This is a genomic window from Rhodopseudomonas palustris, from assembly GCF_003591005.1.
GTDB lineage: Bacteria > Pseudomonadota > Alphaproteobacteria > Rhizobiales > Xanthobacteraceae > Rhodopseudomonas > Rhodopseudomonas palustris_K.
Genome location: NZ_QYYD01000004.1, coordinates 1 through 56,006 on the forward strand (window position 1 = coordinate 1; position 56,006 = coordinate 56,006).

The window sequence follows — 56,006 nt, forward strand, 5'->3', positions numbered from 1 at the left end:
GCTCCCTCGTCTGAAGTTACGACAACCTCAGTCTGGCACATCGATGCCGTTCGGGGGCCGTCCACCCCATCATTCCGGGGCGCGCGCAGCGCGAACCCGGAATCTCGATGCGTTTTGCGACTCCGGCGTTTCCACAATTTCGGGATTCCGGGTTCGCTCGCAAGGGCGAGCGCCCCGGAATGACGGGGGGTGGGGCGGGACCTCAGCTCACCTTCCGACCCAGGGCAGCCACCAGCGCTCAAGCAGGACGAACAGCCGGTTGAGCAGATAGCCGGCGGCCGAGATGCTGATGACGGCGGCGTACATCGGCTCCGGTTTCAGCGCGTATTGCATCTGCACGATGTAATAGCCGAGGCCGGCGGAGCCGGCGATCATTTCCGAGATCACGGTGACGACCAGCGCGATGCCGATGGCGATGCGCATGCCGGCGGCGATCATCGGCGTCGCGGCGGGCAGGATCACCTGCAGCAGCGTGCGCAGGCGGCCGATGCGGAAGGTCCGCGCGGTTTCGATCAGTACCGAATCGACGCCGGCGATGCCGGCCAGCGTATTGAGGAACACCGGAAAGAAACAGGCGAGCGCGATCACCACGATCTTCAAGAGATCGTCGACGCCGAGAAACAGGATCAGGATCGGCACGATCGCCGGCGCCGGGATCGGCCGGATCACTTCGATCAGCGGCTTCAGCGTGTAGCGGGCCCAGCGGCTGATGCCGAGCAGCGCGCCGAGCGTGACGCCCGCGGCGCAGCCGAACGCGAAGCCGGTCAGCATCCGCTTCAGCGTCGACGCCACCAGCGCCGCCAATTCGCCGGACGACCAGCCTTGCACCAAGGCGACGACGACGCCGCTGACCGGCGGCCAGTTCGAACTGTTGGCCCAGCCGAACCGCGCCGACGCTTCCCACAGCGCCAGCAGCGCCGCGATCAGCAGCACGCCGCGCAGCCGCCGCACCACGCGCAGCGTGGCGCCCGGTGCGGCCGCCGGCGCCGCCGACGTTCCGTTGTCCAGCGGCGTCGTCTCCACAGCGGTCATAGCGCCTGCGGGAACAGCAGCGGTTTGACGTCGATCGGCGCGCGCAGCAGTTTGTTGTCGATCATCAGCTTCATCGTCTTCTCGATCTGATCCGGATCGACCTTGAGCGGCGAGGGCGACATCTTCACCTTCTTCAAGAGCTCGACGTCGATCTTGGTGAAGCCGGACACGATCTCCAACAGCTCGGGCTTGCCGCGATTAGCGTTGTACCATTCGACGCCGCGGCGCAGCGCGCGCAAGAATTTTGCAGCCGTCTCCGGCTTGTCGGCGAGAAATTTCGACGTGGTCAGATATTGGCCGACGTCGACGCCGAGCTGCACCGCGCTGTAGGGATGACCAACCGACTTGAACTCGGGCTTCGCCGTGGCAAGCGCCACGTAGGGGATCACCATATAGCCGGCGTCGACCTGCTTCTGACGCAGCGCGTCTTCCATCTGCGGATGCGGCACCTCGCGATAGGTGACCTTGTCGGGGTCGCCGCCGGTCTGCTTGATCCAGGCCCGGGCGTACAGCCAGATGACGTTGTTGCGGGTGTTGACGCCGACGCTCTTGCCTTCGAGATCCTTGCCCGAGGTGATGCCGCTGTCGGCGCGGACCACCATCGCCGAGGTGTCGTTCTCGGCGGTTTCGATCTTGGTCCCCGGCGCGACGACGCGGATGTCGATGCCCTGCTGGGTGGCGAGCAGCATCGACACGACGTTGCCATAGACGATGTCGTAGGAGCCGGCGACCAGACCCGGGATGCCGGCGGCGCCGCCGGACGACGGCGCGGTGTCGACCTCGAGGCCTTCTTCGGCGAAGTAACCGTTCTTGATTGCTGCGAATAGCGGCGTCACGTCGTTGATCGGGATGATGCTGACGCGCAGCTTCTCGGCCGCATGCGCCGGCAGCATCGCGGCCGAGACGATCAGACTGCTCGCGGCGAGGCCGAGCACCAGCGACTTCAGGGTTCGAAACTTCATCCGCTTCTCCTTTGCTGATCGATGCGGCCTAGCGGCCGTGCCAGGGAATTGCCACGCGCTCGATGCGGTCGAATGCCAGGCTGCAGGCGGCGCCGAACGCCGCCAGCACCATCACCCAGGCGTACATCTGTGCGGTCTGGAACGAGCGCTGCGTGTCGAGAATGACGAAGCCGAGGCCGCTCTGGCCGGCGAGCATTTCGGCCAGCACAGTGAGCACGATGCCGAGGCTGAGCGACACCTTCATCCCGGTGAAGATCGCCGGCAGCGTGGCCGGCAGCACCACCGAGCGGATAGTGCGCCAGCGCGAACAGCCAAACGTGCGCGCGGTGTCCTGCAGCACCGGATCGAGCCCGCGTACGCCCTGATAGACGTTGATCAGCACCGGAAACACTGCGGCGAACACGACGACCGTCACCATGGTCAGCGGGCCGATGCCGAGGAACAAGAACAGCGCCGGCACCAGCGCCGATTTCGGGATCGGCCGCAGCAGCTCGACCAGCGGCTCGAGCAGGCCGTCGGCGAATTCGCTGCAGCCCATCCAGATGCCAACTGTGATCCCGAGCGCGCAGGCGATTGCGTACGCACCGACGAACAGCCCGGCGGTGCGGAGCAATTGCCGCCATACTTCACCGTCCTGCACAAGTTCGACGAACGCGCGCGCAACTGAGGAGGGCGGTGGCAGGAAGGCCGGGCTCGCCAGCCGAAACAGCGACGCTGCTTCCCACAAAGCGATGGCGGCAGCCAGCGATAACAATCCGACCAGCAGCGGGACGGCGCGGGCTTTCATAGCGCGCTAGCCGCATCGCCGAGCAGCGAACTCATCAGATGATGGCGCAGGCGGAGAAACTCGACGGTTTCCCGCGTCGAGATCTGATGCCGAGGTCGGGGTAAGTCGACCGGCACGATCTCGGCGACGCGGGTCGGGCGCTGCGTCAGCACCGCGACGCGGTCCGCCATGAACACCGCCTCTTCGACATCGTGCGTCACCAGAATGGCGGTGAAGCCGTTCTGTCGGCACAGGTCGAGCACCAGCGTCTGCAATTCCATCCGCGTCAGCGCGTCGACGGCGCTGAACGGCTCGTCGAGCAACAATACGTCGGGCTCCGCCGCCAGCGCGCGGGCGATCGCGACGCGCTGCTGCATGCCGCCGGACAATTGCCACGGATACTTGTCTTCGAAGCCGGCGAGGCCGACCTGCGTGAGATAACGGCGGCACAGCTCGCGCGTGGTGGCGCGGTCGGTGCCCTTGCGCTGCTCCAGCGGAAACATGACGTTGGCCAGCACGGTGCGCCAGGCGAACAGCGAGCGCGAGTATTGCTGGAACAGATAGACGAAGCCGGCCGGCGGCGCGGTGACCTTGCGGCCGCTTTCCTCGACGGCACCGGCGCTCGCCGGCATCAGCCCGGCGATGATCTTGAGCAAGGTCGACTTGCCGCAACCGGACGGGCCGACGATGGCGAGGAATTCGCCGCGCTCGACGTCGAGCGTGACGCCCTCGATGGCGACGAGTTCGTGTCCGGCGTCGCCGAAGATCTTCCGAACGCTGCGCAGCCCGACGCGGGCGGCCATCAGGCGCTCCGCTCGTACACGATGCGGCCGTCCACCATGGTCTTCAGCGCGACGATCGACTTGATCTCGTCCTCGGCGACGGTGAGCGGGTCGGCGGACAGGAAGGCGAGGTCGGCGAGCTTGCCGACTTCGATCGAGCCGGTGAGGTGCTCGGCGAAGGCGTAGCGCGACGCGGCGCTGGTGTAGAGCCGCAGCGCTTCCTCGCGGCTGACTGCCTGCTCGGCGCCGTAGACGTCGCCGTTTTTGTCCTTGCGGGTGATCGCCACCGACATGTTGACGAACGGGCTCAGCAGATTGATCGGGTAGTCGGTGCCCTGCGCCACCATGTCGAGGCCCATGTGGTCGATCATCGAGCGCAGCGGGATGGCGCGGTCGGCGGTGGCCTTGCCGAGATGCCGGGCGATAGTCGCGGCCTTGTCCCACAGGAACGCACTCTGCGTATCGACGCGCACGCCCATCGCCTTCGCGCGGTCCATCTGATCGGGCTGCATCAGGCTGCCGTGGATGACGATGAAGCGGCGGTCCTTGATCGACTCCTCGCGATCCGCATAGGCGTAGGCGTCCAGCACCTTGTCGACGGCGCCGTCGCCGACCGCGTGAGTGCCGACGCGCCAGCCGTAGCGATTGGCGATCGCCACCATGCGGTTGAGCTTGTCCTGCGTCACCACGACCGTGCCGTGATAGCCGGGCTGGCCCGGATAGGCCTCGCGCATGTCGGCGGTGCGCAGCGTCATGCCGCCGTCGACCTGCATCTTCAGCCCGGAGAACGACAGCCATTCGTCGCCGAAGTCGGAGTATACCCCCATCTTCGATAGTAGCTCTTCCCATCGCTGTTCGGTCATCGTCGGGTTGAGGCCGCCGGTCGGCGCATACATCGCGCTGATACGCAGCGTCGCCTCGCCGGACTTGGCGATCATCTGGTGGATGCGCATGTCCGGCGGATCGACCCGCGCGCTGATCGCGCTGGTGATGCCGAAGCTGTTGAAATACGCCATCGCCTGCTTGATCTGGCTGGTGCGCACCTCGCGTGACCAGCCCGGCAGCAGGTCCTGCACCAGGTCCTCGGCGTTTTCTTCGAGTACGCCGGTCGGCTCGCCGGCTTCGTCGTGATGGATTTCGCCGCCATCCGGGTTCGGCGTATTGCGGTCGATGCCGGCGAGCTGCAGCGCCAGGCTGTTGCACAGCGTGAAGTGCCCGACCGGCAGGCACACCGGATGCTCGGAGGCGACGCTGTCGATCTCCTGCCGCGTCAGGAAGCGCTTCTCTTTGAGCTGCGCCATCGGGTGCCACATCCGGCCGCGGATCCATTCGCCGGCCGGGGTGCGCCCCGCCATTTCGGCGATACGCGCCAGCGCCTCATCGACGCTGCCGACGCCGTCGAACGACACCGTATAGTTCAACAGGCCGGCCGCTTCGACATGGGCGTGGGTATCGATTAGACCGGGCACGACGATGCCGCCGCCGGCATCGAGCACCTGCGTCGACGAATTCGCAAATTTCCGAACGTCCTTCTCTGTGCCTACGGCAATGAAGCGGCCGTTGCGGATGGCGACGGCGTCAGCAGTCGAGGACGCGGCATCCATCGTCAGGAAGCGGCCGTTGATGACGATCGTATCTGCCGAACTCGGCGTGAACTTCGCGTTCGATGATGATGGCTTTTCAGACCCTTGGCCCGCTTTGGAAGTCGTCGACGTGCTCGCAACAGGCATAGGGTCTGATGGCATCGGGTTCCCAAAATAAAATACTATTTAGTTTATGATGGAAATGGCAATGTATAATGTGCCTTGGGTATGTCAACGTGGTTGTTCGCGGCGATTGTCGACGCCCGAGTTCGAACTTTGCTTTGCGCTGCATGGCGGTCGGCGCCGAAGGCGAGAAAGCCGTCGGGGCATCGACGAGCCCGCCTGCTTTGAACTCAGCGGGCTGCGATCTCGCCAAGTTAGCGGGCCGGAATGACTGGTTTTTCTTGCGTACCGCATCGGCCTGGCGAGCCGCACACGACGCGCCAGCCTGCCTCAACGCCCGATCGGAAGCGGGCGGCCGTCGATGATGGCTTCCATCGAGAAATACGACGTGACGGTTTCCAGCTCGGTCTTGTTGATGATGGTCTGATAAACCTTGTCGTAGTTGCTCATGTCACGGGCGGCGATCTTCAGCATGTAGTCGAAATCACCGCTGATCCGATAGAAGGCCACGATTTCCGAAATCGATTCGATCTGCGCTCGAAAGCGTTTGAGCCATTCGGCGGAATGCCGCCTTGTCCGCACCATCACGAACACCGTCATCGGCACGCCGACGGCCTCCGCTGACACGCGCGCGCCGTAGCCGGTGATCGCGCCGCTTGCTTCGAGCGCCTTCAGTCGCCGCCAAAATGCATTTTGCGATAGCCCGACTTCGTCCGCGAGTTCGCGTTGCGAGCGCGAGGAGTCGGCTTGCATGGCGGCCAGAATGCGAAGGTCAATTTGATCGATTTTATGGGGCATGATTGGGTCAAATTCCTCAAAACACACTAAGACCGGGGTGAAATATGTGAATTTTTTTGCTGTTTCAACTAATAATCTCACTCCTAGACGTCCGCCGCGACATCCAAGGCGCGCACGTCGGGCGGTGATCAGGCGTGCCGGGTCGTCGCTGGTGCAGGAGGCGGACACAGACGTCGCGTCTGTCCGGCTGTTTCCACGGCGCGCGGGGTACGTGAATTGATGACGACTATTCAGGTTGCGACGGCGCGGAATCTTCCGGCGGAGCCGAAGCCGGTCTTGAGTCTGTTCGGCGGAGAAATGGCCGAGCAGGAATGGGTACGAAACGCGATCGATATCCTCGAAGCGGAGGCACGGCGCTCGGCCGACACGCATCTGTTCAAGCTTCGCTTTCCCGGACTCGACGGCATCGACGTGTATTTCAAGGACGAAAGCACGCACCCGACCGGCAGCCTCAAGCATCGCATGGCGCGGTCGCTGATCCTGTTCGGGCTGTGCAACGGTCTGATCGGACCGGGCACCGCGTTGGTTGAAGCGTCGTCGGGGTCGACGGCCGTTTCCGAAGCATATTTCGCCGAGCTGCTCGGCCTGCCTTTCATTGCGGTGGTGCCGCGTTCGACTTCGCGGCAGAAGGTAACGGCGATCGAGCGGTTTGGCGGCCGATGTCACTTCGTCGACCGGTCGTCGGAAGTCTATGGCGCTGCGCAGACGATCGCCGCCGAGTTGGGCGGTTTGTATCTCGACCAGTTCACCTACGCCGAGCGCGCCATTGACTGGCGCACCGGCAATATTGCCGAGAGCATCTTCAAGCAGATGGCCGGAGAGCCTCATCCCGTGCCCGAATGGATCGTGATGAGCACCGGCACGGGCGGGACCTCTGCGACGATCGGCCGCTACATCCGCTTTAGCCGGCAGAAGACGCGGCTGTGCGGCGTGGATGTGGAGAATTCGTGCTTCTTCGAAGCCTATAAGTCGCGCAGCCGCACGGCGAATTGCGTCCGCGGCTCACGCATCGAAGGCGTCGGGCGCCCGCGCGTCGAGCCGTCCTTCGTGCCGAGCGTGATCGATCAGATGATGCAGGTCCCCGATGCCGCGTCGATCGCTGCGGCGCGGGTGCTGACCTCAAGGCTGTCGCATCGCGTCGGCGGCTCGACCGGTGCCAACTTCATAGGACTGTGCTGGTGTGCGGCCGCAATGCTGCGCGAGAAACGATCGGGATCACTCGTCACTGTGCTGTGCGACGATGGCGAGCGCTATTCGGACACGTACTACAACGACGCGTGGTTGCAGGAGCAAGATATCGACATCGCGCCTTATGTCGCGGCGATCGAGCGCTTTCTCGACTCCGGCATCTTCGAGATGCCATACGATGGCGCAGGATTTGAATGTGCGAGCGGGCCGACAGAGCGCGTGCGCCCTGCCAGCGAAGCCCGCGCATGACCACGACCCCGCTATGATTGGCAAATCTTAGGAACCGCCCGATGCCGATTGAGAACTGGACCTCGCGCTATCTGGACGAACTCAAGGAGTTTCGTCACGACCTGCATCGCAACCCCGAGCTGCTCTACGACGTTCATCGCACCGCGCAGCGGGTCGCCGCGCGATTGCGCGAAGCCGGCGTCGACGAAGTGCACGAAGGCATCGGCGGCACCGGCGTTGTCGGAATCATCTACGGACAGTCGCGTAGTTCCGGCCGGATGATTGGGCTGCGCGCCGATATGGACGCATTGCCCATTCTCGAGGCAACTGGCGCAGAATGGGCCTCGCAAGTCCCCGGCAAGATGCACGCCTGCGGCCATGACGGTCACACCACCATGCTGCTGGGGGCGGCGTTGGGTCTGGTCGAGAGCCGCGCTTTCGATGGCGGCGTTGCGCTGATCTTCCAGCCCGCCGAAGAAGGCGGCGCCGGCGCCAAGGCGATGCTCGATGACGGCCTGCTGCAGCGCTTTCCGATCCAGGAATTCTACGGCATGCACAATCGTCCGGGCCTCGCCCTGGGCACGTTTGCAACCGGCCCCGGCGCGCAGATGGGCTCGGTCGACGAAATCATCATCACCATCGAGGGCCGCGGCGGCCACGCCGCCCAGCCGCATGCCACGATCGATCCGGTGGTGATTGCCGCATCGCTGATCCAGGCCACGCAGGCCATCGTCGCGCGCAATCTCGATCCGCTGCAGTCCGCGGTCATCTCGATCACCCAGATGGCCGCCGGCGATGCGTTCAACGTCATTCCGCAGACCGTGACGCTGCGCGGCACGGTTCGCACGCTAAACGAGCCGACCCGCGACATGGTCGAGCAGCGGCTGCGCGATCTCACCGAAAGCATCGCGGCCGGGTTTGGCGCCATCGGTACGTTGTCGTACCTGCGGCACTATCCGGTAATGACCAACTCAGAGGTCGGCGTCGACCGCGCGGTGGCGGCGGCCGGCGAGGTGGCCGGCGCCGCTCAGGTCGACGCGGCCATGGTGCCGACGCTTGGCGGCGAAGACTTTGCCTTCATGCTGAATGAACGGCCTGGCGCGATGATCATGATCGGCAACGGCGACAGCGCGCCGCTCCATCATCCGAAGTTCGATTTCAACGACGAGGTGATCCCGTGGGGCTGCTCGTATTGGACGACGCTGGTCCGCCAGCGTCTGCCACTGTCCTGAACGCCGTGAGCCGAAGAAGGACATTCTGAAAAATGCAGCGCCCAGAGACCGTCCGCCCAGGAACGCGGGCAAATTTAGTGAGCCGCTTCGCTCGTTTTTTTGCGATACCTCGGCGACCTTCGGTCCGGGGCATCCAAGTTTGCCAGCGGCATGCAAGTCAAGACGTCTCCCTGGGCATCCAGGCAACAAGAACAAGGAAGTCGAATGATTGACGCAGAGCAGGGTCATCAGCGCGGACTGCCCGCCGAGCTCGACCACGTCATTGTGCTCGTCCACGGTGAGCTTGATGAAGCTGCGGCGGCCTATCAGGCCCTCGGATTCCATCTGACGCCGCGCGGCCACCATTCGCTGGGGTCATCCAACAATCTGGCAATCTTCAAGAACAACTATCTCGAGCTGCTGGGCTACGAACCCGGCAAGAAGCAGCAGCGTCCCGAGCAGTGGCACGATCCCAAAGGTCTGTCCGGCATCGTCTGGCGCTGCCCGGATCCGGCGCGCGCGCAGCTCAACGCCGAGCACGCGGGCGTGACGCCAGAGACGCCGCTCGACTTCGTGCGGCCGGTAGAGACCGATGCGGGAACGTTCGATGCCGCCTTCACGGTGCTACATCTGCCGAAGCTCGGCTTCGACTATGGCCGGACGTTCTTCTGTCATCACAAGACGCCCGAACTGGTGTGGCGTCCGGAATGGCAAAGCCATCCCAACGGCGTGCAGAACATCTCCGAATTCGTATTCTGCGGCGACGATCCGCAGGCGGCGCTCGGCCTGTTCGAGGGCATGTTCGGCCCCGGGCTGCTGCAAGAAATCTCCGGCAGCTATGGCTTCGACGCCGCGGAAGCGCGCGTCATTGCGCTGACGCGTGAGGCGGCACAGCAGCGCTACGGTGCCGACGCGCCGCTGCCGGAAGCCGGCAAGACGCAGATGATCGGGCTCGGCTTCAAGACCGCATCGCTCGCGCAAACCGACCAAGCGCTGCAGGCCGGCGGCGTGCCGTTCACCGCAAGCGATGGCCGGCTGCGGGTCGGGCCGGCCCACAGCTTCGGCGTCGTCATCGAGTTTTCCGAATAATCGAAACTAACGCCCCCGGCGCCGAGCGCCGCAACACACAAAAACGAAAAAGGAGAGATGAATGCGTGCAGTGCTGCTTCGTGACCACGGCGGTCTCGACCAAATGGAGTATGTCGAGGATTTCGCCAATCCGGAGCCCGGCGAAGGCGACGTGCTGATCAAGGTCAAGGCGACGTCGTACAACTATCACGACATCTTCACCCGCCGCGGCATGCCCGGCATCCGCATTCCGATGCCGATCATCATGGGCATCGACATCGCCGGTGAGATCGTCGCGCTCGGCGCCGGCGTCGAAGGCTGGAAGGTCGGCGATCGCGTGCTGATCGATCCGATCAACCGCGTCGAAGGCGGCCTGATGGGCGAAACCCGCAACGGTGGCCTCGCCGAACTTTGCGTCACGCGCGCGCATCAGCTGATCGCGCTGCCCGACGACATCACGTTCGAACAGGCGGCGAGCCTGCCGGTGGCCTACGGCACCGCGCTGCGCATGATGACCACCATCGGCAATGTTTCGGCCGGCGAAAAGGTGCTGATCCTCGGCGCGTCCGGTGGCGTCGGCATCTGCTGCGTGCAGCTGGCCAAAGCGGCCGGCGCCTATGTGATCGCCTGCGCCGGCTCGGCCGAGAAGGGCAAGCGCCTCACCGAGATCGGCGCCGACGAGATCATTCTCTACAACGAAGTCGACTTCATGCAGGAATGCCGCACGCGCCACGGCAAGGCGCGCTCCGGCAAGGCCGCGAAGGGGGCCGGCGTCGACATGGTGGTCAACTTCACCGGCGGCGACACCTGGGTGCCCTCGCTGAAGTGCCTGCGCAAAGGCGGGCGGCTGGTGACCTGCGGCGCCACCGCGGGGTACGATCCGAAGGAGGACATCCGTTTCATCTGGACCTTCGAACTGCAAATCCTCGGATCGAACGGCTGGGAGCGCGAGGATATTCTCAAGCTGTTTGAACTGATCCGCGCCGGCAAGATGAAGGCCGTGATCGACCGCACCTTCCCGCTCAAGGACGCGATCGAGGCTATGGGCGTGCTCGAGGATCGCAAGGTGCTCGGCAAGCTCGTGGTGACTCCATGAGCGCTGCGGCCAAGACGCTCGGCGTCGCCGAACTGCAGGCGATGGTCGAGAATTCGCCGTTCATCGCGTTCTGCCAGCTCAAGGTAACGGAGCTCGACCTCGAGCAGCAGGTGCTGACGATGTATGCGCCGTTTCGCGCGGAGTTCGAGCGCGGGCCGGGCACCAAGCAATGGCACGGCGGCCCGCTCGCCTCGATCATCGACACCGTCGGTGATTTCGCGATCGCCATGATGGTCGGCGGCGGCATCCCGACGATCAACTTCCGGGTCGACTATCTGCGCCCTGCCGTCGACACGGGACTGGTCGCCAAGGCCACCGTTCGCCGGATCGGCCGCACCGTGGGCGTCGCCGACGTCGATCTGCTCAACGACAAGGGCGCCCTGGTCGCGATCGGGCGCGGGACCTACGCGATTCCCGCGTCGGGTAACTGATCTTCACAGCATCTCCGCCGAGCCAAGCTCGGCGGACCAACTGACAATTTTCACCAGTTCGGGATCGAGGTTCGAGATGACCAGCACCATCAACAGACGCGTATTTCTTGGTACGTCCGCCCTTGCGGCGATTGCAGCCGGCACCTCACTTGGATTTCCATCCGCTGCGTCCGCGCAGGGAACGCCGAAGAAGGGCGGCGTGCTGGTCGCGACCTGGGGCGGATTCGAGCCGCAGGCGGTGTTCGTTCCCGGCGGCGGCGGCTCCAGCCCGCTGATCAGCTCCACCAAGATCCTCGAGCCGCTCCTGCGCCAGGATAGCAAGGCGGGCTTTCTCCCGGTACTCGCCACCGACGTCAAACCGTCGGCAGACTTCAAGTCCTACGACATTGTTCTGCGCAAAGGCGTGACGTGGCACGACGGCAAGCCGTTCACCGCTGACGACGTCGTGTTCAGCATCAACAAATACTGGCTTCCGACCATCGCCAAGGCGGCGCTGAAGAATGTCTCCGGAGCCGAGGCGACCGAGGACGGGGTTCGGGTCACCTTCAGCGAGCCGACGCCGGAGTTCTTCTTCAAGTCGGTGCTGGCGACCTCACTGGTCATTCCCAAGCACGTCTATGACGGCTCGGAGATCTCGACCAACCCTGCCAACAACGCACCGATCGGCACCGGTCCGTTCAAGTTCAAGCAGTGGGTGCGCGGCAGCCACATCGAATACGCCGCCAACGACAAATATTGGGACGCCGGAAAGCCCTATCTCAACGGTTTGGTGATGCGCTACTGGCGCGACGCGGCGTCGCGCACCGCAGCGCTCGAAGCCGACGAACTGCAACTCGGTATCTTCAATCCGATCCCGACGCCGGACATCGACCGGCTGTCGAAGTCCGGCAAGTTCGTCGCCTCGACCGACGGCTATCTCGGCGCCGCCTGGGCGTCGACGATCGAGTTCAACAGCCGCCGCGACATCGTCAAGGATCCGGCGGTGCGCCGTGCGCTGCTCACCGCCATCGACCGCGCGACCATCGCGGACGTGGTGTATTTCGGTCGCGCCAAGCCCGGCACCTCCTTCGTCAGCTCGACCAACACGAAATTCTACAATCCGAAGCTGCCGCATTACGAGTTCGACGCCAAGAAGGCCGGCAAGATGCTCGACGACGCCGGCTACCCGAAGAAGGGCAAGACGCGCTTCAAGGTGCACCTGCTCGCCGCCGGCTGGTTCGAGGAGAACGGCAAGGTCGGCCAGTTCGTGAAGCAGAACCTCGAGGACATCGGCGTCGAGGTGACGCTGACGGTGCCGGATCGCGCGACCTCGCTGAAGCAGATCTACGGCGATTACGACTACGACATCGCGCTGTCGAACTACGCGGCGCGGGTCGAGCTGGTTCCGCAGCAGACCGACTATCTCACCACCAGCGGCATCGTGAAGGGCGCCGCCTTCCGCAACGCCACCGGCTATTCCAATCCCGAGGTCGACGACCTCGTTGCCAAGATGTCGGTCGAGACCGACGAGGCCAAGCGCAAGGACTTGGCCTTCAAATTGCAGGAGATCGCGGCGCGCGACCTGCCGATCACCGTCCTGGTCGAGCTGATCCCGACCACGATGATGGCCAAGAAGGTCAAGGGTGTCGGCAACCGCGCCGATATTTCGGCGGACAGCCTGTCGGACGCCTGGCTCGACGTCTGAACCCCAGAGGAGATGAAGTGATGAAACGCTCGATCGTACGACGACTGTTTCAGATCATCTCGCTCATCCTCGGCGTCATCGTGATGAACTTCACGCTCATCCAGATGGCGCCGGGATCGCTGCTCGACATCATGACCTCCGAGCAGCAGGTCACCGACCCGGCGACGCTGGAGCATCTCAAGCACCTCTACGGCCTCGATCAGCCGGCGATCGTGCAGCTGCTGCGCTACACCTGGTCGGTGTTCAGCTTCGATCTCGGCTATTCGTATCGGCAGAACGCGCCGGTGTTCGACATCATCATGGCGCAGCTGCCCTCGACGCTGCTGCTGATGTTGACGTCGCTCGGCGTGGCGGTGACGCTCGGCATGATCGCCGGCGTGATCGCCTCCGTGAAAGTCAATACCGCCTGGGACGTGGTGATTTCGCTCGCCGCAGTGTTCTTCTTCGCCGCGCCGACGTTCTGGCTCGGCATCATGCTGATCATCTTCTTCGCCGTGCATCTCGATTGGCTGCCGGTCGGCGGCATGACCACAATCGGCGAGCAGTTCGGGCCGGTCGGGCAGGTGGTCGACGTGATCCGCCACCTCATCCTGCCGGCGCTGTCGCTCGGCCTGTTCTACGCCGCGATCTACACGCGAGTGATGCGGGCTTCGATGCTCGAAGTGTTCTCGCTCGACTTCGTCCGCACCGCGCGCGCCAAGGGCCTCAGCAAGACCCGCGTGATCCTGGCCCACGTGTTCCGCAACGCGCTGCTGCCGGTGGTGACGCTGCTCGGCCTGCAACTCGGCACCGTGCTCGGCGGTTCGGTGGTGATCGAGGCGGTGTTCTCCTGGCCGGGCATCGGCAGCCTGATGCTCGACAGCGTGATGAGCCGCAACTACCCGGTTGTGCTGGGCGTGTTCGTTCTGTCGGCGGTGGTCGTCGCCGTCGCCAATCTGCTGGTCGATCTTGCCTACTACCGGCTCGATCCGCGCATCCGGAGCCGATGATCATGAAAGATCGATCCGCGTTTGCCGAGTTTGCCGTGCGCTTCGCCCGTAACCGCGGCGCGCTGCTCGGCATGATCATCCTCGTCGTGGTGCTCGGGCTGGCGCTCGCCGCGCCCTGGCTGATCGATGCCAATCCGCTGCGCATCGTGTCGCGCCCGGAAGTGTGGCCGTTCACCAATCCGCGCTTCCCGCTCGGCACCGACTCGATTGGTCGCAACATCTTCGCCATGGTGGCCTATGGCGCCCGCACTACGCTGATGATCGGCATCGTGGCGGCCTTGACCGCCACCGTGATCGGCGTCGTCATCGGCGCGGCGGCGGCGTGGTTCGGCGGCTGGATCGACGAGATCCTGACCCGGATCACCGAGCTGTTCCAGACCGTGCCGAACATCCTCTTGATCATGACGGTGGTGGCGATCCTCGGCCAGACCATCGACAACATCACCATGGCGATCGGCGTGACGATGTGGCCCGGCATCGCCCGGATGACGCGCGCCGAATTCCTCACTTTAAAGAACCGCGAGTTCGTGCTGGCGTGCCGGTCGATGGGCATGAGCAATCTCCGGATCATGGCGGCCGAGATCCTGCCCAACGCCATTCCGCCGGTGATCGTGCTGGCCTCGGTGATTATCGGCAGCTCGATCCTGTTCGAGAGCGCGATTTCGTTTCTGGGGCTCGGGGATCCGAACGTGGCGAGCTGGGGCGCGCTGATTGGCGACGGTCGCACGTTGATCCGCCGCTCCTGGTACATCTGCGCGATCCCCGGCGTTGCGATCATGCTCACCGTGCTGGCGATGAACCTGATCGGCGACGGGCTCAACGATGCGCTCAATCCCAAGCTGAGGGACCGCTGAGATGGCGGCACTGCTCGAAATCCGCGATCTCGAAGTCGACCTGTTCACCCGGCGCGGCGTGCTGCGCGCGATCGACCGCTTCTCGCTCACCGTCGGGCACGGCGAGACGCTCGGGCTGGTCGGCGAATCCGGCTGCGGCAAGTCGATGACGTCACTGGCGATCATGGGCCTCTTGCCGATGCCGCCGGCCAAGATCACCGGCGGCGCCATCCTGCTCGAAGGCCGCGATCTGACCAAGCTGAGCGACACAAAGATGCAGGCGGTGCGCGGCCGCGAGATCGGGATCATCTTCCAGGACCCGATGAGCTCGCTCAATCCGGTGTACACGGTGGGCTATCAGCTCGCCGAAGTGCTGCGCCGCCACTTCAGGCTCGATCGCCGCGCCGCCGAGGCGCGGGCGCTGCAACTGCTGGACCGTGTGCACATTCCGGACGCGCGGCGCCGGCTCGATGCCTATCCGCACGAACTATCCGGCGGCATGAACCAGCGCGTCGTAATTGCCATGGCGATCGCCTGCGAGCCGAAGCTGCTGATTGCCGACGAGCCGACGACGGCGCTCGACGTCACCATCCAGGCGCAGATCATCGAGCTCTTGAAGGAGATCCAGCGCGAATCCCGAATGGGGATGATCTTCATCACCCACGATCTCGGCGTGATCGCCGACGTCGCCGACCGCGTCACCGTGATGTACGCCGGCAAGACCGCCGAGGAAGCGCCGGTCGACGTGTTGTTCGACGATCCGCGCCATCCCTACACCCGCGGTCTAATCGGCGCGACGCCGAAGCCGGGCGACGAACGGCGCCATCGTCTGGTGGAAATTCCTGGCACCGTGCCGGGCCTGTCGGATCGTCCGAAAGGCTGCGCCTTCGCCAATCGCTGTCCGCTGGTGTTCGATCGCTGCCGCGTCGAACAGCCGGCGCTGATCTCACAGGGCGCCGGACACGCGGCCGCCTGTTTCCTGGCTGACGAAATGGAGGACCGCCATGTCGCTTCTGTCGGTGCGTAGCCTCGTCGTCGACTACAAGACGTCGTCCGGCGTCGTCCACGCGGTGAACGATGTCAGCCTGGACATCGCTCCAGGCGAGACCGTCGGTCTCGTCGGCGAATCGGGTTGCGGCAAGTCCACGCTGGGTAAAGCCATCATGCATCTGATCCCGGCGACGGACGGGCAGATCGTGCTGGATGGTCAGAACATCACCAGCCTGTCGCCGTCGGCGATGCGGCCGATCCGATCCAAGATGCAGATGATCTTCCAGGACCCGCACAATTCACTCAACCCGCGGCGCACCGTCGGCAATCTGATCGCGCAGCCGCTGCAGGTCGCCGGCTACGACAAGGCGGCGATCAAAGCGCGGGTGTCCGAGCTGATGGGGCAGGTCGGCTTATCGCCCGACGCCGCATCGCGCTATCCGCATGAGTTCTCCGGCGGCCAGCGGCAGCGCATCGGCATCGCCCGGGCGCTCGCGCTGAAGCCCAAGCTGGTGATCTGCGACGAGCCGGTGTCGGCGCTCGACGTCTCGATCCGGGCTCAGGTGATCAACCTGCTGCAGGACCTGTCGGACAAGCTCGGCGTGTCCTATCTGTTCATCTCGCACGATCTGACGATGGTTCAGCACATCGCCAACAAGTTGATCGTGATGTATCTCGGCCGGATCGTCGAGACCGGCTCGGCCGAGACGATCTGGAAGCACCCCGCGCATCCGTACACGCAGGCGTTGCTCGCCGCCGCGCCGGTGGCCGATCCGCACGTCATGCGCAGCCGGAATCGCTTTGTGCTACAGGGCGACCTGCCGAGCCCAGCCAATCTGCCGCAAGGTTGTGCATTCTCGACCCGCTGCCCGTTCGTCACCGACCGCTGCCGGCAAGAACGGCCTATTCTCCGGCCATTCGGCGACAACCGGAATGCGGCCTGTCACTACGATCTCGTCGATCAGCTCGCCAGCACGGCAAGCGCATCGGTTTCATCCCTCGGCCGCAAGGCTGAAGGAAAATATAAGGTAGGAGCACGTGCATGAGCTTCCGATGGAAGAACCTCGGCGATCTGGTGGATCGCTCCCGCGATCTCGATCGCCCTGCGATCATCGATCTGCGGACAGCTGAGCCAAGGGTGTGGAGCCATGTCGAAATCGACCGGCTCGCCAACGGCGTGGCGTCCTACCTGACGAAGCTCGGCCTTGCGCGGGGAACGACGGTCGCGATTCTGTCACTAAACCGTGCCGAGTACATCGCGGCGTATTTCGGCATCATGCGCGCTGGCTTCGTGGCGCTGCCGGTCAACACCAAGCAGCCGGCGGAGACCATCGACTTCGTGCTGCGCGACTCCGATACCAAGTTTGCCTTCGTCGATGCGGCGTCGCGTCCCTCGCTGCCCGAAGGCTTGGCGTTTCTTGATTTCGACGATGTGGGACCCGACGGCTTTGCCACGCGCATCGTGCCGGGCGACTTCGAAACCGTCGAGGCGCAGCCGGGCGAGCTCGGCCAAATCCTGTACACCTCTGGCTCCACCGGGCGGCCGAAGGGTGTCGAGCTCAGCCACGACAGCCAGCTGTGGGCGCTCGCCGCCAAAGGCGTCAGCGCCGACGCCTGCGACGAGGTCTACATCATCGCCCAGCCGCTGTTCCACATGAACGGGCTGTTCGGCGCCAAGAGCGTCTTCGCAAGCAACGCCAGCATGGTGCTGATGCCCGGCTTCGACGGCCGGCGCTATCTGCAGGCGTTGGCGGATCATGGCGTCACCGCGGTGACTGCCGTGCCGACGATGTTCGCGCGGCTCTTGCGCGAGCCCGATCTTCTCGCCGTCAACGACTACAGCAAGCTCAAGCGGCTGGCATTGGCTTCGGCGCCGATCACCCGCGCCATGGCCGACAAGATCCAGGCGGCGTTTCCGCACGCGCAGCTGACCCACGGCTACGGCACCACGGAAGCCGGGCCCTCGGTGTTCGGGCCGCATCCGGGCGGCAAGGCACCGCCGCCGCTGACGATCGGCTATCCGATCGATCCGTCGATGGTGAAGCTGGTCGATGGCCCCAGCGATGACGAGGGCGTGCTGCTGATGCGCAATCCGGCGCTGATGGCGCGCTATCGCGGCATGCCGGAGAAGACCGCTTCGGTGTTCCGCGACGGCTGGTACTACAGCGGCGACGTGATGCGCCGCGATGCCGACGGCTTCTATTACTTTATCGGCCGCGCCGACGACATGTTCGTATGCGGCGGCGAAAACATCTATCCGGGCGACGTCGAGAAGATGCTGGAGACGCATCCGGCGGTGCGCCAGGCCGCGGTCGTGCCGCTCGCCGACGAAGAACGCGGCCAGATGCCGGTGGCCTTCCTGGTGCTCGCCGACGGCAAGAGCGCCACCACCGAGGACATCAAGGCCTACGCGCTGCGCAACGGCCCGACCTATCAGCATCCGCGCCGCGTCAGCTTCGTCGCCGATCTGCCGTGGGCCGGCACCAACAAGATCGACCGCGCGGCGCTGATCCGCGAAGCCAAGGAGCTCGAAGCCTCAGGCGGCTGGTCGGTGGCCTCCACCGCGGATGCCGCCGCATGAGCGGCTCGCTGGCAGGCAAGACCGCGCTGGTCACCGGCTCGAGCCGCGGCATCGGCCGCGCCATCGCAGTCGCCGCGGCGCGCGAAGGCGCGCTGGTCGGCGTGCACTACGCCGGCGGCGCCGATGCGGCACAGGAGACGCTCGAGGCGATCAAGGCCGGCGGCGGCGACGGCTTTCTGCTGCAGGCCGATCTGTCCGAGCGCGGCGGCCCCGCCGCGCTGGCGACGGCCTTTCTCGACCAAGTCGAGCAGCGCACCGGCGCACGCCAATTCGATCTTCTAGTCAACAATGCCGGCTATGGCGGGCGCTACCGCATCGACGAGGTCGACGACGCCATCTTCGATCGCATGATCGCGGTGAATTTCCGCGCGCCGTTCTTCCTGACGCGGGCGCTGCACCCGGCCATCAAAGACGGCGGCCGCATCGTCAACGTCTCGTCGATGGGCACCCGCGCGGCGTTTCCGGATATGAGCATCTACGCGCCGTCCAAGGCGGCGCTCGAGACGCTGAGCATCGTGCTCGCCAAGCAGCTCGGCCCGCGCGGCATCACCGTCAACGCCGTGCTGCCCGGTGCCACCGTCACCGACATGAACCCGCTCGACAAGGACCCGACCCGCGCCGCCGCCGCGATCCAGACCATCGCGCTCGGCCGGCTCGGCCAAACCGGCGACATCGCCGCCGTGGTGATGGTTCTGCTGTCGGACGCCGGCGGCTGGATCACCGGCCAACGCATCGACGCGTCGGGCGGGCAGCGGATTTGATCGCAGAACGCTTCGCCGATGAGTTGCTGTGTCTGTGCACGGGCACCGCTTCGTTAAAAACGAACGTCTCCACGCGTCATGGCCGGGCTCGTCCCGGCCATCCACGCCTTGAACGCAAACATTGCCGCCAAGGCGTGGATGCCCGGCACAAGGCCGGGCATGACGTGTGGCGAGCACATCGTCTCGATCAACTAACCAGTGCGCCTAAATCACCAGCAGATTAGTACGGTGCTCGATCAGGCGGACCAGGCTCAGCGCGGTCAGTTCGGAGGATTTCGGGTTGGTGGCGAGCGGGCGGTTTTGCAGCGTGATCTCCATGCGGCCGAAGGCGCCGCTGGCCGCGATGCGGTGGCCGTTCATGGTTGCGGCCGGGTCGGCGATCAGTTCGACCCGGGTGCGGTCCATGCCGATGCCGGCCAGCGCCGTCACCACGGTGGCGTTGGCGTTCTGCGGATAGTCCGCCGCCGCCTGCCGGGCGGTTCCGGAAAAGAGCACGGCGCGCTCGGTCATGCGATCGAGATCGAGCAGCCGCTCGGCCGGCGTCGCGGCCCAGGCGCGTGGCGGCTTGACGATTTGATGCAAAACATCGTTCAGTCCGAGCACGGCGGCGCTCGCCAGCGCGTCGAGGCCGCCGATCGCTCCCGAGGGAATGTCGATGCGGCTGCCGTGGCGATCCGCCAGCTCGGCAAGCTTGGCCAGCATGCCGTCGTCCGCGAGCGCACTGGTCGATGCCAGGATCACGGCCGGCGCCGCCGCGAGTGCGGCGGGCGCCCATTGCAGGATCGCGGCGCGGCCGGCGGCTTCGACCACGAGGTCCGGCGCGAGCGCCCGGAGCTGATCCGCGGAGCCGAGAAACTCGACGCCCTCGGGTAGCCGGCTGCGCGCCTCCGGGCTGTCGATCGTCGCGATCGCCGCGATCTCGATCGGCGCGCCGCGCTGGCGCAGAAGGTCGCCGACGCGCGAGTTGATCGCGCCCCAGCCGATGAACACCAGCCGCAGCGGCACCGAGCCGGATCGGCGCGGCAGGCGGTTATCGAACTCGGACGGTGCGGGCGACGACATCCCGCTCAGACCCCGGGCGCCGACACGACGTCGGCGAGCGTGAAGCCGGCGATCTGCTTGTAGTTCTCCGAGAGCTGCCGCAACTCGTCCTGGGTGATGTAGTCGTCGAGCTTGTCGAACGGCTTGTCGCCGACCAGCCGCTCGACCGTGGTGTTGATGAAGTCCGGCGGCGACTGCCGGTTGGTGCGCACCACGGCAGCGGCAGCCTTGGCGCGCACCGCCTCGTAGGCTTTCAGCGCCTGCTTCGTATCCTGATGGGCCAGCAGAGCGTCGGCCAGCGTGCGCGCGTCGATCAGGCTCTGCGCCGAACCGTTGGAGCCGCGCGGATACATCGGATGCGCGGCATCGCCGGCCAGCGTCACCCGATCGAACGTCCAGGTTTCGATCGGGTCCTTGTCGACCATCGGATATTCGAGGATCTGATGCGCGTCGCGGATCATCTGTGCGACGTCGAGCCAGTCGAATGTCCAGTCCTGATACACCGGCAGAAAATCTTCCAGCTTGCCCGGCTGGTTCCAGTCGTTGCGAACGAAGGTGTCCCGCTCGATGTCGGCCATCCAGTTGATCAGCTGATGGCCCTCGTCGTCGAAATTGTCGATGATCGGATAGATCACCATCTTGCCGGTCCGGATCGATCCGACCCGCATGTAGGTGCGGCCGCCGAGGATCGGCTTGTGCCGGGTCACGCCGCGCCAGCTGTTGATGCCGGCGAACGCCAGCTTGTCGTCCGGATAGTACTGCTTGCGGATCGCGGAGTTGACGCCGTCGCAGGCCACCACGATATCGCCGCGCACGCTGTCGAGCGTCTGTCCGGTCGTAGTCTGGCGGAAGTTCACCGTGACGCCGGTCTCGTCCTGGGTCACGCCGGTGCATTCGCAATCCGTCACCACCGCTTCGGCGCCGAGCCGGCTACGCACCGCGTCGGCCAGGATGACGTGGAGCCGGCCGCGATGAATGCCGATCTCGGGCACGTCGTAGCCGGCGAATTTGCCACGCGGCTCCTTGTAGATCAGCTGGCCGAATCGATTGAAGAACGCGCTCTCGCGATTCTCGATGCCGGCCGCCACCATGTCGTCGCGCAGCCCCAGCGCGGTGAGTTCGCGCATCGCGTGCGGCAGCAGCGTGATGCCGACGCCGAGCGGCTTGATTTCCGGCGCGCGCTCGTAGACGCGGCAGGCGATGCCACGACGATGCAAGTTGAGGGCGAGCGCGAGCCCGCAAATGCCGCCACCGGCGATCACGACGTTCGGCGTCTTGCTCATCTGTTCAGCCTCGTAGGTTCATCGGAAATGTGACGACGCGGCAGGTGCGGCGCAACGGATCGGTCGGGTGGCGCAGGACGCGAGGGCGGCGTCGCGAGCCCGGCCGATCGCTTTTCGGCGAATTTGTTGTATGGGAGATGAGCCGCGCGTCGGATGCCGCTCGGAGCCCAAACGCGGAGGAAACGGACAAGCGATGGCGTCGGAACTCGAGGTCTTCATTCTGGTGGCGGAAAGCGGCGGCTTTGCCGGCGCCGCCCGCAGGCTGCGGCTGACGCCGTCGGCGATCAGCCGCCGCGTGGCGCTGCTGGAAGACAAGCTCGGCGTCCAGCTGCTGTCCCGCACCACCCGCAAGGTCGAACTCACCGCGGCCGGCGAAGCGTATTTCGCCCGCATCAAGCCGCTGCTCGCGGCGATCGCCTCGGCCGCCGACGATCTCGAACAGTTCTCGCCGGTTCCGGTCGGGCAGCTCGTGGTCGGCGCGCCGGCCGCGCTGCTGGAGCGCAAGCTGGTCGGCTTCGTCGAGGAATATCTCGCCGCACATCCGCAGATGCGCATCGAGCTGGTGCCGACCGAACTCGGCTCCAATGTCGATTACGACTTCATCGTGCAGTCGCTGGCGTCCTCGGACAAGAATAAGGTCTCGATGAAGCTGACCGCCAATCCGTGGACGATCTGCGCGGCGCCGGACTATCTGGCGCGGCACGGCACGCCCGAGCACCCGCGCGATCTGCAGGCCCATAATTGCCTGGTGATCGGCACGCATCCGCATTGGCAGTTCTTCGTCGACGACAAGGAACTCAACATCGTGCCGCCGAGCCGGCTGATCAGCTTCGGCAGCGCGGTGTATCGCGCCGCGCTCGACGGCTTCGGCATTGCGCGGCTGGCGGCGTTTCTGGTCAATGACGACCTTGCCAACGGCCGGCTGGTGAAGCTGCTCGACCGCTATTCCGACACGCGGCCGCGCGATCTCTATCTGATCGCCGATGCGGACAAGATTGCGCTGACCAAGCATGCCGGGTTCGCCGATTTCATCAAAGCCAAATTCGCGGCCGGGTTCTGAGCGGCGCGCGGCCGCGTCGTTCGCTCACCGCGCCAGCTCCTGGGTGGCCGGGCGCTGAGTGGCACCGCTCAGCTGGCGGAAGAAGCCGGCCAGCGCGGCGTTGTAGTCCTCGCCCCGCGTCTCGGGCAGAAAGTGGCCGCCGCGGTCGAGCACGATGTAGTCGGCGCCCGGGATCCGCTCCGCCAGCTCGTCGGACATGTATTGCGGGATCAGCGTATCGTCGCGCGCCGCCAGCACCAGGGTCGGCGCCGCGACGCGCGGACTGATCGCGCTCATGTCGGCGTTGAGGATCGCGTCGATCCGCGCGATGGTGATGTCGATATCGACCGCGCCGCCGCCGTCGAAGCTGGCATCGTGCGCTTCGGCGTAGTCCGGCGGATAGCGGAAGAACACGCCGGCCTTGTGAAACAGTTCGGTGGCGCCGAGTTCGAGCAGCGAGCGACGGAATTCGAACACGCGGCGGAAGTAATTGCCCGGCGCGCACCAGGTCGAGGACAGCACCAGCGCGGCGACGCGCGTCGGCTGTTCGACCGCCAGCGTCTGGGCGATCGCGCCGCCGGTGGAGTGGCCAACCAGGGTGGCGACGTCGATGCCGGCGTGATCCATCACGCTTCGGACGTCGTCGGTCATCTGGCCGATCGAATAGGCGCCGCGGGTGCGTGCGCTGGCACCGGCGCCGCGCTGATCGATCGCGATCACCCGATGCGATCGACTGAAGAATTCCACCTGCCGCTGCCAGAACGATCCGACGCCGCCGAAGCCGGGAATGAAGACGAGTGCCGGGCCGTGCCCGCTGTCTTCGTAGTACAGATCGTTGTCACCCGCGTATGGCATGCTGTTCCGGCCTCGTCGTTTATGCCGACCTCAGTCTGACGCCTAGTACAAAGCGCGGCGGTCGATAAGCTTCAAAAAAATCATCAATGCTCGTGACGCGGCGTGATCGGCGGTTTGACCGCCGATTGGGCGCGTTGCCCGATGATTGCCCGCGCTGCGCCTGCGAATTCGGCAGCTCAGACGTCCGCGCGATGATTTTTTCGCACGCATCTTCGTGAGTTTTTTCTAGTTGCGCGCGGCGGGGCGGTTCCGGATAGATTTTTCATCTTCGTCCTCGCGCGCGGCGCCAGCCGCGGCGGGGAGGGCGTCGATGCGTTGCCGAACCACGCTGACGCTCTGAGACAACACCACGAAAGGCTTTGCGATGAACGTGCTCGACCACAATGGCCAACCGCTGGAGAAGTGGCGCGAGGGGGTGATGACGCGGATGCGGATGTCGTATTTGCTCGGCGGGCGGCAGCTGTGCGTGTTCGATCAGTTCTGCGATTTCGACCTTGGCGCGCCGATCCACATTCATGCGGTCGAGGAAATTCTCGAAGTGATCGAGGGCCGCGCCGAGATCACCCTCAACGGCGAATCCTCGATCGTCACTGCCAATCAGTCGGTGCTGATTCCAGCCGGCACGAAGCACGGCTTCCGCAATCTCGAAAAGACCGTCCTGCACGTCCGCGCAACGCTGGCCTCGCCGATCTTCGAAGCGTCCTACGAGAACCGCGCGGAAATCTCCCGCCGCTGGACGCCGGACGTCTAATCTCGCAATTGCGATACTCTTCATTGGAAACGTGGGCTCGGCCCACCATCGCAGGCATCACAAGTGATGCCTGCATGTGTCTCGTAACAGTCGGCCGGACCCCAACGCAGCAGCATCAGCTGCGTTCTGCGTCATTGCGAGCCCACCGGGTCCGGCCTTGGCCCGGCCCGATGACAGGCTCGGCGAAGCAATCCAGAGTCGTGAGCACTGACTGGATTACTTCGTCGCTTCGCTCCTCGCAATGACGGCGTTCAGGCAGTGTTGCACGGATCGAACGTCCGGCCAGATCTCAGAGCCTGACCGAAATTTGCCCTGTGAAATAAGGCATGGCCGCCTCCACACGTCATGCCCGGCCTTGTGCCGGGCATCCACGCCTTGCTGACGCAAATGCGAAAAGGCGTGGATGGCCGGGACAAGCCCGGCCATGACGGACTAAGGGGCAGAATTATTTGGCTTTGGGCGGGGATGATTTGAGCCCGCAGAAAATTGCGCTCGGTTCCGCTAGCCGCGCTATGCTTCTCGCTAGAGCGTGTGTGCACCGCAAGCCGCGCCTGCTGACCTTCGCCTGAGCGTGGTGCATGTTGTTTGAGCGCAAAACGCCTGTCGCACAGGCAATTCCGCCGCGGCGACGATGATTTTTTCGAACTCATCTTCGTGAGTTTTTTCTACATTGCATGACGGAAATCGCGCCAAGATAGTCTAAGCCCGACAGCGTGCGCAGAATATTGATCTGTGTCGAAACGACCGGCGAGGGGGCCTATCTCATGGTGATGAAGAGACTGACTGCGGCGGCATTGGTGCTGATGTCCTCGGTCGCGGCGACGGCAGCCTCTGCGGAGGAATGGCCCTCGAAGAGCATTCGGCTGATCGTGCCCTATGCGCCGGGGGGTTACACCGACACGGTCGCGCGCATCACCGGCAACTATCTGCAGAAGACGCTCGGACAGACGGTGATCGTCGAGAACCGCGCTGGCGGCGGCGGCATCGTCGGAACCGACTTCGTGTCGAAGCTGCCGGGCGACGGCTACGCATTGTGCGTCTGCAGCATCGGTGCGGTGTCGATCGCGCCGATCGCCCAGGGCGTCAAATACGATCCGCTCAAGGATCTGACGCCGATCAGCATCATCAGCACGATCCCGCAGACCGTGATCGTCAATCCGTCGGTGCCGGTGAAGTCGATGCAGGAACTCGTCGACTACGCCAAGGCCAATCCCGGCAAGCTCAGCTTCGGCTCGAGCGGCGCCGCCGGCCTGATGTACTTCTCGGTCGCGCTGTTCCAGGCGCGCACCGGCACCAAGATGACCCACGTGCCGTTCAAGGGCGGCGCACCGGCGACTGCGGCGGTGGTGTCGGGCGAGGTCAGCCTGTCCTTCACCAACATGACCGACGCGCTGCCGCAGATGGAAGCCAACACTGTGCGGGCGATCGCCGTGACCGGCGAGAAGCGCAGCGAGTTCGCGCCCGACCTGCCGACCGTCGCCGAAGCCGTTCTGCCGAACTACAGCGCCGAATCCTGGAACGCCATCATGGCGCCGGGCGGCACGCCGGCCCCGGTGGTGAACAAGCTGTCCGACGCCCTGAAGAAGATGGCCGACGATCCGGAGGTCAAGAAGGCGATGGCGGTGGTCGGTGCCTCGACGGTCTACACCACGCCCAATCAGTTCCGCAGCGCGATCGCCACCGAGCTCGATCAGTGGAAGGAACTGATGAAGGAAATCAAGGCGAACAAGACCTGATCCGAATGCCGCGCCGCGCGCACGGCCCGACGAGCTCGTCGGGCCAACTGCACCGCCTGCGGCTGGCCCATCTCGCAACCTGGGGAATGACCCGATGAAATCGCTCGGACGACACATCAACGATGATGTCTGCACCGGCGCGCTGCTGGCGGTGGTGGCGGTCGTGGCGCTGAGCTACATCCGGACGCTGGACGTCGGCACCGTGCTGGAGATGGGCCCCGGTTACTTCCCCTACGGGCTGGCGCTGGTGCTGCTCGGGATGGGGCTGATCCTGATCGTCAAGGGTGTGCTGATCGGCGGCACGCCGATCGAGAAATTTCATCTGCGGCCGCTGGTCTTCATCCTGCTGTCGTTCGCCGCGTTCGGGTTTCTGCTCGAGCGCGCCGGCATGGTGGTCGCGGTGCTGGCGCAGGTCGGCATCGCCGCGCTGGCTTCGCGCGAAACCACGCTGCTGCAGACCGCGGTGACCGCCGTCGGCTGCGCGGTGGCGAGTTCGGTGCTGTTCGTGTGGATCCTGCAGATTCCGGTCCGTGTCTGGCCATGATCGACGTCTTCGCCCTGATGGGCCACGGCTTCGCGGTCGCGGCCACGCCTGAGAACCTGCTGTACTGCCTGTGCGGCGCGCTGTGCGGCACATTGATCGGCGTGCTGCCCGGCCTCGGCCCGGTCGCGACCATCTCGCTGCTGCTGCCAGTGACTTTCGCGCTCAATCCGCTGTCGGCGATCATCATGCTGGCGGGCATCTATTACGGCGCGCAATATGGCGGCTCGACCACGGCGATCCTGGTCAATATCCCCGGCGAGTCGACCTCGGTGGTCACCGCGATCGACGGCTACAAGATGGCCCGGCAGGGCCGCGCTGGCGAGGCGCTGGCGATCGCCGCGATCGGCTCGTTCATCGCCGGCTGCTTCGGCACGCTGGTGATTGCCCTGATGGGTCCGCCGCTGGCGCTATTGGCGCAGCGCTTCGAGTCGCCGGACTACTTCTCGCTGATGGTGCTCGGCCTGGTCGCGGCCGTGGTTCTGGCGAACGGCTCGGTGTTCCGCGCGGTGTGCATGATCTTCCTCGGCCTGTTGCTCGGCATGGTCGGCATGGACGTCAACACCGGCGAGGCGCGGATGACGTTCGGGCTGATCGAACTGTCCGACGGCATCAACTTCGTCGTGCTGGTGATGGGATTGTTCGGCGTTGCCGAGGTGATCTCCAATCTCGAAGGCGCATCGGTGCGGATGACGGACCGGGCGAAGATCTCCAGCATCTGGCCGTCGTTCAAGGTGCTGCGCGGCGCCTGGGGTGCGGTGACGCGCGGCACGTTGCTGGGATCGATCTGCGGCCTGCTGCCGGGCGCCGGCGCCACGATGGCGTCGTTCTCGTCCTACGCGCTGGAGAAGCGCGTCGCGAAGGACCCGTCGCGGTTCGGCAACGGCGCCATCGAGGGCGTCGCCGGGCCGGAATCGGCCAACAACGCCGCGGCGCAGACTTCGTTCGTGCCGCTGCTGACCATGGGCATCCCGACCAGCGCCACCATGGCGCTGATGGTCGGCGCGCTGACGCTGCACGGCATCGCGCCGGGGCCGATGATCATCTCGCGGCAGCCGGAGCTGTTCTGGGGCCTGATCGCCAGCATGTTCATCGGCAACGCCATGCTGGTGATCATCAACCTGCCGCTGATCGGCATCTGGGTTCGGCTGCTCGCGGTGCCGTATCGCGTGCTGTTCCTGGTGATCTGCGTGGTCTGCGCGATCGGCGTCTACTCGGTCAACAATTCGAGCTTCGACATTTATCTTACGGTCGCCTTCACGCTGCTCGGCTATGTGCTGCTCAAGCTCAAGGCCGAGCCGGCGCCGCTGCTGATGGGCTTCGTGCTGGGGCCGCAGGTCGAAGAAAACTTCCGCCGCAGCCTGATCAGCTCGCACGGCGACCCTGCGGTGTTCCTGCAGCGGCCGATCAGCTGCGTTCTGCTGCTGGCGAGCGTGGCGCTGCTGGTGTCGATGATGATGCCGCAGATCGTCCGCCGCCGCCAGGAAGTGTTCCAGGAGTGATCGGTCGTGGGGCAGGCCGCGAAGTAACGACCCGAGGAATCCGATCATGAACGTCCAGCCTACAGCCGGAGCGGCGTCGCCGACCGGCGCTCGCCTGCGCAACGGCGGCGAACTTTTGATCGCGGCGCTGCGGTGCCACGGGGTCGATCGGATGTTCGGCGTGCCGGGCGAAAGCGCGCTGCCGGTGTTCGACGCGGTGGCCGATGCTGAGGCCGGTGTGCGCTTCATCGTCTGCCGCCATGAGGCGACGGCGTCGCATATGGCCGAGGCCGATGGCAAGCTCACCGGTCGCCCCGGCGTGTGCATCGTCAGCCGCGGCCCGGGCGCGATGCACGCGATGGTCGGCGTGCACACCGCCTGGCAGGATTCGACGCCGATGCTGCTGCTGATCGGCCAGGTGCCGCGGGCGTATCGCGGCAGGGAGGCGTTTCAGGAGATCGACTACACGGCGGTGCTCGGCAGCATGACCAAATGGGTCGCCGAGGTCGAATCCGCCGACCAGATCCCGACGATGGTGGCGCGCGCGTTTTCCGTTGCGCTGCAGGGCCGCCCGGGGCCGGTGGCGCTGGCGTTGCCGGAGGATGTGCTGAGCGACCTCAGCGACGCCGCCGACGTCGCGCCGATCGCGGTCGAGCGCGCCGCGCCGGCGCCGGCTGAGCTGCACGCGGCTCACGCGCTGCTGCAAAGCGCGCAGCGGCCGCTGATCATCGTCGGCAATCTCGGCTGGAGCCGGGCGGCCGCCGATGCGTTCGGCCGCTACGTCGAGAGTAACGATCTTCCCGTCGTCGCCGGCTTCCGCTCGCAGGACGTGCTCAGCAACGATTGCGATCAGTATCTCGGCGATCTCAGTCTCGGCTGCAGCCGCAAGCTGGTCGAGCGCGTCAAACAGGCGGATTGCCTGCTGGTGATCGGCGACCGGCTCGGCGACGTCACCACGCAGCACTATTCGCTGTTCGAGCTGCCGGTGCCGCAGCAAACACTCATCCATGTCTTTCCCGACGCCGGTGAGCTTGGCCGTGTCTATACGCCGACGCTGGCGATCGAAGCCGATGCGTCGCGCTTCGTCGCGGCGCTGGCCGAGCTGCCGCCGCTCGAGCCGGCCGCGTGGGCGGACTGGCGCGCCGCCGGCCGCGCCGCCTATGTCGCGTATCAGAAGGCGCGGCCGCACGCCCCGCTGCTCGACGTTGCGGAAGTGATCACGCATCTGCGCGAGCGGTTGCCGTCCGACGCCATCGTCACCAACGGCGCCGGAAACTACACGATCTGGCTGCATCGCTACTTCCGCTATCGCGAGCTCGGCACCCAGATCGCGCCGAAGTCCGGCTCGATGGGCTATGGCCTGCCGGCCGCGATCGCCGCCAAGCTGCGCCATCCGGAGCGAGCCGTGGTCTGCCTCGCCGGCGACGGCTGCTTCATGATGGCGTCGCAGGAATTCGCGACGGCGATCCGCGAGCAGTTGCCGATCGTCGTGATCATCGTCAACAACGCCGCCTACGGCTCGATCCGGATGCACCAGGAGAACCAGTTTCCCGGGCGGCCGAGCGGCACGACGCTGACCAACCCTGATTTCGTCACGCTGGCGCAGAGCCACGGCGCCCACGCCGAAGCGATCGACAGCCACGCCGCCTTCCCGCAAGCGCTGCAGCGCGCGATCGCGGCCGACAGGCCTGCCGTGATCGAACTGCGCACCGACCCGCGTCAGCTGACGCCCGACCGGATGATCTAACCGCCGCAACGCGCCGCGCCGCGGACGACCTTTTCGGGTCAGCTCTCAATCGCTTCGTCATGCCCGGCCTTGTGCCGGGCATCCACGCCTTGCTGACGGACATACAGAAAAGGCGTGGATGGCCGGGACGAGCCCGGCCATGACGGGTTGAGGCGTGCGTAACTTTCCGAAACCTACCGATGGGTGGGAAAGTCGGCTTCAATCCCTGGGCGCACGGGCATTGCCGACGGGCGTGAGCCCGATCCGCCCGCGACCTCTTCTCCGGCGCCAGCGCCCTTATCAGTTCGACAAAAAGCCCTGATTTCCCCGCCGGTTGCGCGATGCTGCATCTGCGCTGTTGCTTTTTGCCCGTGGGCAATCCATGGTGCCGGCGCCCTACGATCGCCTTCTGCCCACCATAGGGGTTCATGAAGAACGAGCAGCTCCTCGGTCGGATTTCGGACTATTGCCGCGTCGCGGGAATGGCTGAGACGACGTTTGGCCGGCGCTCGGTCAATGACGGCAAGCTGGTGCAGCGGCTGCGCGAGGGCAAGCGCATTACCGTCGACACGCTGGACCGGATTGAGGCGTTCGTCGCCGCCGGGCTCGGCAATCCGCCGCCGCCGCGCGGCCTGGTGGTGCCGCCGGAGCGGCGCGACCCGCGCAGCAATTTCCGCTTCTTCGAGAACCGCCAGAAATATCTGCTGTTCGTTCACACCTGCAGCGAGAAGCGGGTGGTGGCGGACCGCGTCACGCTGGAGCTGGGCAGCATCCATCCGCGGCCGCCGGCGCTGCGGGTGTTCGACGCCGGCTGCGGCGACGGCACCGTGCTGGCGCGGGTGCTGCGGGCGATGCACGGCCGCTTCCCGCACATGCCATTCTATGTCGCCGGCAAGGAGCTCAGCCTCGAGGATCTGCGGCTGACGCTGGACAAGGTGGCGGACCGGCTTTTCGAGCACCCGGCGTCGGTGTTCGTCTTCACCAATATGTACTACGCCGAAGCGCCGTGGCTGACGCCGGCATCGCCGACGGCGGCGGCCGGCATGATCTGGCACGAGGTGGCGCTGCGCGGCGACTCATCCGGCGAATTCGAGGCCCAGATCAACGAGCTGGCGCCGTTCCTGCAGGAGAACTGGCGCGCCCGGGTCAGCCCGCATTCCGGCATGCCGGTCTACGAACGCCCGGTGGCGATCGTGCTGTACCGAGAAGACCATCGCTTCCTGCTCGATTCGATCATCCCGCGTGCCGGCAAGACCGAGGCGAATTTCGACCTGATCATCGCCTCGCAGCCGTACCGCGCGAAAGCCAGCGTCAACTTTCGGGCGAAGCGGATCATCGCGCCGCTGGCGCGGGCGCTGCGCGCCGGCGGGCGGCTGATCGGAATTCACTCTCACGGCCACGACCCGGGGTTGGAAATCGTCCGCGCGGTGTGGCCGGACGAAAATCCGTTCTCGGTCAGCCGCCACGAATTGCTGCGGGCGGTGAAGTACGAGTTGGGGGCCGCCGGCCGGGACCTCAACTTTAACGCTTATGCGGATAGCCGGTCGATCTTTCGCTATGATATGGAGGCGCTACCGAACGAAGTCACAGGGGCCATCGGCAATTCGACGGCCTTTGCAGCCTGGAACGCCGCGGTTTATGTCGCCCAGATCGAAGACGACCGGCTGACGGAGACGACACAGGGCGGCCACTATCTGGAAGCGACCAGGGAAGTTCTGCGCAAGCACAGCGGGCTCTGGTTCTACGACGAATCCTACGTCATCTCGCGTCGGCGCGATTGACTTCTCAGGGATAACATTCACGAAACGCCGCCGTGTTGGCGGACAAGGGGTTGGTACATGCGCGCGTCTTATTTGTTCACCAGTGAGTCGGTGTCGGAAGGTCATCCGGACAAGGTCTGCGACCGGATCTCCGACGAAGTCGTCGATCTGTTCTTCCGCGAAGGCCCGAAGGCCGGCATCGATCCGTGGGCGATCCGCGCCGCGTGCGAGACGCTGGCCACCACCAACAAGGTGGTAATCGCCGGCGAAACCCGCGGCCCTTCCTCGGTGACCAACGAGCAGATCGAAGGCGTCGTCCGCGCCGCCATCAAGGACATCGGCTACGAGCAGGAAGGCTTCCACTGGGAGAATTGCGACATCGAGATTCTGCTGCATCCGCAGTCGGCCGATATCGCGCAGGGCGTCGACGCGCTGCAGCCCGGCACCAACAAGGAAGAGGGCGCCGGCGATCAAGGTATTATGTTCGGCTACGCCACCAACGAGACGCCGGATCTGATGCCGGCGCCGATCTTCTACGCCCACAAGATCCTGCGGCTGATCTCGGAAGCACGCCACTCCGGCAAGGAGAAGGTGCTGGGCCCGGATAGCAAGAGCCAGGTCACCATCCAATATGAGAACGGCAAGCCGGTCGGCGTCCGCGAGATCGTGGTGTCGCATCAGCATCTGATCGAGGACATGACCTCGGAGCAGGTGCGCGAGCGCGTCGAGCCCTATGTGCGCCAGGCGCTGCCCGCCGACTGGATCTCCGACAAGACGATCTGGCACATCAACCCGACCGGCAAGTTCTACATCGGCGGTCCGGACGGCGACACCGGCCTGACCGGCCGCAAGATCATCGTCGATACTTACGGTGGCGCGGCCCCGCACGGCGGCGGCGCGTTCTCCGGCAAGGATCCGACCAAGGTCGATCGCTCGGCCGCCTATGCGTCGCGCTACCTCGCCAAGAACATCGTCGCGGCCGGCCTCGCCGATCGCTGCACGCTGCAGCTCGCCTACGCCATCGGCGTGGCGCGGCCGCTGTCGATCTACATCGACACCCACGGCACCGGCAAAGTGTCGGAAGACCAGCTCGAGAAGGCGGTCGCCGAGGCGATGGACCTGACGCCGCGCGGCATCCGCACCCATCTCGACCTCAACAAGCCGATCTACGCCCGGACCTCGTCCTACGGCCATTTCGGCCGCACCCCGGACGCCGACGGCGGCTTCTCCTGGGAGAAGACCGATCTTGCCGACGCGCTGAAGCGCGCGGTGTAAGGAAGCACGGCTTCTAACCTCTCCCCGCTTGCGGGGAGAGGTCGCCCGGCGTAGCGCAGCGAAGCCGGGCGGGTGAGGGGGGCGCCTCCGCGCAGCCGAGCCGCTCGGGCTCGCGGAGACGCCCCCTCATCCCAGCCTTCTCCCCGCCAGCGGGGAGAAGGAGCAGGCAGTGCCTCAAAGTGCCCGAATTAGTTTGTAGTGCTCAGGTCGTCTGACACCGACATCAGGAAACCCATCCGCATGACCGCCACCGCCAAGAAGTCCAACTTCACCGACTACATCGTCAAGGATATCGGCCTCGCCGAATTCGGCCGCAAGGAGATCTCGCTGGCCGAGACCGAAATGCCCGGCCTGATGGCGACCCGCGAGGAATACGGCCCGAAGCAGCCGCTCAAGGGCGCCCGCATCGCCGGCTCGCTGCACATGACGATTCAGACCGCGGTGCTGATCGAGACGCTGGTGGCGCTCGGCGCCGACGTGCGCTGGGTGTCGTGCAACATCTATTCGACCCAGGACCACGCCGCCGCGGCGATCGCCGCTGCCGGCATTCCTGTGTTCGCCATCAAGGGCGAGAGCCTCGAGGATTACTGGGCCTACACCGCCCGGATGTTCGACTGGCACGGCGGCGGCACCCCGAACATGATCCTCGATGACGGCGGCGACGCCACCATGTACGTGCATCTCGGCCTGCGCGCCGAGAACGGCGACACCGCCTTCCTCGACAAGCCGGGCTCCGACGAGGAAGTGATCTTCTTCGCGCTCCTGAAGAAGCAGCTCAAGGAGAAGCCGAAGGGTTACTTCGCCGAGATCGCCAAGAACATCATGGGCGTCTCCGAAGAGACCACCACCGGCGTGCATCGCCTCTACGACATGCAGAAGGCCGGCACACTGCTGTGGCCCGCCATCAACGTCAACGACTCGGTCACCAAGTCGAAATTCGACAACCTCTATGGTTGCCGTGAATCGCTGGTCGACGGCATCCGCCGCGGCACCGACGTGATGATGTCCGGCAAGGTCGCGATGGTCGCCGGCTTCGGCGACGTCGGCAAGGGCTCGGCGGCGTCGCTGCGCCAAGCCGGCGCCCGCGTCATGGTGTCGGAAGTCGATCCGATCTGCGCGCTGCAGGCGGCGATGGAAGGCTATCAGGTCGTGACCATGGAGGACGCGGCGCCGATCGCCGACATCTTCGTCACCGCCACCGGCAACAAGGACATCATCACCATCGAGCACATGCGTGCGATGAAGGATCGCGCCATCGTCTGCAACATCGGCCACTTCGACAACGAGATTCAGATCGCGCATCTGAAGAACCTGAAGTGGGACAACATCAAGCCGCAGGTCGACGAGATCACTTTCCCGGACGGCAAACGCATCGTGCTGCTGTCGGAAGGCCGCCTCGTCAACCTCGGCAACGCCACCGGCCATCCGTCCTTCGTGATGTCGGCGTCGTTCACCAATCAGACGCTGGCGCAGATCGAACTGTTCGCCAACAACAAGGACGGCAAGTACAAGAAGGAAGTCTACGTCCTGCCGAAGAGCCTCGACGAAAAAGTCGCCCGCCTCCACCTCGCCAAGATCGGCGTCAAGCTGACCGAACTGCGCAAGGACCAGGCGGACTACATCGGCGTCAAGGTCGAGGGGCCGTTCAAGGCGGAGCATTATCGGTATTGATGGGGGAGGGCGGTCGCGATTGGCGCGGCCGCTGCTACTCGCTCAGAGCGTCATAGCCGGGCTTGACCCGGCCAACCATCGGACTAACGACAAAGCCCCGGAGCGATCCGGGGCTTTGTTATGCGAATGGGGTGTTCTGGTTTACAAGATTGAGCCCCTTGCGAGCGCTGACATCGTTGCCATCTGGCCAGACCGCACTTATCGGACCGTCCTGCGATACGACGTAAACGCGCCAATCGAGCTCCCTGACTAATGAATTTGATCGCTGAGCGATGACGCATGCCGAACTGATTTGAATCTAGAGGCTCTCCGAGCCGGTTCATTTCTTCGTCGTCTTGGACGTCGATGATGCGGGTATTCTCTTTGAGCCGAGCGGTGATTTCAGCTCCGAAGCCAAGTACTTTTAGATCTTCTGAGATCGCAATTGCCCCATCGCAGCCAGATAATCTGGCTACAAACCGGCGCCCTTCCACGAGCAATTCGTACTCGTGGGTCAAGCGAAGATCAGCGTGAGAGATGCTTTCTCGGCTTACGTCCTTGTCAACCGTCTGCCTTGTGACGAGATCCCAAAAGTGATGGCCGGCATTGATGAACGAGATGAAAGCGTCCCGCAGCACGTCAGCCCGTAGGGCGGATTGGCGCAGCGTAATCCGCCATTGCGTGGAGACAAGCGCTATGGCTGTTCGGCGGGTTACGCCTTCGGTTAACCCGCCCTATGATGGCCCTTCCGCTCGCGCGGTTCGGACGACGTCCAGGATCGATCAGGAGCATCACAGATCGAGGTCGCGCGTCCGCACGGGCTGGCGCGAAAACTCACCGTCGTCCTGCGGCATCGCCAGCAAGGCATCGGCGAACGGCACCTCGCGTGCCCGCTCGTTCCGTCCCCGCCACCACAGCCACAACAGCACCCCACCAAACACCGGAATGCCGATATCCGTATAGAACACCACCCCCGCATTGCCCGCGGCGAAATTGTGCTGCGTTGCCATCTGATAGATGTGACCGGCGGCGGCGCCGAGCGAGAACACGCTGGCGCCGAGGATGGCGGCGAGGCGGAGGTCGAAGCTGCGGAAGGCGGCGAGGAAGCCGACGACGGAGAAGCCGAGGCTGGCGGTGGCGACTTCGAACTGGAACGGACTATCTGCCCAGCCGATGAAGGCCGCGGACATCTTGCCGAAAAAGCCGTGCATGACGAAGTTGTAGAAGTAACAGACGCCGATCGACCAGAACACGTGCCAGGCCAGCAGCTTGTCGATCACCTCCGGCGATCGCAGCGGTCTTGGTGCGCGTGCGATTGCGACCAGCGCGAACAGCAGACCGGCGACGAGGAAGCTCAGCGAGAAGTTCGACAGCACGAATACGATCGTCGCCTTGATCACTTCCGCCATGCCGCCTTCTCCGATCGGTGACGAGACCCGCCCCACCACGCCCATGCGCGGGCGATCGGGGACTGATAGCATCAATTCGGATGCGAGTAGTCAAGCGTAGTGCGGATGAGCGTAGCGCTGTCCGTTTGGTCGGAGACGGTCGGTGATCGCGGATCGCCATGCGGGTCGCCGATCGGGTCGGGGGCCTGATGCCGTGCCTGTGACATCCGCGATATAGTGCGCGAGTGGCCCGCGGCGTTGCCGGCTCGCGGCCCTCCAGGGCCTGCGATCTCACGCTCGCCGCCACCTGTTCACCACCCGGATCGCGCCCCAGGCTCCCGTCAGCGTCACGATCATCGTCGCGGCGAGTGCCGCCGCCATCACCAGGCAGCCGGCGGCGGCGATCGACGTCGAGCCGCGCACGAACGGGCTGAGCAGCAACGTCGCCGCCATACCACCGAGCGGGGCCGCCAGAAAGGCGCCGGTGAAGGCGAGCAGAATATTGACGATCCAGCCGAGCGGACCGCGCTGCCTGCGCCAGGCCTCGTGGATGGCGACCGCCAGCGCGCCGACAAACAGCGCCAGCGCGATCACCAGCGGACCGCCGACGCTGCCCGGCGGGATCGCTCCGCTGGCTTGGAGAAACAGCACGAAGAGAACCGCGAACAGCACCAGATAGGGCATGGGCATCGTCCGGCTTGTGTCGGCGGCGGCGTCGTGACGCTAAACGGTCGGCGCGACCGCAAGGCCGCCGGCGTCGTCAGCGCCGCGTTCCTGTCCCTGCTATGTCCGGCGATGCGGCGTTTGCGTTCAATGCGGAGACGCGACGCGCCCGTGTCTGGTCCGCGGTCATGGCGCTGCGGCCGCTGGATCGGCCGCTCAACGCAGTTCGGCGTCGAAGCTGCGTTGCAGAACTTTGCTGCCGTCGGGGCGGGTGATGGTGTAGGTCGCGCTGAGGCGGCCGGTCAGGGCGACGCGGCGCTTGCCGAGCGCGATGAAGGCTTGGGCCTTGTTGCTGTCCGAGGGCGGGAAGGTTCGTTCCACCAACACCTTGCCGTCGGCATCGACCACCTTCAGCGCCTGCACGTCGCCGGCGCGCAGACCGATGGTGCGAGCGTAGGCGATGATCGGGCCGTTGTCGGAGAGTTCGTTGGACTGCCCCTGTTCGATCGACTGCATCGTCACCGGCCGAGACGAGAAGCCGACATTGAGCACTTCGGTGGGGCGATAGTGCAGCTGCGGCTGCAGCGCCGGCTGCCACAGCGACGGCCCTTCGCCGCACGCCGCGCCGGCCGGGTAGGCAAACGGATCGACGATCTTGCCGTCCTTGCGGATGCTGACGTGAACATGCGGAAACGCGGTGTCGCCTGACAGGCCGACCCGGCCGAGTGTCTCGCCGGCCTTCACCAACTGCCCCGGCCTGACCACAAGGCTCGCTTTCGCCAGGTGGCAATATTGCGACGTCCAGCCTTCGGCGTGCCGAACGACCAGTCCATTGCCGCATTCCTGGCCGCGCACGGCCTCGCGCCCGGTCACCTGCGTTGAAACGTCAGGCATCGAATCCCGCGTGCGTTCGACGACGCCGTCGGCGACCGCCAACACAGCCACGCCGCGCTGTTGCGTCGCCGTATCGGGCAGCCGGAAGTCGGTGCCGTTGTGGGTGTCGTAACTACGCGGCCCGCAATGATAGTCGCGTGTGCCTGCGGTGCTGTCGTGGTCGACGTAGTTCTGGATGAAGCAATCGGTCCCGACCGTGCAGGCGATCGGCAGCGACAGCACCGGATCGGCGGCTGCCGAGTTGCATGCGACAACAACAGCCGCCGCCAGGACCGGCACGATCGATCGATGCATATTTGAGACTTCCGAATGTTCGCGCGGCGCACGATCACCATTGCAGCGATTTGCGCCGCCGGTGTGGCGATCTGCGGCCCCGGCGCAGTCGATGACCGATAGACGTGCCCGCGACGATCGATCGTTTGATACACATGTCACGGTGCTACGCCGTGATTGGCGATTTATTAACCGCGTCACGGCATCGTTCCCGCAACGCAATAGGAGTTTTGAGATGCAGGACATGGACCAGGCGATCCGCGAGCGTGCTTACCACATGTGGAACGAAGCCGGCCGGCCGGAAGGCAATGCCGACGCGTTCTGGCTGAGCGCGCAGCGCGAATTGCTGGCGCAGTCGCTCACCCAGATCGCCACCGTCAAAACCGCCGCGCCGAAGCCCGCCGCGAAGAAAGCCGCGTCGCGCAAGCGCAAGGCGGCGTAAGCTTTGGGCGCGCGTAGCGCGTGAGTGTCGGGTTGTTGCGAAGTGGATGGATTGCCGGGTCAAGCCCGGCAATGACGGGGGTGTTGGAGGCACCGCTTCGCGCCACCCTCCTACGTCATCGCCCGCGCAGGCGGGCGACCCAGTATCCCAGAGCATCAGTTGTTGGCAGCGGCATCCCCGCGAGCGCTCTGCGATACTGGGTCACCCGCATTCGCGGGGTATAACAGCTTACTTTGTGGCGCGCCGCATCCTCACGCTGCGCCGTCATGCGCGGGCTTGACCCGCGTATCCATCGCGCGAGGAGCGCGTTGGGTGATGCGGTGCTGTTAGCTCGCGCTCAGCCGCGAAACTTCTTGGCCTTCTTCTTGAACGCCGGGCTCTTGGCCGACGGATCGGTGCGGCGGGCTTTGCTGACATAGGCCGGCTTGTCGTCGCGTGACTTCGGCTTCTTCTTGAACCCGTCGCTGGTGAAGCCGGCGCGTTTCAGCCCGTCGCTATCCCGCTCCGGCTTACGGGCGTCTTTGTCGAATGGCTTCTTCTTGAAGCCATCCTTGCCGCGCGGCGCATGCTGATCGGCAAAGCCGGCGCCGCGCGGGCGGTCGTCGCTGCGCGTGTCGCGGCGCGGATCGTCCAGCGGCTCGTTCTGCGGCGACCAGGAGTCCGGCCGCTTGCTGCGCCGCGTCTCGCGCTCGGATTTGCGCTCATACGGCGCCTTCGCCTCAGCTGAAGATTTCGCCGGGCGCTCGGCGCGCTCCTCGATCTGCTTGGCGCCGATCAGCGGTTCGATGCGGATGTTGTCGTCCTTGTCCGGACGCTTGATCTGGGCGGCGAAATCGACCGCTGCGGCTGCCGAGATCTCGAACTCGGTCGTGGTGTCGAGAATCCGGATCGCGCCGATGTCCTGCCGGGTGATGCCGCCGCGGCGGCAGATCATCGGCAGCAGCCAGCGCGCCTCGGCGTTCTTGCGCTTGCCGATGGCGGCGCGAAACCACACGCCGTCGGCCATGCTGTGTTTTTCTCCGGCTTTCGCCGAGCGCGTTCGCGGAGCCCTGTCGCGCGGACCGTAGTCGCGCTCCTCGCGCGAACCCTTGCCGGCGGCGCGATCGTCGCGGCCACGCGGCGCGCGCTCGCCGGGATCGAGAATGTCCTCCGGCGCCGGCAGCCGCGCGCGATACAGCCGCGCCAGCGCGACCGCGATCTGTTCGGCGCTGCGCTCGGCGAGTAGCGTCTGCGCCAGCGCCTGGTCGTCCGGGCTGGCTTCTTCGGTGAACAGATCGTCCTGCAGCATGCGCTGCTGATCGAGCGCGCGGATCTCCTCGGCCTGCGGGGCGGTGCCCCAGACGGCGTCGATGCCGGCAAGGTTGAGCAGCGTCTCGGCGCGTCGCCGCCGCGCCGGCGGAACGAGCAACACGCTGATGCCCTTCTTGCCGGCGCGCCCGGTGCGGCCGGAGCGATGCTGCATCACTTCCGGATCGTTCGGCAGGTCGGCGTGAATGACGAGGCCGAGATTCGGAAGGTCAATGCCCCGCGCGGCCACGTCGGTGGCGACGCAGACGCGGGCGCGGCCGTCGCGCAGCGCGTTCAGCGCGTTGGTGCGTTCGTTCTGGGTGAGCTCGCCGGACAGCGCCACCACCGAGAAGCCGCGCTCGAGCAGCGCGGTCGTCAGATGCGTGACGCCGCTACGCGTCGCGCAGAAGACGATCGCGGTCGGCGATTCGACGTAGCGCAGCGTGTTGACCACCGCGTGCTCGGCGTCGCTTGGCGCGATCCGGATGGCGCGATATTCGATATCGGCATGGCCGCCGTCGCGGCCGGCGACCTCGATGCGAAACGCGTCGTGCTGATAGGTCTTGGCGAGCGTGATGATGGTGCGCGGCAGCGTCGCCGAGAACAGCAGGGTGCGGCGGCTCTCCGGCGTGGTCTTGAGGATGAACTCCATGTCCTCGCGGAAGCCGAGATCGAGCATCTCGTCGGCCTCGTCGAGCACCACGGCTTTGAGCTGCGAGACGTCGAGCCGGTGGCGGCGGAGGTGATCGCACAGCCGGCCGGGCGTGCCGACTACGATATGGGCGCCGGCTTCGAGTTCGCGCTGCTCGCGGCGCGGGTCCATGCCGCCGACGCAGGAGACGACGCGGGCGCCGGCTTCGCCATACAGCCAGCCAAGCTCGCGGTGCACCTGCAGCGCCAGCTCGCGGGTCGGCGCCACGATCAGCGCCAGCGGCGCCCCAGCGCGCTCGAAGCGCTCGGCGTCGCCGAGCAGGTCGCGGGCGATGGCGAGGCCGTAGGCGACGGTCTTGCCGGAGCCGGTCTGGGCGGACACCAGCAGGTCGCGCCCGGCGGCGTCCGGCGCCAGCACGGCGCTCTGCACCGGCGTCGCTTCGGAATAATTGCGGGCCGCCAAAGCTCGCGCGAGCGGCGGGGGAGAAGACGAGAATGGCACGGGCAGGCAACCTTCTGGGCGATGACGCCGAATGGGAAATCCCGACGGCTCCAGCGGAGCCGTGACAATCCGCGGCCGCGAGCGGCAGGCGATGACGGGAGGTCGGGAACGTTTAAGCCAAGACGGGCAAAAGCGCCAATCATTCCTTGCTGACGGGGCCGCGATCGGGGCGCTGGCCCGGCCGGCCGGTCGCGGAACCCGGCGCTGGCCTGCCGCATATTACCTCTAGTTCGCCTTCCGTCACCTCGCGTATGGTTGGCCGGCGGGCCACCCGCCAGATCTCCTCACCGCTCATGATCCGATCGTGCGCGCCGTCCGTCCAGCTCCGATGTCCTCATTCGATCCGCAAAGTCTGGTCCAGCCCACAGCCGAACGCCGCGCGTCACTGTCGCATCGCGTTTCACTTCTGATGCAGCGCATCGGACTGCGCTTCGAAGACGCCGCCGCCGAGCATCGCTTCGTCGAGATCTTTGTGCGCGGCAGCCTGCGCTGGACCCAGGCGGCGATGCTGCTCGGCGCGCTGACCTATGCGGGCTACACCTTCTGGGATTGGGTGTTGTATCCGGAGGTGGTGCCGACCACGCTGGCGATCCGGGGCGGCACAGCGCTGTTCGTGCTGCTGCCGCTGACGGTGCTGATCGCCTTCGCCCGCCGCTGGACCGAGCCGATCCTGCTGCTGTACTGCGTCATTCCCGGCTGCGTGCTGCCGTTCGTGTATCTGGTGCTGCCGTCGGGCTTCACCTTCGCGTCGGCGGGGATGATCATCGTCATCCTGTTCGTCTCGACCATGCTGCCGCTGCGGGTCGGCTCGCTGCTGGTGTTCTGCGTCACCACCTGGCTGGCCTTCGCCTTCGTCGAATGGATCGCGCCGTCGCTGCCGAGCGGGCTCGGCTTCATCAATCACTTCCTGATCGGCAACGCCTATCTGCTGTCGCTCTACGCGGTCGGCGCCCGCGAGTATCGCGCCCGCCGGCTGTTTGAGACCACCGAAGCACTGCGCCGCGAAACGGCGCGCGCCGAGGCGTCGCTGCAGGCATTGCAGGCGACGCAGGCGCATCTGGTGCAGGCCGAGAAGCTGGCCTCGCTCGGCCAGTTGGTCGCCGGCGTCGCCCACGAGGTCAGCACGCCGATCGGTCTGGCGCTCACCACCTCGACGACGATGCAGGGCGACGTGCAGGGCTTGGCCCAGATGGTGAGCGGCGGCCAGGTCCGGCGCTCCGAGCTGGTGCGCGGCATCGGCCGGCTGGAGCAGGGGCTGCAACTGACCTGGCAGAGCCTGCACCGCGCCTCGGAGATGATCCACACCTTCAAGCAGGTCGCGGTCGACCACGCCAACGAGCAACAGGAGGCCTTCGAGCTGCAAGGCTGGCTGGGCCAGACCTTCGACAAGCTGAAGCCGCTGCTGGCGCGGCGCGGCCTCGCGATCGAGGTCGACGTGCCGCCCGGCATCAAGCTGCACAGCTATCCGGGCGCGCTCGGGCAGGTGATGAGCATCCTCGCCTTCAATGCCGCGGAGCACGGCTATCCGAGCGGCGCCGGCGGCGTCTTCACACTGACCGCCACACAGATCGACCCGGGGACGGTGCGCATCGTCTGCGCCGACCGCGGCACCGGAATCGCACCCGAGCTGCGCGACCGCATCTTCGATCCGTTTTTCACCACCCGCCGCGACAGCGGCAGCGCAGGCCTTGGCTTGCACATCGCGTTCAATCTGGTGGTCTCGACGCTCGGCGGCACCATCGAGCTGATTGCGCAGGAGAGAGGGGCCGGCTTTGCAATCGAGATCCCGACGCAGCGGGCGATGATGAACTGACTAACGCGTGTTACTCCGGCGCCCGCGCGGTTTGGACCTGTGACAACGGCTTGCCCGGCGCGGCGTCATCCATCCCGGATCGGGACTGCACACCTGTAGACAATTCGTACCAACCGCGGCTGCGGTTGACGATCCACACCACGGTGAGCATCACCGGGACCTCGATCAGCACGCCGACCACGGTGGCGAGCGCCGCGCCGGATTCGAAGCCGAACAGGCTGATCGCGGCCGCGACCGCCAGCTCGAAGAAATTGCTGGCGCCGATCAGGGCGGAGGGGCCGGCCACGCAATGCTGCTCGCCGGCGAGGCGATTCAGCAGATAGGCCAAGCCGGCATTGAAGTAGACCTGGATCAGGATCGGCACCGCGAGCAGCGCGATCACCAGCGGCTGCTTGATGATCTGTTCGCCCTGGAAGCCGAACAGCAACACAAGCGTCGCCAGTAGCGCGACCAGCGACAGCGGCTGGAATACGCCGAGCAGCCGCTGCAATCCGGCTTCCCCGCCGCTCGCCAGCACGCGGCGCCGCAGCAGCTGCGCGATCAGCACCGGCACCACGATGTACAGTACCACCGACAGCAGCAGCGTATCCCACGGCACGGTGATCGCCGACAGCCCGAGCAGCAGGCCGACGAGCGGCGCGAAGGCGAACACCATGATAGTGTCGTTGAGCGCCACCTGGCTCAGGGTGAAATGCGGCTCGCCCTTGGTCAGGTTCGACCACACGAACACCATGGCGGTGCACGGCGCGGCGGCAAGGATGATCAGGCCCGCGATATAGGAGTTGATCTGCTCCGCCGGCAGATAGGAGCGGAACAGATAGCCGACGAACAGCCAGGCGAGCGCCGCCATCGTGAACGGCTTCACCGCCCAGTTGATGAAAAGCGTCACGCCGATGCCGCGCCAATGTTCCCGGACCTGCGCCAGCGCGGCGAAGTCGATCTTCACCAGCATTGGAATGATCATCAGCCAGATCAGCGCCGCGACCGGCAGGTTGACCTTGGCGATCTCGGCCGCCGCTATCGCCTGGAAGCCGCCCGGCATAACGTGTCCGAGCCCGATGCCGACGACGATACACAGCGCGACCCACAGGGTGAGATAGCGTTCGAAGGTGGACATGCAGATTGTTCCAGTCGACGGCCGAACCGAAAATCTAAGCGGTCGCCACGCGTCGGCCGCTGGCGTCGACCACCTGCTCGCCGTCTTCCTTGAAGAACTCGCCGCGCTGCGGCGGCAGGAGGTCGATCACTTCCTCCGACGGCCGGCACAACCGCACGCCGTTCGGCGTCACCACGAACGGCCGGTTGATCAGCATCGGATGCGCCATCATGGCGTCGATCAGATCGTCGTCACCGAGCGACGGATCGCCGAGCTTCAGCTCCGCGAACGGCGTGCCCTTCTCGCGCAGCGCCTGTCGCGGCGTGAGGCCGGCGCGCGCAATCATCTGGCGCAGCAGCGCGCGGCTGGGCGGGCATTTCAGATACTCGATGACGTGCGGTTCGATCCCGGCGTTGCGGATCAGGCCGAGCGTGTTGCGCGAGGTGCCGCAATCGGGATTGTGGTAGATCACGACGTCCATCACGCCACCTCCGGACGGCCATGACTGGTCCCATCGAGCTGGCCGATCGCTCGGAGCTTGGTCCCGAGCGCGACGCCGTCGAGATGCTTGATCGGCAGCGCCGTGAAGGCGCTGATGCGGTTCTTCAGATAGCGAAACGCCTGAAAGAAGGCGCGGTCCTTGTCGAGGTCCGAGCCTTCGACAGCAGCTGGGTCTTCGATCCCCCAATGCGCCGTCATCGGTTGGCCGGGCCACAGCGGGCAGGCCTCGCCAGCCGCGTTGTCGCAGACGGTAAATACGAAATCCATCACCGGCGCGTCGGACTCAGCGAACTCCAACCAGCTCTTCGAACGCAACCCCGCCGTCGGGTAGCTGCCCTCAGCAAGCACCTTGATGGCGAACGGGTTGACCGCGCCCTTCGGCTGGCTGCCAGCCGAGAAAGCATTGAATTTGCCGCGGCCATCTTTGCGCAGGATGCTCTCGGCCAAGATCGAGCGGGCGGAGTTGCCGGTGCACAGGAACAGGACGTTGAAAATCCGGTCAGACATGGACGACATCCTCGGTGGGGCAACAGGGCGTAAGGTCGGCGATCAGCGGCGCGCAGATCTCGGCGCGGCCGTTGCAGCAGTCCTTCAGCATGAACAGCATCAGCTCGCGAAAGCGGGACAGGTCGGCGCGATAGATGACCGAGCGGCTGCGCCGCTCGGAGGTCACCAGCCCGGCGTGGCTCAGCACGCCCAGATGCACCGACATCGAGTTTGCAGGCACGCCGATCGCTTTGGCGAGGTCGCCGGCGGCGACACCGTCCGGCTCGCGTCGGACAAGCAGGCGAAACACCGCCAGGCGAGTTTCCTGCGACAGAGCAGACAGGGCGTCGAGTGCATCGTTGGTTTCCATAATTCATGAATAATTGAATTATAAGCGCTGATCAAGTAGAACGTCGCTGTGTTCAACCGACCTTCCGGAGCCCGATGACCGATCCAGCAAACCTTCCGCACATCATTGCAAACGTCTTCACAATGCCGAATCCGGCCCGCTTCGGCGATCATGCGCAACATCGTCCGCGGATCTTGCTGCTCTACGGCTCGTTACGCGAGCGGTCGTACAGCCGTTTTGCCACGATGGAGGCTGCGCGTCTTTTGCAGGCCTTCGGCGCCGAGACGCGGATGTTCGATCCTGCCGGCTTGCCGTTGCCCGACGGCGCGCCCGCGGAGCATCCGAAAGTGCAGGAGTTGCGCGACCTCGTGAAATGGTCGGAGGGGCAGGTGTGGTGCAGCCCGGAGCGGCACGGCGCCATGACCGGCATCATGAAGGCGCAGATCGACTGGATCCCGCTGTCCCTCGGCGCCGTTCGGCCGACCCAGGGCAAGACGCTGGCGGTGATGCAGGTCAGCGGCGGCTCGCAGTCGTTCAACGCGGTCAATCAGATGCGCGTCCTCGGGCGCTGGATGCGGATGATCACAATCCCAAATCAATCCTCGGTGGCCAAGGCGTACGAGCAGTTCGATGACCAAGGCAGGATGCTCGCATCCGCTTACTACGACCGGATCGTGGACGTGATGGAAGAGCTTGTGAAGTTCACGCTGCTCACTCGCGGCGTGTCGTCCAGTCTCACTGATCGCTACAGCGAACGCAAAGAGGATTTGGCCAAGCGACACCAAGCGCGGTTGAAAGAGATGTGAGCAATGGCGGCTGGACGCGGATCTTCGCGATACGAGCGCGGCGCTTGCGATGCTCTCGGCTGTTTGCAGTGTTGCTTACGCCGGCATCAACATCAGCGCCGCCAGCGCCAGCACCAGCGCCGGGGTCATGATCAGCACGCCGAGGCGCAGGAAGCGGAGCGCTCCGATGTGTTCGCCCTCGCGGCGGAGCGCGATCAGCCACAAGATTGTGGCGAGTGAGCCGGTGACCGAGAGATTGGGGCCGAGGTCGACGCCGATCAGCACCGCGCCGGTGATCTGATGGGAGGCCTGCGCCGCCTGCGTCGTCGTCGCCGCAATCAGGCCCATCGGCAGATTGTTGACGAGGTTCGACCCGAAGGCCGTCAGCAGGCCGGCGGCCCAGGCGGTGGTCTGCGGCGAGGACGCTGCTGACTCACGTAACTGATCGGACAGCAACGGCAGCAGGCCGGTGTGATTGAGCCCCTCGACCAGCACGAACAGCCCGGCGACCAGCGGCAGCACCGACCACGACACGTCCTTGATCACCGGCAGCGGCGATTTGCGGCTGATCAGTAGCACCATCACGGTGACCAGCGCGCCGCAGATCAGCGTCGGCAGGCCGAGATCGTGGCCGAACGCCGAGGAGGCAAGCAGCGCAACGGCGGTCAGCGCGATGCCGCCGGCGACGATCGCGGCGCCGCGCGTCAGCCGCACCGGCTCGACATGGGTGTCGACCTTGCCGCGCAGGTGCCTGCGCTGGGTGAAGCGCAGCATCACGAAGGTGGCGAGGATCGCGACGAGCGACGGCACCGAGAACACCCGCAGCCATTCCAGCAGCGTCGGCATCCGATCGCCGAACACCACGAGATTGGCGGGGTTTGAGATCGGCAGCACGAAGCTCGCCGCGTTGGCGATGAAGGCGCACACCAACAGATACGGCAGCGGCTCGACCTTGGCGGCGCGCGCGGCCGCGTACACCGCCGGGGTCAGCACCACCGCGGTGGCGTCGTTGGAGAGAAAGATCGTCACCAGCGTGCCGACCGCATAGACGATGCTGAACAGCCGGGACGCCGAATGCCGCGAGTGCCGCACCGCCTGCACGGCGAGCCAGTCGAACAGTCCCTCCTGACGCGCCACTTCCGCCAGCAGCATCATCCCGATCAGGAAGAAGTACACGTCGAGGCCCTTGCCGGCGGCGGCAAGCGCGTCCTGCCAGGGCAGTAATTGCAGCACCACCAGCAGCACCGCGCCGGCCGCGGCCCAAATGTACTCCGGCAGGTTCCACGGCCGCGCGACGACGCCGAGGGTCGCCAGCGCGGCGATGCTGCAGGTCGCGGCCGTGACGGTGATCATTGCTCGGCTCCGAGCGAGGCGGACGCCCAGATCTGCGGCGATAACGGGGAGAGGGCGGCGCGTCGGCCATCGGCGGAAGCGATCAACCAGACGAACACGGCCACCATCCTTTCGCTCGGAACTCGTGCGGCGTCCGCGACACGGACGAGCGACTCCCTGGGGCCGAGGCCATATCGCGGCGGTCGCAGGGTTGCCAAGCTGAAATCACAGCCTGGCCGCGCCGACAAATCACAAGCTGCTGCCTGCTCGCGCGCCGCGCGAAATCAGCCGCGCTTACGCTCCATCCACGGACGTGACCGATACGCCGTTGCAGCGCTGCGCATCGCCAAGCGCAGCGCTGTTGTTAGCGGCCCGCCGGCTGAGCGCTGTCGCGAGGAGGCGACTCCGCCGGCCGATCCTGCTATGCAGCGCGGATGTTCAGGATCGTCTTAATCGCCGCGAACGGCGCATTCGTCGAAAGGCTGGCCGCGTCATGACAACGCCGCGGCCTTTGGTGATCGGCGCCACCGGCATGGTAGGCGGTGCCATCCTGCGCCGGCTCGTGGCCGATGGTGCACAGCCCATCGGTTTGTCGCGGCAGCCGCGGCTGGCCGGTGACGGCGCCGATTGGCTGGCTGGCGATCTCGCCGATCTCGGCCGCGCCGCACTGCCGCCGCTCGGCGTCGTCTACGCCACCGCGCCGGTGGGGCGTGTCGCCGACGCCGTTCCGCAACTCGCGGCGGCCGGCATGATCCGGCTGGTGGTGTTCACCTCGACCAGCATCGCTACCAAATGGGACACGCCCGATCCGGACGAGCGCGCCGCGATCCGGCTGTGGGGCGCCGATGAAGCACGGCTGATTGCAGCGTGCGAGGCGAACGGTGTGGCCTGGACCGTGCTGCGGCCGACGCTGATCTATCTCGAAGGCCGCGACGGCAATGTCAGCCGCATCGCCGGCCTGATCCGCCGCTTCCGATTCTTTCCGCTGATGGCGGGCGGCGAGGGGTTGCGCCAGCCGGTCCACGCCGACGATCTCGCCGCCGCCGCGATCGCCGCCGCGGCGCGGCCGGTCTGTACCGGCAAGACCTACAATCTGCCGGGCGGCGAGACGCTGAGCTATCGCGAAATGGTCGGCCGGATCTTCGACGGGCTCGGCCTGCCGCGAATCATCGTGCCAGTGCCGGATTGGGCGTGGCGCGTGGTGCTGCCGGTTGCGGTGCGCGTGCTGCCGGGACTATCGGCGACGATGGCGACCCGGATGGCGAAGGACATGACCTTCGACCTTGCTCCGGCTTCGGCCGAGATCGGCTGGCAGCCGCGAGAGTTTCGTCCGGTATTCAGCAATAGCTGAATACCGGCGTGGTCGACCTAGCGAACGATGCCGATGGCCGCAACGCGCGCCGGCTGCTCGCCGCCGCGCCATGAAAGTCCAGCCGAGGCCTGCGCCGCGGCGAGAAACAGCGCCATCGCCACCGAAAGGTAAACAAATCGCCTGATATCCGAGACCATGATCAAATTCCTCGCGGCACGACGTATTTTATCAGCGATTATGCTTAACCAACTCCTAATACCAGCCGTGTAATGGCCAAATTTGACCATTGTCGAGCGATTCCAGTTCGCTCAACAAAACTGAGCCGACCCCGTTTAGGCCGGCTGTCCGATGCCGATCGACAGCGTGCCGACGCCATCGACGCCGCATTCGACCTTGTCGCCGGGCACCAGCGCAGCGACGCCGGCCGGCGTGCCGGTCATGATGATATCGCCGGCGCTCAGCGCGACCTGCAGCGACAGTTTCGAGATGATCTCGGCGACGTTCCAGATCATCTCCGATAGATCACCCTTCTGCTGCTCGGTGCCGTTGACCGACAGCCAGATCTTGCCGCTCGCCGGGTGGCCGATCTCCGACGCCGGGCGCAGCGCGCCGCACGGCGCCGAGAGATCAAACGACTTGCCGATCTCCCAGGGCTGTTCCTTCTTGCGCGAGATGGTCTGCAGATCGCGCCGCGTCAGATCGATGCCGACGCCGTAGCCCCAGACGTGATCGAGCGCGCTCTCGGCCGGAATGTTGAGGCCGCCGCTCTTCAGCGCCACCACCAGCTCGACCTCGTGCTGCATATCCTTGGTGAGCGTCGGATACGGGATCGTGGCGCCGTCGGGCGCGATCATGTCGGCGTGCTTGGCGAAGAAGAAGGGCGGGTTGCGCTCGTCATTGCCGAGTTCGCGGATGTGCTCGAGATAGTTGCGGCCGACGCACCAAATCCGGCGCACCGGAAAGGTCTTGCTGTCGCCCTGCACGGCGAGGGCGGGCTGCGGCAGCGGGGCGATCACGGACGTAGAGCTCATCAATCTGACTTTCGCAGCTTGGGAAGGGGATGCGCAGAGCGCGCCGGAAGGACGTGTAGACTAGACGGCAGTGTCGACGACCGCCAGCGGCGCGGCGTGGCGCTGCTGCAGCCGGAAGAACGAGGCGTAGCGGCCGCCGCGGCGCAGCAGGTCGTCGTGCCGGCCCTGTTCGACGATCTCGCCGGCTTCGACCACCAGGATCGAATCGGCATGCATGATGGTGTGCAGGCGATGCGCGATCACGATCGTGGTGCGGTTGTGGCACAGCCGTTCGATCGCCTCCTGCACCAGCTTCTCCGACTCAGAATCGAGCGCGGCGGTCGCCTCGTCCAACAGCACGATCGGGGCGTCGCGCAGCAGTGCGCGGGCGACCGCGATGCGCTGGCGCTGGCCGCCGGACAACTGGGCGCCATGCTCGCCGACCGGGGTGTCGTAGCCGAGCGGAAAGCCCATGATGAAGTCGTGCGCATGGGCGGCCTTGGCGGCGGCGACGATCTCGTCTTCGCTCGCGCCGATTTTGCCGAACGCGATGTTGGCGCGGATGGTGTCGCGGAACAGATAGACGTCCTGGCCGACATAAGCGGTTTGCTGGCGCAGCGATACCCGCGACACCGACGCGATCGACTGGCCGTCGATCCGGATATCGCCGGCAGACGGCTCGTAGAACCGCAACAGCAGCGCCAGCACGGTCGACTTGCCGCCGCCGGAGGGGCCGACCAATGCGGTCATCTTGCCGGGCTCGGCGACGAAGCTCATGCCCTTCAGCACCGGCTCGTCGGCGCGATACGCGAACTCCACGGCGTCGAACTCGACCCGAACTTCGGTGAGCGCCAGCGCAGGCTTGCTGCTGTCATCCGGCTCGCTTTGCGGGCTGTCGACGATCTCGAGCAGCATGCGGGCGCCGACCAGGCCGCTGTTGAGCTCGATGTTGAGCCGTGCCAGCCGTTTCGCCGGCTCGTAGGCGAGCAGGAAGGCGGTGAGGAAGGAGAAGAATTGCCCCGGCGTCGCGCCCATCGCCACCACGCGATAGCCGCCATACATCAGCGACGCCGCCACCGCGAAGCCGCCGAGCGTTTCCATCAGCGGGCTGGAGCGGTTCGACACTCGCGCCATCTTGTCGGCGTTCTTGCGCACCGCCTCGATGCTCGCGCCGATCCGGTCGCGCATCGTCTGCTCGAGCGAAAACGCCTTGACGGTGCGGATGCCCTGCAGCGATTCCTGCATCGTCTCCAGGATCTCGGCATTGCCGGCGAATTGCGTGTAGGCGAGGCCCTTCACGCGGCGCACCAGCTTGCGCAGCACCAGCACGGCAGGCGGCGCAATCAGCAGGCCGAACAGCGCCATGAACGGATCCTGCGTTACCATCACGATGACGAGGCCGATCAGCGACAACAGATCACGGCCGATCGCGTTGATCAGCAGGTTCAACACTTCGGTGACGGAGTTGGCGCCGGACGTCAGGCGGGCGAGAAACTCCGACGAGTGCCGCTGCGCGTAGAAGCCGAGACTCTCGTGCATCAGCTTGTCGAACAGCCGGCGCTGATTGTTGGCGAGGATCGCGTTCTTGATCTGCGTCAGGATCACCGACTGACCGTAGGTTGCGACGCCCTTGATGGTGAAGATCGCGAGGCTGACCAACGACAGCACGACGATGCCGGTCAGATTGCGATCGACATAGGCCTGGTTGATCACCTGTCCGAGCAGATAGGCCGACAGCGCCGTGGCGGCCGCGGCGATCGCCATCAGGATGAACGCCATCAAATAGCGGCGCCAATACACCGATGCCTGTTCCATCACCAGGCGCCGCACCAGCTGCGCGGCGCCGTAGGGATCGTCGGTTATCTTGCGTGGGGCTTTGGTCATCCGCGTTCCATCGACGGCGTCGAGCTGGTCGCGCGCGTCGGGCTGGCGTGCGTCGAGCCGCCTCCTTGCCCCCGATGGGCCGGGTTTTCAAGCCAAAAGCTGGTCGAAGACCTCGCGGCTAAGCTGAAATCGCTTCAAGTTCAAAGCCTTGGCGCTGGGCCAGCAGCTTGCGTTCCCACGCCATTGCATGCCCTGCGATGGTGTCGAGGTCATCATATCGCGGTGTCCAGTCGAGCGTTCGGCGAATCCGGCTGGTGTCGGCGACCATCGCGACGATGTCGCCCGGACGCCGCGCCGCGCTGGCAACGGCGAAGTTGCGGCCGGCGACGCGGCGCACCGCGTCGATGGTCTCCAGCACCGAATAGCCGCGGCCGTAGCCGCAGTTCAGCGTCGTCGGCGATCCGCCCTGACGCAGATAGCGCAGCGCCGCGACATGCGCCTGCGCCAGATCGGCGACATGGATGAAATCGCGGATGCAGCTACCGTCCGGTGTCGCATAGTCGGTGCCGAACACGTCGACACGGGCACGCTGCCCGGTGGCGGCCTCGACGGCGATCTTCAAAAGGTGCGTCGCGCCGGCGGTGGCGAGGCCAATGCGCGCCAGCGGATCGGCGCCGGCGACGTTGAAGTAGCGCAGCGCCACGTAGTTCAATCCATAGGCCGCAGCGGAATCGTGCAGCATGATTTCGGTCATCAGCTTGGAGCAGCCATAGGGCGACAGCGGCCGGGTCGGCGCTTCTTCGGGCACGGGCGTGCGATCCGGATTGCCGTAGACCGCGGCGGTCGACGAGAAGATGATGTTGCGCACATGGCGCGTTACCGCGGCGTTCAGCAGACTACGCGACGTCATGGTGTTGTTGCGATAGTAGCCGAGCGGATCGCGCATCGATTCCGAGACGATCACCGAGCCGGCGAAATGGATGATGGCATCGACGCGCTGCGAGGCGATCACGCCTTCGACCAGATTCTCATCGCCGGCGTCGCCGATGAACAGCGGCACGCCCTCAGGAACAAAGCTGGAAAAGCCGGTGCTGAGATTGTCGATCACCACCACGCGCTCGCCGGCCTCGACCAGCGCCAGCACGGTGTGACTTCCAATATAGCCGGCGCCGCCGGTCACGAGCACGGTCATCAGGGCCCCCGTGTGAGAATGCGAGCCGCGCCCGCTTTGGCTTTGGTCCAACAATAGACCGATCAGGTCGACGGATTGCTGATCTTCCGGATTTTCCGGCGTTCCACAGGGGGAATCGACAATATGGTTGCCGAACTGTAACGAGATCGCCGTATTGTGGCGGCTCCTGGCTCGATGTCGGACATTCTTTTCATCAAGACTTCATCGCTCGGTGACGTGGTGCATCAGATGCCCGCGGTGACTGATGCTGCACGCGCGGTTCCCGGACTGCGACTATCGTGGGTGGTCGAAGACGCGTTCGCGCCGCTGGCACGACTGCATCCATCCGTTGCCGAGGTCATTCCGGTCGCGACGCGGCGCTGGCGTTCAAAGCTGACAGCGCGCGCGACCTGGCGCGACATCGCCGATTTCGGCACGCGGCTGCGCGAGCCTGAGTTCGACAAGGTAATAGATACGCAGGGCCTGATCCGCTCTGCGATCATCGCGCGCCTCGCCCATGGTGAACGTCACGGCTACGATGCCTCGAGCATTCGCGAGCCCCTGGCGGCGCGGTTCTATAATGTCACTCATCAGGTCGACCGCGCCCTGCATGCCGTGACGCGCAATCGCCGGCTCACCGGCCTGTCGCTTGGTTATCAACCGGCGGACGAGATCGACTACGGCCTGATCCGCCCGCCGCGAACGAACGACGAGGCCTACGCGGTTCTGCTACACGGCACCTCGCGCACCTCGAAAGAATGGCGCGCCGAGGATTGGATCGCGATCGGACGGTGGTTGCAGGATCGCCGCCTGCATGTCGTGCTGCCCTGGGGCACCGACGCGGAACGACAAACCGCGGAACGCCTGTCTGCCGCGATCGCTGGCAGCCGCGTGCTACCCAAGCAGCGGCTCGATCTCACCGCGCAAGTGATCGCCAATGCGGCGCTGGTGGTCGGTGTCGACACCGGCCTGATGCACCTCGCTGCAGCCTTTCGCGTACCGCTGGTCGGCATCTATGTGGCGACCGATCCCGGACTGACCGGCCCGGTCGGCAGCGGGCCGATGACGGTGCTCGGCGGCAAAAACGGTGCGCCGTCGGCGGCGCAAGCGATCGAAGCGGCGGAGCGGCTGCTGGGGTAGGCTATGCAAGTCGAGCTGAATCGAAGCCAGCTTCCAACTTGCTTGATTTACTCACAACTTCGTCATGGCCGGGCTTGTCCCGGCCATCCACGCCTTCTCTGCATTTCCGCCAGCAAGGCGTGGATGCCCGGCACAAGGCCGGGCATGACGCGTGGAGACGGAAATGCCAAATTCAACAGGCGAATTTCCGGCCAGGCTCTCAGGATGCGGACCCGGTGCCTGCACGGTCGCCGCTGTTTGCCGTCCGGCCGAGTACTTCATCGACGAACGCCGCGATATCGCCGTCCTTGAACAGAAACCCCGGGATCCCCGCCGCTTGCGCGGCTTCGATGTCGATGGCGCTGTCGCCGATCACGAAGCTGCGCTGCATCTCGACCGGCCACGCCCGTGCGAGATCGAGGATCATGCCGGGGCCCGGTTTGCGGTCGGCGCTGGCGCGGCGATAGGCCTCGACGGTGCCACCCGGATGATACGGGCAATAGCGGATGTCGTCGATCCGGGCGCCTTGGCTGGAGAGTTCGTCCAGCATCCAGCGATGCAGCGCGCGGACGTCGTCTTCGCTGAACATTCCGCGCGCGACGCCGGACTGGTTGGTGATCACGAACACGTAGTAGCCGGCGTCGTTCAGCCGGCGGATTGCCGCGGCGATGCCGGGCATCCAGCGAAACCGCTCGCGCGTGCCGATGTAGTGATCGTTATAGTTGATGACGCCGTCGCGATCGAGGAACGCCGCAGGCTTGCGGGCGGGCTGATCGGCCGTGCTCATGCTACGCCATCAGCGCATATTCGATCTCGTCGCAGATCGCATGCGCGGCCATCAGATGAATCTGCTGCACCAGCGCCGTCTCGGCGATCGGCGCGATCAGCAGATGATCACACAAGGCGGCCATCGACGTCCCGCTTGGTCCAGTCATGCCGATGGTGACGAGCCCTTGCTTGCGCGCCACCTCGAGCGCCGCGAGGATGTTCGGCGAGCGGCCGGAGGTGGTGATGCCGATGAACAGGTCGCCGGCCTGGCCGAGCCCCTCGACCTGCCGCGCGAACACGCGCTCGAAACCGTAGTCGTTGGCGATGGCGGTGAGTGCCGAGGTGTCGGTGGTGAGCGCGACTGCCGGCCAGCCGGGGCGGTCCTGCTTGTAGCGGCCGATGATCTCGGCGGCGATGTGCTGGGCGTCGGCGGCGCTGCCGCCATTGCCGGCGATCAGGATCTTGCGGCCGCCGCGCAGCGCCGCGATGGCCGCGGCGGCGATCGCCTGAGACGTGGCGAGCAATGCCGCATCGCCGGCCGCCGCCGTCATCGCGGCGAGCGAGTTCTGAAAATGCGCGGCGATGCGGTTCTGGCTCACGTCACACCTGAAGGCAGGAAGATCGGCACTGGTTAAGCGCAGGGCCGGGGAAGGGCAAGGGCGGGCGTGCTTACAGCGCAGGGGCCAGGCCGGCGGCGCCGAGCGCCTGCTGCGCGGCGGCCATCACGTCGTCGACCGGGATGTCGCGCATGCATTTGTGATGCACCATCCGGCACACCGGCTTGTGGCAGGGACGGCACGGCACGTCGGTCTTGGTCTCGATCACCGCCTCGATCGGGTTGAGCGGCGCGTAATGCCAGGCGCTGGTCGGGCCGAAGATCCCGATGGTCGGGCTGCCGATCGCGGCAGCGACGTGCAGCAGGCCGGAATCGTTGGAGATCACCAGATCGGCGGCGCCCAGTCCCAAAATGCCGTTGCGCAGATCGGTGCCGGTGAGGTCGCGAGCGTTCGGCCCGGCCGCCGCGACGATCTCGCGGGCTTTGTCGGTCTCGCCCGGGCCACCGATGACCCAGACGTCGAGCCCGCGCGCGGTCAACGCCTGGGCCAGTTCGACGTAATACGACCAGCGTTTCGACGGCCCGACGGCGCCCGGCGCCAGCGCCACGGCGGTCCGGCCTTCCAGCCCGTTGGCCTGCCGCCACGCGGCGATGGCGTCTTGCGGTACCACGAGCTGCGGCTCCGGCCAGTCCATCGGCAGCTCGATATTGGCCGGCAGCGCCAGCGCGGCGCAGCGGTCGATCATCCGCGGCAGAGCTTTCTCGCCGCGCCGCCAGTCGTTCAGCAGCCCGAACCGGACCTCTCCGATGAAGCCGGTGCGCTGCGGGATGCCGGCCAGGAACGGCGCGATCGTCGATTTGAAGGTGCGCGGCATCACCAGCGACCGGCCATAGCCCTCGGCCCGCAGCCGCGCCGCCAGCGCCCGCTGCTGGTCGAGCGCGAGCTTGCCGCGCGGCAGGTCCCAGACGATGCCCTTGCGCACGCCCGGCATGTAATCGACCAGCGGCGCGCACAGCGTGGTGGCCAGCACGTCCACCGGCCGGTTCGGCCAGCGATCCTTCAGCACCCGCACCACCGTGTGGCAACGCACGAAATCGCCGATCCACATATAGGGGATCAGCAGGATCGGGCTGGTTTCCGAGCGATCGGCCGCCCTGGCGAGACTCGATTTCAGTGAATCGTAATTCATTGCGGTATCTGGCGGAGGCACTTTGCCTCCGGGTGAACGCGGTCCTGCCGGTTACCGCCTGCTTCGCCCGGCGTCCAGCCGTGATTTCGCCCCGATGCCGGTTCCAAAGGGGGCCGGCCAGAGTTCAAGTTGCCTGCCCCGGCGGAGTGGGGCAAAGGTGGCCGCGCAAATCGAGGCGGGAAAGTCATGCTGCTGGTTACCGGAGGCGCCGGGTTCATCGGGTCGAACATCGTGGCTGCCTTGAATGAAACCGGGCGCAGCGATGTTGCGGTCTCCGACTTCCTCGGCCATGACGGCAAATGGAAGAACCTCGCCAAGCGGCAGCTGGCCGATTTCGTGCCCCCTTCCGA

Annotated in this window: 53 protein-coding genes (1 of these 53 running past the window's edge); 28 read left to right on the forward strand and 25 right to left on the reverse strand. The window is 65.6% G+C overall.

What is annotated here, in order from left to right; translation table 11 throughout:
- Positions 1-207 precede the first annotated feature (207 nt).
- Genes D4Q52_RS04930 through D4Q52_RS04950 form a run of 5 tightly spaced genes read right to left on the reverse strand, consistent with a single transcriptional unit; the run spans position 208 to position 5,146 of the window.
- Positions 208-1,032, reverse strand: coding sequence for an ABC transporter permease (locus D4Q52_RS04930; RefSeq protein ID WP_119855442.1), 825 nt, complete (start codon positions 1,030-1,032; stop codon positions 208-210).
- Positions 1,029-1,994: an ABC transporter substrate-binding protein gene (locus D4Q52_RS04935; protein ID WP_119855443.1), complete on the reverse strand. Its 966-nt coding sequence runs from the start codon at positions 1,992-1,994 to the stop codon at positions 1,029-1,031. The genes D4Q52_RS04930 and D4Q52_RS04935 overlap by 4 nt, the downstream gene beginning before the upstream one ends.
- A gap of 28 nt (positions 1,995-2,022) precedes the next feature.
- Positions 2,023-2,781 (reverse strand): ABC transporter permease, encoded by a 759-nt coding sequence (locus tag D4Q52_RS04940; protein WP_119855444.1) that lies wholly within the window; start codon positions 2,779-2,781, stop codon positions 2,023-2,025.
- On the reverse strand, positions 2,778-3,563 hold the full coding sequence (locus D4Q52_RS04945) for an ABC transporter ATP-binding protein (RefSeq protein WP_119855445.1): 786 nt from the start codon (positions 3,561-3,563) through the stop codon (positions 2,778-2,780). Before D4Q52_RS04945 ends, D4Q52_RS04940 begins: the two co-directional genes overlap by 4 nt.
- Complete coding sequence (locus tag D4Q52_RS04950) at positions 3,563-5,146, reverse strand: amidohydrolase (protein WP_234831070.1); 1,584 nt, start codon at positions 5,144-5,146, stop codon at positions 3,563-3,565. The genes D4Q52_RS04945 and D4Q52_RS04950 overlap by 1 nt, the downstream gene beginning before the upstream one ends.
- Before the next feature lie 19 nt (positions 5,147-5,165).
- Between D4Q52_RS04950 and D4Q52_RS26710 the strand changes: the two genes are divergently transcribed.
- Entirely contained in the window at positions 5,166-5,303 is a 138-nt protein-coding gene (locus D4Q52_RS26710; protein ID WP_234831071.1) for a hypothetical protein, read from the forward strand.
- A gap of 275 nt (positions 5,304-5,578) precedes the next feature.
- On the opposite strand, the gene D4Q52_RS04955 is transcribed toward D4Q52_RS26710, so the two are convergent.
- Positions 5,579-6,214 carry an Lrp/AsnC family transcriptional regulator gene (locus tag D4Q52_RS04955; RefSeq protein ID WP_349627405.1) on the reverse strand — a complete coding sequence of 212 codons (636 nt, stop codon included), beginning with the start codon at positions 6,212-6,214 and terminating at the stop codon, positions 5,579-5,581.
- Positions 6,215-6,265: 51 nt separating this feature from the next.
- Between D4Q52_RS04955 and D4Q52_RS04960 the strand changes: the two genes are divergently transcribed.
- The 12 genes from D4Q52_RS04960 to D4Q52_RS05015 all read left to right on the forward strand — a co-directional run bounded on the left by D4Q52_RS04960 (position 6,266) and on the right by D4Q52_RS05015 (position 19,106).
- Complete coding sequence (locus tag D4Q52_RS04960) at positions 6,266-7,483, forward strand: PLP-dependent cysteine synthase family protein (protein WP_119855448.1); 1,218 nt, start codon at positions 6,266-6,268, stop codon at positions 7,481-7,483.
- A 41-nt stretch (positions 7,484-7,524) separates the two neighbouring features.
- Positions 7,525-8,694: a M20 aminoacylase family protein gene (locus D4Q52_RS04965; protein ID WP_119855449.1), complete on the forward strand. Its 1,170-nt coding sequence runs from the start codon at positions 7,525-7,527 to the stop codon at positions 8,692-8,694.
- A 204-nt stretch (positions 8,695-8,898) separates the two neighbouring features.
- On the forward strand, positions 8,899-9,762 hold the full coding sequence (locus D4Q52_RS04970) for a VOC family protein (protein WP_119855450.1): 864 nt from the start codon (positions 8,899-8,901) through the stop codon (positions 9,760-9,762).
- A 61-nt stretch (positions 9,763-9,823) separates the two neighbouring features.
- Positions 9,824-10,837, forward strand: coding sequence for a quinone oxidoreductase family protein (locus D4Q52_RS04975; protein WP_119855451.1), 1,014 nt, complete (start codon positions 9,824-9,826; stop codon positions 10,835-10,837).
- A complete protein-coding gene (locus D4Q52_RS04980; protein WP_119855452.1) occupies positions 10,834-11,268 on the forward strand; it encodes a PaaI family thioesterase in 435 nt (144 codons plus the stop codon). The genes D4Q52_RS04975 and D4Q52_RS04980 overlap by 4 nt, the downstream gene beginning before the upstream one ends.
- 76 nt (positions 11,269-11,344) lie before the next feature.
- A complete protein-coding gene (locus D4Q52_RS04985) occupies positions 11,345-12,952 on the forward strand; it encodes an ABC transporter substrate-binding protein (protein WP_119855453.1) in 1,608 nt (535 codons plus the stop codon).
- A 20-nt stretch (positions 12,953-12,972) separates the two neighbouring features.
- Positions 12,973-13,941, forward strand: coding sequence for an ABC transporter permease (locus tag D4Q52_RS04990; RefSeq protein WP_119855454.1), 969 nt, complete (start codon positions 12,973-12,975; stop codon positions 13,939-13,941).
- 2 nt (positions 13,942-13,943) lie between these two features.
- The gene (locus D4Q52_RS04995; protein WP_119855656.1) at positions 13,944-14,795 is read left to right on the forward strand and encodes an ABC transporter permease; all 852 of its coding nucleotides are present in this window, start codon (positions 13,944-13,946) and stop codon (positions 14,793-14,795) included.
- 1 nt (position 14,796) lies between these two features.
- A complete protein-coding gene (locus D4Q52_RS05000) occupies positions 14,797-15,801 on the forward strand; it encodes an ABC transporter ATP-binding protein (RefSeq protein ID WP_119855455.1) in 1,005 nt (334 codons plus the stop codon).
- Positions 15,779-16,810 carry an ABC transporter ATP-binding protein gene (locus D4Q52_RS05005; protein WP_119855456.1) on the forward strand — a complete coding sequence of 344 codons (1,032 nt, stop codon included), beginning with the start codon at positions 15,779-15,781 and terminating at the stop codon, positions 16,808-16,810. The genes D4Q52_RS05000 and D4Q52_RS05005 overlap by 23 nt, the downstream gene beginning before the upstream one ends.
- Complete coding sequence (locus D4Q52_RS05010) at positions 16,807-18,345, forward strand: class I adenylate-forming enzyme family protein (RefSeq protein ID WP_119855457.1); 1,539 nt, start codon at positions 16,807-16,809, stop codon at positions 18,343-18,345. The genes D4Q52_RS05005 and D4Q52_RS05010 overlap by 4 nt, the downstream gene beginning before the upstream one ends.
- On the forward strand, positions 18,342-19,106 hold the full coding sequence (locus tag D4Q52_RS05015) for an SDR family oxidoreductase (protein WP_119855458.1): 765 nt from the start codon (positions 18,342-18,344) through the stop codon (positions 19,104-19,106). The genes D4Q52_RS05010 and D4Q52_RS05015 overlap by 4 nt, the downstream gene beginning before the upstream one ends.
- A 204-nt stretch (positions 19,107-19,310) precedes the next feature.
- Here the strand turns inward: D4Q52_RS05015 and D4Q52_RS05020 are convergent, their stop codons facing one another.
- Together D4Q52_RS05020 and D4Q52_RS05025 are read right to left on the reverse strand one after the other, a co-directional pair.
- Positions 19,311-20,168, reverse strand: coding sequence for an aspartate dehydrogenase (locus D4Q52_RS05020; RefSeq protein ID WP_119855459.1), 858 nt, complete (start codon positions 20,166-20,168; stop codon positions 19,311-19,313).
- 5 nt (positions 20,169-20,173) lie between these two features.
- Complete coding sequence (locus D4Q52_RS05025) at positions 20,174-21,430, reverse strand: flavin-dependent oxidoreductase (protein ID WP_119855460.1); 1,257 nt, start codon at positions 21,428-21,430, stop codon at positions 20,174-20,176.
- Between the two features lie 193 nt (positions 21,431-21,623).
- Between D4Q52_RS05025 and D4Q52_RS05030 the strand changes: the two genes are divergently transcribed.
- Positions 21,624-22,490: a LysR family transcriptional regulator gene (locus D4Q52_RS05030; RefSeq protein ID WP_182915234.1), complete on the forward strand. Its 867-nt coding sequence runs from the start codon at positions 21,624-21,626 to the stop codon at positions 22,488-22,490.
- A 24-nt stretch (positions 22,491-22,514) separates the two neighbouring features.
- Here D4Q52_RS05030 and D4Q52_RS05035 read toward each other — a convergent pair whose 3' ends face one another.
- Entirely contained in the window at positions 22,515-23,324 is an 810-nt protein-coding gene (locus tag D4Q52_RS05035; RefSeq protein ID WP_119855462.1) for an alpha/beta fold hydrolase, read from the reverse strand.
- A gap of 364 nt (positions 23,325-23,688) precedes the next feature.
- On the opposite strand from D4Q52_RS05035, the gene D4Q52_RS05040 reads away from it, so the two are divergent.
- The 8 genes from D4Q52_RS05040 (at position 23,689) to ahcY (ending at position 34,265) form a co-directional block, all read left to right on the forward strand.
- A complete protein-coding gene (locus tag D4Q52_RS05040; protein ID WP_119855463.1) occupies positions 23,689-24,075 on the forward strand; it encodes a cupin domain-containing protein in 387 nt (128 codons plus the stop codon).
- Positions 24,076-24,839: 764 nt separating this feature from the next.
- On the forward strand, positions 24,840-25,811 hold the full coding sequence (locus D4Q52_RS05045) for a Bug family tripartite tricarboxylate transporter substrate binding protein (RefSeq protein WP_119855464.1): 972 nt from the start codon (positions 24,840-24,842) through the stop codon (positions 25,809-25,811).
- 94 nt (positions 25,812-25,905) lie between these two features.
- A complete protein-coding gene (locus D4Q52_RS05050; RefSeq protein WP_119855465.1) occupies positions 25,906-26,355 on the forward strand; it encodes a tripartite tricarboxylate transporter TctB family protein in 450 nt (149 codons plus the stop codon).
- A complete protein-coding gene (locus D4Q52_RS05055) occupies positions 26,352-27,854 on the forward strand; it encodes a tripartite tricarboxylate transporter permease (RefSeq protein ID WP_119855466.1) in 1,503 nt (500 codons plus the stop codon). The genes D4Q52_RS05050 and D4Q52_RS05055 overlap by 4 nt, the downstream gene beginning before the upstream one ends.
- Positions 27,855-27,900: 46 nt before the next feature.
- The gene (locus D4Q52_RS05060; protein ID WP_119855467.1) at positions 27,901-29,580 is read left to right on the forward strand and encodes a thiamine pyrophosphate-dependent enzyme; all 1,680 of its coding nucleotides are present in this window, start codon (positions 27,901-27,903) and stop codon (positions 29,578-29,580) included.
- A gap of 407 nt (positions 29,581-29,987) precedes the next feature.
- Positions 29,988-31,340, forward strand: coding sequence for a hypothetical protein (locus D4Q52_RS05065; protein ID WP_119855468.1), 1,353 nt, complete (start codon positions 29,988-29,990; stop codon positions 31,338-31,340).
- Positions 31,341-31,397: 57 nt separating this feature from the next.
- On the forward strand, positions 31,398-32,594 hold the full coding sequence (gene metK, locus D4Q52_RS05070) for a methionine adenosyltransferase (RefSeq protein WP_119855469.1): 1,197 nt from the start codon (positions 31,398-31,400) through the stop codon (positions 32,592-32,594).
- Between the two features lie 240 nt (positions 32,595-32,834).
- Positions 32,835-34,265 (forward strand): adenosylhomocysteinase, encoded by a 1,431-nt coding sequence (ahcY, locus tag D4Q52_RS05075; RefSeq protein ID WP_119855470.1) that lies wholly within the window; start codon positions 32,835-32,837, stop codon positions 34,263-34,265.
- 770 nt (positions 34,266-35,035) lie between these two features.
- Here the strand turns inward: ahcY and D4Q52_RS05085 are convergent.
- From D4Q52_RS05085 to D4Q52_RS05095, 3 genes are all read right to left on the reverse strand, one after another.
- Complete coding sequence (locus D4Q52_RS05085; protein ID WP_234831072.1) at positions 35,036-35,653, reverse strand: DUF6790 family protein; 618 nt, start codon at positions 35,651-35,653, stop codon at positions 35,036-35,038.
- A 270-nt stretch (positions 35,654-35,923) separates the two neighbouring features.
- Positions 35,924-36,322, reverse strand: coding sequence for a hypothetical protein (locus D4Q52_RS05090; RefSeq protein WP_234831073.1), 399 nt, complete (start codon positions 36,320-36,322; stop codon positions 35,924-35,926).
- 189 nt (positions 36,323-36,511) lie between these two features.
- Entirely contained in the window at positions 36,512-37,483 is a 972-nt protein-coding gene (locus tag D4Q52_RS05095; protein WP_119855473.1) for a M23 family metallopeptidase, read from the reverse strand.
- A 214-nt stretch (positions 37,484-37,697) separates the two neighbouring features.
- On the opposite strand from D4Q52_RS05095, the gene D4Q52_RS05100 reads away from it, so the two are divergent.
- Positions 37,698-37,904 (forward strand): DUF2934 domain-containing protein, encoded by a 207-nt coding sequence (locus tag D4Q52_RS05100; protein WP_119855474.1) that lies wholly within the window; start codon positions 37,698-37,700, stop codon positions 37,902-37,904.
- 337 nt (positions 37,905-38,241) lie between these two features.
- Here the strand turns inward: D4Q52_RS05100 and D4Q52_RS05105 are convergent, their stop codons facing one another.
- Positions 38,242-40,344 carry a DEAD/DEAH box helicase gene (locus tag D4Q52_RS05105; protein WP_119855475.1) on the reverse strand — a complete coding sequence of 701 codons (2,103 nt, stop codon included), beginning with the start codon at positions 40,342-40,344 and terminating at the stop codon, positions 38,242-38,244.
- A gap of 409 nt (positions 40,345-40,753) precedes the next feature.
- On the opposite strand from D4Q52_RS05105, the gene D4Q52_RS05110 reads away from it, so the two are divergent.
- Positions 40,754-42,157, forward strand: a complete 1,404-nt coding sequence (locus D4Q52_RS05110; RefSeq protein ID WP_234831074.1) for a sensor histidine kinase — start codon at positions 40,754-40,756, stop codon at positions 42,155-42,157.
- A gap of 10 nt (positions 42,158-42,167) precedes the next feature.
- Here D4Q52_RS05110 and arsB read toward each other — a convergent pair whose 3' ends face one another.
- The 4 genes from arsB to D4Q52_RS05130 are packed head-to-tail and all read right to left on the reverse strand — an operon-like array spanning position 42,168 to position 44,610.
- Positions 42,168-43,274, reverse strand: a complete 1,107-nt coding sequence (gene arsB / locus D4Q52_RS05115; protein ID WP_234831075.1) for an ACR3 family arsenite efflux transporter — start codon at positions 43,272-43,274, stop codon at positions 42,168-42,170.
- A gap of 34 nt (positions 43,275-43,308) precedes the next feature.
- A complete protein-coding gene (arsC, locus tag D4Q52_RS05120; protein WP_119855477.1) occupies positions 43,309-43,734 on the reverse strand; it encodes an arsenate reductase (glutaredoxin) in 426 nt (141 codons plus the stop codon).
- Positions 43,734-44,261, reverse strand: a complete 528-nt coding sequence (locus tag D4Q52_RS05125) for an arsenate reductase ArsC (protein WP_119855657.1) — start codon at positions 44,259-44,261, stop codon at positions 43,734-43,736. The genes arsC and D4Q52_RS05125 overlap by 1 nt, the downstream gene beginning before the upstream one ends.
- Entirely contained in the window at positions 44,254-44,610 is a 357-nt protein-coding gene (locus D4Q52_RS05130) for an ArsR/SmtB family transcription factor (RefSeq protein WP_119855478.1), read from the reverse strand. Before D4Q52_RS05130 ends, D4Q52_RS05125 begins: the two co-directional genes overlap by 8 nt.
- Positions 44,611-44,684: 74 nt before the next feature.
- Here D4Q52_RS05130 and arsH point away from each other — a divergent pair, with 74 nt between their 5' ends.
- Complete coding sequence (gene arsH, locus D4Q52_RS05135) at positions 44,685-45,395, forward strand: arsenical resistance protein ArsH (protein WP_119855479.1); 711 nt, start codon at positions 44,685-44,687, stop codon at positions 45,393-45,395.
- A 75-nt stretch (positions 45,396-45,470) separates the two neighbouring features.
- On the opposite strand, the gene D4Q52_RS05140 is transcribed toward arsH, so the two are convergent.
- Positions 45,471-46,727: an arsenic transporter gene (locus D4Q52_RS05140; RefSeq protein ID WP_119855480.1), complete on the reverse strand. Its 1,257-nt coding sequence runs from the start codon at positions 46,725-46,727 to the stop codon at positions 45,471-45,473.
- Between the two features lie 472 nt (positions 46,728-47,199).
- On the opposite strand from D4Q52_RS05140, the gene D4Q52_RS05145 reads away from it, so the two are divergent.
- Positions 47,200-48,057, forward strand: a complete 858-nt coding sequence (locus tag D4Q52_RS05145; protein ID WP_119855481.1) for an NAD-dependent epimerase/dehydratase family protein — start codon at positions 47,200-47,202, stop codon at positions 48,055-48,057.
- Positions 48,058-48,074: 17 nt separating this feature from the next.
- Here the strand turns inward: D4Q52_RS05145 and D4Q52_RS26410 are convergent, their stop codons facing one another.
- The 4 genes from D4Q52_RS26410 to galE form a co-directional block, all read right to left on the reverse strand.
- Positions 48,075-48,215, reverse strand: coding sequence for a hypothetical protein (locus D4Q52_RS26410; protein WP_182915235.1), 141 nt, complete (start codon positions 48,213-48,215; stop codon positions 48,075-48,077).
- Positions 48,216-48,350: 135 nt separating this feature from the next.
- Positions 48,351-49,049 (reverse strand): fumarylacetoacetate hydrolase family protein, encoded by a 699-nt coding sequence (locus D4Q52_RS05150; RefSeq protein WP_119855482.1) that lies wholly within the window; start codon positions 49,047-49,049, stop codon positions 48,351-48,353.
- A gap of 60 nt (positions 49,050-49,109) precedes the next feature.
- Positions 49,110-50,912: an ABC transporter ATP-binding protein gene (locus D4Q52_RS05155; protein WP_119855483.1), complete on the reverse strand. Its 1,803-nt coding sequence runs from the start codon at positions 50,910-50,912 to the stop codon at positions 49,110-49,112.
- Between the two features lie 118 nt (positions 50,913-51,030).
- The gene (gene galE / locus D4Q52_RS05160) at positions 51,031-52,044 is read right to left on the reverse strand and encodes a UDP-glucose 4-epimerase GalE (RefSeq protein WP_119855484.1); all 1,014 of its coding nucleotides are present in this window, start codon (positions 52,042-52,044) and stop codon (positions 51,031-51,033) included.
- A 174-nt stretch (positions 52,045-52,218) separates the two neighbouring features.
- Here galE and waaC point away from each other — a divergent pair, with 174 nt between their 5' ends.
- Complete coding sequence (waaC, locus tag D4Q52_RS05165) at positions 52,219-53,163, forward strand: lipopolysaccharide heptosyltransferase I (protein WP_119855485.1); 945 nt, start codon at positions 52,219-52,221, stop codon at positions 53,161-53,163.
- Positions 53,164-53,362: 199 nt separating this feature from the next.
- Here the strand turns inward: waaC and D4Q52_RS05175 are convergent, their stop codons facing one another.
- The 3 genes from D4Q52_RS05175 to waaF all read right to left on the reverse strand — a co-directional run bounded on the left by D4Q52_RS05175 (position 53,363) and on the right by waaF (position 55,656).
- Positions 53,363-53,929, reverse strand: coding sequence for a D-glycero-alpha-D-manno-heptose-1,7-bisphosphate 7-phosphatase (locus D4Q52_RS05175; RefSeq protein ID WP_119855487.1), 567 nt, complete (start codon positions 53,927-53,929; stop codon positions 53,363-53,365).
- Position 53,930: 1 nt separating this feature from the next.
- Entirely contained in the window at positions 53,931-54,509 is a 579-nt protein-coding gene (locus tag D4Q52_RS05180; RefSeq protein WP_119855488.1) for a D-sedoheptulose 7-phosphate isomerase, read from the reverse strand.
- Positions 54,510-54,579: 70 nt separating this feature from the next.
- Positions 54,580-55,656, reverse strand: a complete 1,077-nt coding sequence (gene waaF, locus D4Q52_RS05185) for a lipopolysaccharide heptosyltransferase II (RefSeq protein WP_119855489.1) — start codon at positions 55,654-55,656, stop codon at positions 54,580-54,582.
- A gap of 186 nt (positions 55,657-55,842) precedes the next feature.
- Between waaF and rfaD the strand changes: the two genes are divergently transcribed.
- On the forward strand, positions 55,843-56,006 hold the start of the coding sequence (gene rfaD / locus D4Q52_RS05190; protein WP_119855490.1) for an ADP-glyceromanno-heptose 6-epimerase. Its footprint extends 817 nt past the window's final position; 164 of the gene's 981 nt are visible here — the first part of the coding sequence; its start codon is at positions 55,843-55,845; its stop codon lies beyond the right edge, outside the window.

What these genes read in the sequence shown, in the direction of transcription:
- D4Q52_RS26710 (WP_234831071.1), top strand. Translation starts at nt 5,166, where the DNA reads ATGACGATCGTATCTGCCGAACTCGGCGTGAACTTCGCGTTCGATGAT.
- D4Q52_RS05025 (WP_119855460.1), bottom strand. Translation starts at nt 21,430, where the DNA reads ATGAGCAAGACGCCGAACGTCGTGATCGCCGGTGGCGGCATTTGCGGG.
- arsB (WP_234831075.1), bottom strand. Translation starts at nt 43,274, where the DNA reads ATGTCCACCTTCGAACGCTATCTCACCCTGTGGGTCGCGCTGTGTATC.
- D4Q52_RS05010 (WP_119855457.1), top strand. Translation starts at nt 16,807, where the DNA reads ATGAGCTTCCGATGGAAGAACCTCGGCGATCTGGTGGATCGCTCCCGC.
- D4Q52_RS05055 (WP_119855466.1), top strand. Translation starts at nt 26,352, where the DNA reads ATGATCGACGTCTTCGCCCTGATGGGCCACGGCTTCGCGGTCGCGGCC.
- D4Q52_RS05005 (WP_119855456.1), top strand. Translation starts at nt 15,779, where the DNA reads ATGTCGCTTCTGTCGGTGCGTAGCCTCGTCGTCGACTACAAGACGTCG.
- D4Q52_RS04945 (WP_119855445.1), bottom strand. Translation starts at nt 3,563, where the DNA reads ATGGCCGCCCGCGTCGGGCTGCGCAGCGTTCGGAAGATCTTCGGCGAC.
- waaF (WP_119855489.1), bottom strand. Translation starts at nt 55,656, where the DNA reads ATGAATTACGATTCACTGAAATCGAGTCTCGCCAGGGCGGCCGATCGC.
- D4Q52_RS04960 (WP_119855448.1), top strand. Translation starts at nt 6,266, where the DNA reads ATGACGACTATTCAGGTTGCGACGGCGCGGAATCTTCCGGCGGAGCCG.
- D4Q52_RS04950 (WP_234831070.1), bottom strand. Translation starts at nt 5,146, where the DNA reads ATGGATGCCGCGTCCTCGACTGCTGACGCCGTCGCCATCCGCAACGGC.
- D4Q52_RS05000 (WP_119855455.1), top strand. Translation starts at nt 14,797, where the DNA reads ATGGCGGCACTGCTCGAAATCCGCGATCTCGAAGTCGACCTGTTCACC.
- D4Q52_RS04985 (WP_119855453.1), top strand. Translation starts at nt 11,345, where the DNA reads ATGACCAGCACCATCAACAGACGCGTATTTCTTGGTACGTCCGCCCTT.
- D4Q52_RS04965 (WP_119855449.1), top strand. Translation starts at nt 7,525, where the DNA reads ATGCCGATTGAGAACTGGACCTCGCGCTATCTGGACGAACTCAAGGAG.
- D4Q52_RS05145 (WP_119855481.1), top strand. Translation starts at nt 47,200, where the DNA reads ATGACAACGCCGCGGCCTTTGGTGATCGGCGCCACCGGCATGGTAGGC.
- D4Q52_RS05155 (WP_119855483.1), bottom strand. Translation starts at nt 50,912, where the DNA reads ATGACCAAAGCCCCACGCAAGATAACCGACGATCCCTACGGCGCCGCG.
- arsC (WP_119855477.1), bottom strand. Translation starts at nt 43,734, where the DNA reads ATGGACGTCGTGATCTACCACAATCCCGATTGCGGCACCTCGCGCAAC.
- D4Q52_RS05020 (WP_119855459.1), bottom strand. Translation starts at nt 20,168, where the DNA reads ATGTCGTCGCCCGCACCGTCCGAGTTCGATAACCGCCTGCCGCGCCGA.
- D4Q52_RS05090 (WP_234831073.1), bottom strand. Translation starts at nt 36,322, where the DNA reads ATGCCCATGCCCTATCTGGTGCTGTTCGCGGTTCTCTTCGTGCTGTTT.
- D4Q52_RS04980 (WP_119855452.1), top strand. Translation starts at nt 10,834, where the DNA reads ATGAGCGCTGCGGCCAAGACGCTCGGCGTCGCCGAACTGCAGGCGATG.
- D4Q52_RS05015 (WP_119855458.1), top strand. Translation starts at nt 18,342, where the DNA reads ATGAGCGGCTCGCTGGCAGGCAAGACCGCGCTGGTCACCGGCTCGAGC.
- D4Q52_RS04995 (WP_119855656.1), top strand. Translation starts at nt 13,944, where the DNA reads ATGAAAGATCGATCCGCGTTTGCCGAGTTTGCCGTGCGCTTCGCCCGT.
- D4Q52_RS05095 (WP_119855473.1), bottom strand. Translation starts at nt 37,483, where the DNA reads ATGCATCGATCGATCGTGCCGGTCCTGGCGGCGGCTGTTGTTGTCGCA.
- D4Q52_RS05040 (WP_119855463.1), top strand. Translation starts at nt 23,689, where the DNA reads ATGAACGTGCTCGACCACAATGGCCAACCGCTGGAGAAGTGGCGCGAG.
- waaC (WP_119855485.1), top strand. Translation starts at nt 52,219, where the DNA reads ATGTCGGACATTCTTTTCATCAAGACTTCATCGCTCGGTGACGTGGTG.
- D4Q52_RS26410 (WP_182915235.1), bottom strand. Translation starts at nt 48,215, where the DNA reads ATGGTCTCGGATATCAGGCGATTTGTTTACCTTTCGGTGGCGATGGCG.
- D4Q52_RS05085 (WP_234831072.1), bottom strand. Translation starts at nt 35,653, where the DNA reads ATGGCGGAAGTGATCAAGGCGACGATCGTATTCGTGCTGTCGAACTTC.
- D4Q52_RS05030 (WP_182915234.1), top strand. Translation starts at nt 21,624, where the DNA reads ATGGCGTCGGAACTCGAGGTCTTCATTCTGGTGGCGGAAAGCGGCGGC.
- arsH (WP_119855479.1), top strand. Translation starts at nt 44,685, where the DNA reads ATGACCGATCCAGCAAACCTTCCGCACATCATTGCAAACGTCTTCACA.
- D4Q52_RS05050 (WP_119855465.1), top strand. Translation starts at nt 25,906, where the DNA reads ATGAAATCGCTCGGACGACACATCAACGATGATGTCTGCACCGGCGCG.
- D4Q52_RS05150 (WP_119855482.1), bottom strand. Translation starts at nt 49,049, where the DNA reads ATGAGCTCTACGTCCGTGATCGCCCCGCTGCCGCAGCCCGCCCTCGCC.
- D4Q52_RS04935 (WP_119855443.1), bottom strand. Translation starts at nt 1,994, where the DNA reads ATGAAGTTTCGAACCCTGAAGTCGCTGGTGCTCGGCCTCGCCGCGAGC.
- galE (WP_119855484.1), bottom strand. Translation starts at nt 52,044, where the DNA reads ATGACCGTGCTCGTGACCGGCGGCGCCGGCTATATTGGAAGTCACACC.
- ahcY (WP_119855470.1), top strand. Translation starts at nt 32,835, where the DNA reads ATGACCGCCACCGCCAAGAAGTCCAACTTCACCGACTACATCGTCAAG.
- D4Q52_RS05125 (WP_119855657.1), bottom strand. Translation starts at nt 44,261, where the DNA reads ATGTCTGACCGGATTTTCAACGTCCTGTTCCTGTGCACCGGCAACTCC.
- D4Q52_RS05060 (WP_119855467.1), top strand. Translation starts at nt 27,901, where the DNA reads ATGAACGTCCAGCCTACAGCCGGAGCGGCGTCGCCGACCGGCGCTCGC.
- D4Q52_RS05035 (WP_119855462.1), bottom strand. Translation starts at nt 23,324, where the DNA reads ATGCCATACGCGGGTGACAACGATCTGTACTACGAAGACAGCGGGCAC.
- D4Q52_RS04940 (WP_119855444.1), bottom strand. Translation starts at nt 2,781, where the DNA reads ATGAAAGCCCGCGCCGTCCCGCTGCTGGTCGGATTGTTATCGCTGGCT.
- D4Q52_RS05140 (WP_119855480.1), bottom strand. Translation starts at nt 46,727, where the DNA reads ATGATCACCGTCACGGCCGCGACCTGCAGCATCGCCGCGCTGGCGACC.
- D4Q52_RS05065 (WP_119855468.1), top strand. Translation starts at nt 29,988, where the DNA reads ATGAAGAACGAGCAGCTCCTCGGTCGGATTTCGGACTATTGCCGCGTC.
- D4Q52_RS05100 (WP_119855474.1), top strand. Translation starts at nt 37,698, where the DNA reads ATGCAGGACATGGACCAGGCGATCCGCGAGCGTGCTTACCACATGTGG.
- D4Q52_RS04975 (WP_119855451.1), top strand. Translation starts at nt 9,824, where the DNA reads ATGCGTGCAGTGCTGCTTCGTGACCACGGCGGTCTCGACCAAATGGAG.
- D4Q52_RS04990 (WP_119855454.1), top strand. Translation starts at nt 12,973, where the DNA reads ATGAAACGCTCGATCGTACGACGACTGTTTCAGATCATCTCGCTCATC.
- D4Q52_RS05045 (WP_119855464.1), top strand. Translation starts at nt 24,840, where the DNA reads ATGGTGATGAAGAGACTGACTGCGGCGGCATTGGTGCTGATGTCCTCG.
- D4Q52_RS05110 (WP_234831074.1), top strand. Translation starts at nt 40,754, where the DNA reads ATGCAGCGCATCGGACTGCGCTTCGAAGACGCCGCCGCCGAGCATCGC.
- metK (WP_119855469.1), top strand. Translation starts at nt 31,398, where the DNA reads ATGCGCGCGTCTTATTTGTTCACCAGTGAGTCGGTGTCGGAAGGTCAT.
- D4Q52_RS04970 (WP_119855450.1), top strand. Translation starts at nt 8,899, where the DNA reads ATGATTGACGCAGAGCAGGGTCATCAGCGCGGACTGCCCGCCGAGCTC.
- D4Q52_RS05130 (WP_119855478.1), bottom strand. Translation starts at nt 44,610, where the DNA reads ATGGAAACCAACGATGCACTCGACGCCCTGTCTGCTCTGTCGCAGGAA.
- D4Q52_RS04930 (WP_119855442.1), bottom strand. Translation starts at nt 1,032, where the DNA reads ATGACCGCTGTGGAGACGACGCCGCTGGACAACGGAACGTCGGCGGCG.
- D4Q52_RS05175 (WP_119855487.1), bottom strand. Translation starts at nt 53,929, where the DNA reads ATGAGCACGGCCGATCAGCCCGCCCGCAAGCCTGCGGCGTTCCTCGAT.